Source organism: Coriobacteriia bacterium (genome assembly GCA_013334745.1).
Lineage (GTDB): Bacteria > Actinomycetota > Coriobacteriia > Anaerosomatales > JAAXUF01 > JAAXWY01.
Genome location: JAAXWY010000006.1, coordinates 1 through 57,671, shown reverse-complemented (window position 1 = coordinate 57,671; position 57,671 = coordinate 1). Strand labels below are relative to the sequence as shown.

Annotated in this window: 39 protein-coding genes, 2 tRNA genes and 1 other RNA gene (1 of these 42 running past the window's edge); 10 read left to right on the top strand and 32 right to left on the bottom strand. The window is 64.5% G+C overall.

The window, feature by feature from the left end; all coding sequences use genetic code 11:
* The 5 genes from HGB10_03195 to HGB10_03175 form a co-directional block, all read right to left on the bottom strand.
* Window positions 1-1,248, bottom strand: the 5' portion of a protein-coding gene (locus HGB10_03195; protein NTU70811.1) for a replication-associated recombination protein A. Its footprint begins 126 nt before the window's first position; 1,248 of the gene's 1,374 nt are visible here — the first part of the coding sequence; its start codon is at window positions 1,246-1,248; its stop codon lies off the left edge, out of view.
* Window positions 1,249-1,251: 3 nt separating this feature from the next.
* A complete protein-coding gene (locus HGB10_03190; protein NTU70810.1) occupies window positions 1,252-1,836 on the bottom strand; it encodes a hypothetical protein in 585 nt (194 codons plus the stop codon).
* Between the two features lie 24 nt (window positions 1,837-1,860).
* Window positions 1,861-2,032: non-coding RNA, 6S RNA (gene ssrS / locus HGB10_03185), on the bottom strand.
* Between the two features lie 91 nt (window positions 2,033-2,123).
* Window positions 2,124-3,872, bottom strand: coding sequence for an aspartate--tRNA ligase (gene aspS / locus HGB10_03180; protein NTU70809.1), 1,749 nt, complete (start codon window positions 3,870-3,872; stop codon window positions 2,124-2,126).
* Window positions 3,873-3,892: 20 nt separating this feature from the next.
* Window positions 3,893-5,218, bottom strand: coding sequence for a histidine--tRNA ligase (locus HGB10_03175; protein ID NTU70808.1), 1,326 nt, complete (start codon window positions 5,216-5,218; stop codon window positions 3,893-3,895).
* Window positions 5,219-5,395: 177 nt separating this feature from the next.
* Between HGB10_03175 and HGB10_03170 the strand changes: the two genes are divergently transcribed.
* Entirely contained in the window at window positions 5,396-6,655 is a 1,260-nt protein-coding gene (locus HGB10_03170; GenBank protein ID NTU70807.1) for a diguanylate cyclase, read from the top strand.
* Window positions 6,656-6,679: 24 nt separating this feature from the next.
* On the opposite strand, the gene HGB10_03165 is transcribed toward HGB10_03170, so the two are convergent.
* The 11 genes from HGB10_03165 to tgt all read right to left on the bottom strand — a co-directional run bounded on the left by HGB10_03165 (window position 6,680) and on the right by tgt (window position 27,820).
* Window positions 6,680-7,885 (bottom strand): acetoin utilization protein AcuC, encoded by a 1,206-nt coding sequence (locus HGB10_03165; GenBank protein ID NTU70806.1) that lies wholly within the window; start codon window positions 7,883-7,885, stop codon window positions 6,680-6,682.
* Between the two features lie 8 nt (window positions 7,886-7,893).
* Window positions 7,894-8,304: a hypothetical protein gene (locus tag HGB10_03160; GenBank protein ID NTU70805.1), complete on the bottom strand. Its 411-nt coding sequence runs from the start codon at window positions 8,302-8,304 to the stop codon at window positions 7,894-7,896.
* Between the two features lie 8 nt (window positions 8,305-8,312).
* Window positions 8,313-16,247, bottom strand: a complete 7,935-nt coding sequence (locus HGB10_03155; protein NTU70804.1) for a fibronectin type III domain-containing protein — start codon at window positions 16,245-16,247, stop codon at window positions 8,313-8,315.
* Between the two features lie 272 nt (window positions 16,248-16,519).
* Entirely contained in the window at window positions 16,520-17,152 is a 633-nt protein-coding gene (locus tag HGB10_03150) for an MBL fold metallo-hydrolase (GenBank protein NTU70803.1), read from the bottom strand.
* Window positions 17,152-19,368 (bottom strand): bifunctional (p)ppGpp synthetase/guanosine-3',5'-bis(diphosphate) 3'-pyrophosphohydrolase, encoded by a 2,217-nt coding sequence (locus HGB10_03145; GenBank protein ID NTU70802.1) that lies wholly within the window; start codon window positions 19,366-19,368, stop codon window positions 17,152-17,154. Before HGB10_03145 ends, HGB10_03150 begins: the two co-directional genes overlap by 1 nt.
* A 78-nt stretch (window positions 19,369-19,446) precedes the next feature.
* Window positions 19,447-23,073, bottom strand: a complete 3,627-nt coding sequence (gene recJ, locus HGB10_03140; GenBank protein ID NTU70801.1) for a single-stranded-DNA-specific exonuclease RecJ — start codon at window positions 23,071-23,073, stop codon at window positions 19,447-19,449.
* Between the two features lie 73 nt (window positions 23,074-23,146).
* The gene (gene secF, locus HGB10_03135; GenBank protein NTU70800.1) at window positions 23,147-24,052 is read right to left on the bottom strand and encodes a protein translocase subunit SecF; all 906 of its coding nucleotides are present in this window, start codon (window positions 24,050-24,052) and stop codon (window positions 23,147-23,149) included.
* A complete protein-coding gene (secD, locus tag HGB10_03130) occupies window positions 24,045-25,406 on the bottom strand; it encodes a protein translocase subunit SecD (GenBank protein NTU70799.1) in 1,362 nt (453 codons plus the stop codon). Before secD ends, secF begins: the two co-directional genes overlap by 8 nt.
* Window positions 25,407-25,449: 43 nt before the next feature.
* Window positions 25,450-26,148 carry an HD domain-containing protein gene (locus HGB10_03125; GenBank protein NTU70798.1) on the bottom strand — a complete coding sequence of 233 codons (699 nt, stop codon included), beginning with the start codon at window positions 26,146-26,148 and terminating at the stop codon, window positions 25,450-25,452.
* Window positions 26,149-26,553 carry a preprotein translocase subunit YajC gene (yajC, locus tag HGB10_03120; protein NTU70797.1) on the bottom strand — a complete coding sequence of 135 codons (405 nt, stop codon included), beginning with the start codon at window positions 26,551-26,553 and terminating at the stop codon, window positions 26,149-26,151. It lies immediately after the preceding gene.
* Between the two features lie 145 nt (window positions 26,554-26,698).
* A complete protein-coding gene (gene tgt, locus HGB10_03115) occupies window positions 26,699-27,820 on the bottom strand; it encodes a tRNA guanosine(34) transglycosylase Tgt (protein NTU70796.1) in 1,122 nt (373 codons plus the stop codon).
* A gap of 101 nt (window positions 27,821-27,921) precedes the next feature.
* On the opposite strand from tgt, the gene HGB10_03110 reads away from it, so the two are divergent.
* Both HGB10_03110 and HGB10_03105 read left to right on the top strand, forming a co-directional pair.
* Window positions 27,922-28,467 carry a sigma-70 family RNA polymerase sigma factor gene (locus HGB10_03110; GenBank protein ID NTU70795.1) on the top strand — a complete coding sequence of 182 codons (546 nt, stop codon included), beginning with the start codon at window positions 27,922-27,924 and terminating at the stop codon, window positions 28,465-28,467.
* Entirely contained in the window at window positions 28,467-29,501 is a 1,035-nt protein-coding gene (locus HGB10_03105; protein NTU70794.1) for a hypothetical protein, read from the top strand. Before HGB10_03110 ends, HGB10_03105 begins: the two co-directional genes overlap by 1 nt.
* Before the next feature lie 9 nt (window positions 29,502-29,510).
* On the opposite strand, the gene queA is transcribed toward HGB10_03105, so the two are convergent.
* A complete protein-coding gene (queA, locus tag HGB10_03100) occupies window positions 29,511-30,551 on the bottom strand; it encodes a tRNA preQ1(34) S-adenosylmethionine ribosyltransferase-isomerase QueA (GenBank protein NTU70793.1) in 1,041 nt (346 codons plus the stop codon).
* A gap of 132 nt (window positions 30,552-30,683) precedes the next feature.
* Here queA and HGB10_03095 point away from each other — a divergent pair, with 132 nt between their 5' ends.
* Window positions 30,684-31,451 carry a phosphotransferase gene (locus HGB10_03095; GenBank protein NTU70792.1) on the top strand — a complete coding sequence of 256 codons (768 nt, stop codon included), beginning with the start codon at window positions 30,684-30,686 and terminating at the stop codon, window positions 31,449-31,451.
* Here the strand turns inward: HGB10_03095 and HGB10_03090 are convergent.
* Window positions 31,448-32,089: an epoxyqueuosine reductase QueH gene (locus HGB10_03090; GenBank protein NTU70791.1), complete on the bottom strand. Its 642-nt coding sequence runs from the start codon at window positions 32,087-32,089 to the stop codon at window positions 31,448-31,450. The genes HGB10_03095 and HGB10_03090 overlap by 4 nt on opposite strands.
* Before the next feature lie 93 nt (window positions 32,090-32,182).
* Window positions 32,183-32,386 carry a cold-shock protein gene (locus HGB10_03085; GenBank protein ID NTU70790.1) on the bottom strand — a complete coding sequence of 68 codons (204 nt, stop codon included), beginning with the start codon at window positions 32,384-32,386 and terminating at the stop codon, window positions 32,183-32,185.
* A 278-nt stretch (window positions 32,387-32,664) separates the two neighbouring features.
* Between HGB10_03085 and HGB10_03080 the strand changes: the two genes are divergently transcribed.
* Window positions 32,665-33,135: a hypothetical protein gene (locus HGB10_03080; GenBank protein ID NTU70789.1), complete on the top strand. Its 471-nt coding sequence runs from the start codon at window positions 32,665-32,667 to the stop codon at window positions 33,133-33,135.
* Window positions 33,136-33,179: 44 nt separating this feature from the next.
* On the opposite strand, the gene HGB10_03075 is transcribed toward HGB10_03080, so the two are convergent.
* The 5 genes from HGB10_03075 to HGB10_03055 all read right to left on the bottom strand — a co-directional run bounded on the left by HGB10_03075 (window position 33,180) and on the right by HGB10_03055 (window position 36,056).
* The gene (locus HGB10_03075) at window positions 33,180-33,887 is read right to left on the bottom strand and encodes a hypothetical protein (GenBank protein NTU70788.1); all 708 of its coding nucleotides are present in this window, start codon (window positions 33,885-33,887) and stop codon (window positions 33,180-33,182) included.
* A 2-nt stretch (window positions 33,888-33,889) separates the two neighbouring features.
* The gene (locus HGB10_03070; protein NTU70787.1) at window positions 33,890-34,405 is read right to left on the bottom strand and encodes a thioredoxin family protein; all 516 of its coding nucleotides are present in this window, start codon (window positions 34,403-34,405) and stop codon (window positions 33,890-33,892) included.
* Window positions 34,406-34,416: 11 nt separating this feature from the next.
* Complete coding sequence (locus HGB10_03065) at window positions 34,417-35,385, bottom strand: permease (protein ID NTU70786.1); 969 nt, start codon at window positions 35,383-35,385, stop codon at window positions 34,417-34,419.
* Window positions 35,386-35,410: 25 nt separating this feature from the next.
* Complete coding sequence (locus HGB10_03060) at window positions 35,411-35,653, bottom strand: thioredoxin family protein (protein NTU70785.1); 243 nt, start codon at window positions 35,651-35,653, stop codon at window positions 35,411-35,413.
* Between the two features lie 91 nt (window positions 35,654-35,744).
* Entirely contained in the window at window positions 35,745-36,056 is a 312-nt protein-coding gene (locus HGB10_03055) for a winged helix-turn-helix transcriptional regulator (protein ID NTU70784.1), read from the bottom strand.
* Between the two features lie 140 nt (window positions 36,057-36,196).
* Between HGB10_03055 and HGB10_03050 the strand changes: the two genes are divergently transcribed.
* Genes HGB10_03050 through HGB10_03040 form a run of 3 tightly spaced genes read left to right on the top strand, consistent with a single transcriptional unit; the run spans window position 36,197 to window position 38,490 of the window.
* Window positions 36,197-36,544 (top strand): helix-turn-helix transcriptional regulator, encoded by a 348-nt coding sequence (locus HGB10_03050; GenBank protein ID NTU70783.1) that lies wholly within the window; start codon window positions 36,197-36,199, stop codon window positions 36,542-36,544.
* On the top strand, window positions 36,541-37,698 hold the full coding sequence (gene arsB / locus HGB10_03045; protein ID NTU70782.1) for an ACR3 family arsenite efflux transporter: 1,158 nt from the start codon (window positions 36,541-36,543) through the stop codon (window positions 37,696-37,698). Before HGB10_03050 ends, arsB begins: the two co-directional genes overlap by 4 nt.
* A gap of 3 nt (window positions 37,699-37,701) precedes the next feature.
* Window positions 37,702-38,490 (top strand): metallophosphoesterase family protein, encoded by a 789-nt coding sequence (locus HGB10_03040; protein NTU70781.1) that lies wholly within the window; start codon window positions 37,702-37,704, stop codon window positions 38,488-38,490.
* Here the strand turns inward: HGB10_03040 and HGB10_03035 are convergent.
* The 6 genes from HGB10_03035 to HGB10_03010 form a co-directional block, all read right to left on the bottom strand.
* Window positions 38,487-39,959 carry a diguanylate cyclase gene (locus tag HGB10_03035; protein NTU70780.1) on the bottom strand — a complete coding sequence of 491 codons (1,473 nt, stop codon included), beginning with the start codon at window positions 39,957-39,959 and terminating at the stop codon, window positions 38,487-38,489. The genes HGB10_03040 and HGB10_03035 overlap by 4 nt on opposite strands.
* 142 nt (window positions 39,960-40,101) lie before the next feature.
* Window positions 40,102-44,277: a cadherin-like domain-containing protein gene (locus tag HGB10_03030; protein NTU70779.1), complete on the bottom strand. Its 4,176-nt coding sequence runs from the start codon at window positions 44,275-44,277 to the stop codon at window positions 40,102-40,104.
* A 183-nt stretch (window positions 44,278-44,460) separates the two neighbouring features.
* Window positions 44,461-45,210, bottom strand: coding sequence for a hypothetical protein (locus tag HGB10_03025; protein ID NTU70778.1), 750 nt, complete (start codon window positions 45,208-45,210; stop codon window positions 44,461-44,463).
* 195 nt (window positions 45,211-45,405) lie between these two features.
* Window positions 45,406-48,039, bottom strand: coding sequence for a hypothetical protein (locus HGB10_03020; GenBank protein NTU70777.1), 2,634 nt, complete (start codon window positions 48,037-48,039; stop codon window positions 45,406-45,408).
* 204 nt (window positions 48,040-48,243) lie between these two features.
* Window positions 48,244-49,914 (bottom strand): diguanylate cyclase, encoded by a 1,671-nt coding sequence (locus HGB10_03015; GenBank protein NTU70776.1) that lies wholly within the window; start codon window positions 49,912-49,914, stop codon window positions 48,244-48,246.
* A gap of 279 nt (window positions 49,915-50,193) precedes the next feature.
* Window positions 50,194-50,268: transfer RNA gene (locus HGB10_03010), tRNA-Val, on the bottom strand.
* Window positions 50,269-50,513: 245 nt separating this feature from the next.
* Between HGB10_03010 and HGB10_03005 the strand changes: the two genes are divergently transcribed.
* Window positions 50,514-54,335 (top strand): hypothetical protein, encoded by a 3,822-nt coding sequence (locus HGB10_03005; GenBank protein ID NTU70775.1) that lies wholly within the window; start codon window positions 50,514-50,516, stop codon window positions 54,333-54,335.
* A gap of 79 nt (window positions 54,336-54,414) precedes the next feature.
* On the opposite strand, the gene HGB10_03000 is transcribed toward HGB10_03005, so the two are convergent.
* Window positions 54,415-54,490 (bottom strand) — tRNA-Glu (locus HGB10_03000).
* A gap of 114 nt (window positions 54,491-54,604) precedes the next feature.
* On the opposite strand from HGB10_03000, the gene HGB10_02995 reads away from it, so the two are divergent.
* A complete protein-coding gene (locus HGB10_02995; protein ID NTU70774.1) occupies window positions 54,605-57,100 on the top strand; it encodes a M6 family metalloprotease domain-containing protein in 2,496 nt (831 codons plus the stop codon).
* A 27-nt stretch (window positions 57,101-57,127) separates the two neighbouring features.
* Here the strand turns inward: HGB10_02995 and HGB10_02990 are convergent.
* The coding region (locus HGB10_02990; GenBank protein ID NTU70773.1) for a hypothetical protein at window positions 57,128-57,671 on the bottom strand (544 nt) is incomplete at its 5' end.

The window sequence follows — 57,671 nt, the reverse complement described above, 5'->3', positions numbered from 1 at the left end:
CGCCTGGAAGAAGGCCCCGGCCTCGAGGCCCTCTGGAAGATAGCGCTGCGCGACGATCGCCTCGGGATAGTCATGCGGGTAGAGGTACGGTCCGTACGACTCGGCGCCGGGACGGTGCCTGTCACGCAGATGATTCGGGACCGCTCGCGCAGGGCCGGAGCGCACTTCGTCGAGCGCGGCGTCGATGGCGAGGTACGAGGCGTTGCTCTTGGGAGCCAGCGCGAGATGAACGGCTGCCTGCGCCAATGAGATGCGGCACTCCGGCCAGCCGATCGACTCGGCGGCCTTGAAGGCGGCGTGGGCGACAAGGACGGCATGCGGGCTGGCGTTTCCGACGTCCTCAGCTGCGAAGATCAGCATGCGGCGCGCGATGAACTTCGGGTCCTCACCCCCATGGATCATCCGGGCGAGCCAATACACGGCGGCGTCGGGATCACTGCCCCGCATGGACTTGATGAAGGCGCTGATGACGTCGTAGTGAACGTCACCGGTCTTGTCGTAGGGCAGGATGCGGGTGGGGCTCGCCTGCGAAACGGCATCCAGCGTCACGCGCCTGCGCCCCTCGGTGTCAGGAACCGCCCACGCGGCCGCGAGTTCGAGTGAGGTGAGCGCGACGCGGGCATCACCGCCCGCCGTGAGCACGATGGCCGTCCGCGCCTCGTCCTCCAGCGTCACGGTGCCGCCAAATCCACGCTCGTCCACGAGCGCCCGCTCGATGAGGACCGCAATGTCCTCGTCGGCGAGAGGCGTGAGCTCGATGACCCGCGAGCGACTCACGAGCGGAGCATTCACCTCGAAGAAGGGGTTCTCGGTGGTGGCGCCGATGAGGACGACGATGCGGTCTTCGACGGCGTGCAGCAGCGCGTCTTGCTGGGACTTGCTGAACCGGTGGATCTCGTCGACGAACAGAATCGTCCTCTGCGCGGAGAGCCCGAGTCGGTCGGTCGCAGCAGCGATAGCGGCGCGTAGCTCCGCGACACCGCCGGTCACCGCACTGACCTCCTCGAACCAGGCCGAAGTGGCACCGGCGATGATTCGCGCCAGCGACGTCTTGCCGGTGCCTGCCGGCCCATAGAGGATGAGCGAGAAGAGCGCATCGGCATCGATGGCGCGCCGCAGCCACGTGTCTTCGCCTACGACCACGCTCTGCCCGACGAACTCGTCGAGCGTGCGCGGGCGGAGCCGAACAGCCAGCGGGGCTACTGCCGCGCGGTTACTCGCCGCAGAGTCGTCGAAGAGCGTGCTCACGCGCTAATTGGCCGCGCGAAGGACCTCGCGCTCGAGGAAGTCTCGCTCGACGAGGCCTTTGAACTTCCAGATGATGTAGCCCTGCGAGTCGGTGATCACCACGTAGGGCGTGTTCTTCACGCCGAGAAGGCGGGCGAGTTCGATCGACTGTTGGTAATCGGCGTCTTTGGAGAACGGCTCGTTGTCGATGTTCACGGTACCGTCGGCCTGTGCCTTGATATACTCGCCGACGTCGTAGGCCGCGAGATCGACAAGCCCACGGTTCGAGTTGAGTACCGAGTTGATGATCTTGCGCGATTCCTTGCTCGAACTCTGCGTGGCATCGTAGAAGTAGATCAGCGTCGGCTGCTTCGCTGCGATGGCCTCGCTGACCTCCTTCGGAATCGCGTCACTGGTCGGGAACGGCTCGAAGACTTCGGGCTCGTTCTCGGAGAGGGCCACGGGGGGCGATGCCGGAGGAGCTACGGGGGCTGCCTCAGCGCCGGTGGCGGCAGGCGCTGCAGGAGCTGCGGCCTCCCCACCGCCGCCACATCCGAAGAGCGTGAGTGCGAGTACTGCTACGACGAGAACTGCGACGAATCTGCGCATTCTGCTTCCTCCCACGAATACCCTCATTGCCCCGCCTTGCGCAGCCCGGCTTGGTGAACCTGCCTCGGCAGGTGGGTGCCCGCACGTAGATTTCAAGCTTCCCTCCGAGGAGGGATACCTTTCCACCTGCGAATCTAGGGCTCCCGGTGAAGAAGTGTTGGTTCGACCGTGAGTGCCGAGCCACGCGCAAGGCGAAGCCTGGTTAGATTCTAACCCGCGCCAGCGACGCCGCCAACACGCACAACCGCACATCCACACGCGTGCGCAGCTTTGAGACGCCGCGCAGCCTAGTTCTCGCGCAGGTGTACGTCCTTGAGCTGACGCGCGGAGACCGCGTCAGGCGCAGACGTCATCGGATCGCCGCCGGACGAGGTCTTCGGGAACGCGATGACGTCTCGGATGGAGTGTGCGCCGCACAACAGCATCACAAGCCGGTCGAGTCCGAGCGCGATGCCGCCGTGCGGCGGCGCGCCAAACGAAAGGGCCTCAAGCAAGAAGCCGAACTTCTCGTGCGCTTCCTCATCGGTCATACCCATGAGCCGGAAGACGCGCATCTGCAGTTCCGGGTTGGGAATACGCAGCGTGCCGCCGCCGATCTCGTAGCCGTTCATGACGAGGTCGTAGGAGTAGCCGATAGCAGCGCCCGGGTCGGACTCAAGCGCATCGACGTGCTCGGCGTAGGGCAGCATGAACGGGTTGTGGCTGGCATCCCAGCGCTGGCCCTCTTCGTCCCACGTGAACAGCGGGAATCCGAGCACCCAAAGCGGCGCAAAGCCGGTGCGCTCGATGCCGAGCTCGTCCGCGAGCTTGAGACGCAAGGTGCCGAGCACCTCGTTGGCCACTGCGCGCTTATCGGCGACCATGCAGATGAGGTCGCCCGGCTTCGCGTCAACCGCTGTGCGAAGCGCGGCCATCTCGTCGTCGGTGAAGAACTTCGCGACCGGGCTCTTGATCTCGCCCTCGCTCGTAAGCGCGACCCACGCCAAGCCCTTGGCGCCTGCGTCGATGGCCGCCTGGTTGAGCGCGTCGATCTTGCCGCGGCTCCAGTCGCCCGCACCGGTTGCGCAGATGGCCTTGATAGCTCCGCCTGCTGCAAGTGCGCCCGCGAATACCTTGAACTCGCTGCCGGTAAACACCTCGCTGACGTCCACGAGCTCAAGCCCGAAGCGCACGTCAGGACGATCACAACCGTAGCGCTCCATCGATTCGTGGTAGGTGATGCGCGCGAGCGGTGTCTCGAAGGTGTGTCCCGCCTCGTGCATGACCTCGCGCATCACGTCTTCCATCATCGCGAGCACGCCTTCGAGGTCGACGAAGGACATCTCGATGTCGACCTGGGTGAACTCGGGCTGACGGTCGGCGCGCAGGTCCTCGTCGCGGAAGCAGCGCGCAATCTGGTAGTAGCGCTCAACGCCGGCGACCATGAGCAGCTGCTTGAAGAGCTGCGGCGACTGAGGCAGCGCGTAGAACTTGCCAGGGTTCAGGCGGCTCGGGACGATGAAGTCACGAGCGCCTTCCGGAGTGGACTTGGTGAGGATCGGCGTCTCGACCTCCATGAAGCCGCGATGCTCGAGCGACTTGCGGAAGCGCTGCGTGACGCGGTCGCGGAGCTGCAGCGCAGCGAGCATCTCGGGGCGGCGGATGTCGAGATAGCGCCACTTCAGCCGCGTGAGCTCATCGGTCTCGATGCCTGCTTCGATCTCGAACGGAGGCGTCTCAGAGCGGTTGAGCACCTCTGCCGATCGAATGATGACCTCGATCTCACCGGTAGGCATGTTCGGATTGTCGGTGCCCTCGGGGCGACGACGGACGACACCGGTGAGCAGCACGACCCACTCGGGGCGCACCTGCTCCGCGGTGATGAACGCCTCGCCGCTCGTCTCCGGATCGAAGGTGCACTGCGCGATGCCGGTGCGGTCGCGCACATCGATGAAGATGAGGCCACCGTGGTCGCGGCGCTTGCCGACCCACCCGGCGAGCGTGACGATCTCGCCGACGTCTTTGGCCGACAGGGAACCGCACAGGTGAGAGCGCATTGAGTAGCGGGCGTCGAGCATCAGGCTCCGAACCTCTCTGTCAGTAGGCGCGCGAGTCGAGCACCGTCGACGGTGCCGCTCGCGAACCGAGCAAGGGCGGCGGGCAGGTCGGCGGCGGTTACGTCCGCTTGGCTCGACTCGCCCATGTGCTTCACTTCGAACACGCCTTCGGTGACCGCACGGGGACCAACGAAGACGACGGCAGACGCATTGAGCTTGTCGGCCTGCTTGAGCTGGGACTTCAGGCTGCGCGCCTGGTGATCGCACTCCGCGGCGATGCCGCTGTCTCGAAGCGCCGAGACGACAGCGAACACCGCATCGGCGGCGTCCTCATCCACGCGTGCAACGTAGACCTCGGCGCGCGCCGGACCGACGACCTCGGCCCCGGCCGCCTCCATCGCGAGCATCGTGCGCTCGAACCCGAGCGCGAACCCGAGGCCCGGGGTGGGCGGACCGTCGTAGGCCTCCATGAGGCGGTCGTAGCGACCTCCCCCACCGATCGCGTTCTGGCTCCCGAGACCGGCGTCGGCCTGCACTTCAAAGACGGTACGTGTGTAGTAGTCGAGTCCGCGAACAAGCGACGGATCCTCGACATACGGGATGCCGAGGCCATCGAGCGCGCCCTTGACCTGCGCATAGTGCTCTCGGCACGGTTCGCACAGCTCATCGCGAAGTAGCGGCGCACCGCCCATGATCTCTCGGCACGCCGGGTTCTTGCAGTCAAAGGCGCGCAACGGGTTGGTCTCGGCGCGGCGGTTGCACTCTTCGCACAGCCCGTCGGCGTGTGAACGGATGAAGTCCGCGACCTTGTCGCGGTACGCCGGCCGGCAGTGCTCGTCGCCCATCGAGTTGATGAGAAGTCGCATGTTCCCAGCGGGGATACCACACGCCTCGAAGAAGCGCCACAGCAGCGTGATGAGCTCGGCATCGGCCGTCGGCTCGGCGGCGCCGAGCAACTCTGCGCCGATCTGCCAGAACTGCCGCATGCGGCCCTTCTGGGGTCGCTCATATCGGAACATCGGGCCGGCGTAGTAGACCTTCGCGAACTGCCCGTTGGCAGCGAGTGAGTGCTCAAGTGCCGCCCGAACGACGCTCGCGGTCGCCTCCGGGCGCAGGGTCAACGACCGCCCGCCCTTGTCCTCGAAGGTGTACATCTCCTTCGACACGACGTCTGTGGCCTCGCCGATACCTCGCGTGAAGACCTCGGTATGCTCAAACATCGGTGTGTAGATGGGCTCGTAGCCATACCGCGCGAAGAGCTCCTGAGCTGTGCGAGTCAGATGCTCCCATGCACGCGCGGTGCTGGGGAGCATATCGGCGGTGCCTTTGGGTGCGCGGGCGTTCATGCTCACGGTGTCGCAGGACCCTTCGTTGATGAGTGCGTCGGCAAAGCGCAAGTGTACCGCGAGCCAGTGTAGAGCGCACCCCAAACGGTGACGCGCACAGCCCTGCCCTCGACTCGCCGCGCACAACTGCCGATACTGCCTTCAGAAGTCGCGAACACGAGTGCACCGGTGGTAAGAATGCAGTCCCCTTCGAATCAGCGCCCCCAGAATGCCAGACCGATCCGCCGCTTCGTCTTCGAGGCGGCGTTGGCCCTCGCTCTGTTCACGGTCCTCGTGTTCGCGGGAATCTACTGGCGGACGACGACTCTGATGCACGATGCAGCGATCAAGCAGGCCGACTCCTACATCGACCTATTAATGAACGCGCGCGCGTGGAACTCTATACATGGCGGGGTTTGGGTGCCTCAGACGCCTGCGGTTGAGACGAACCCCTACCTGCGTGACTTAGGTGTCGACGCGGAAACGAGCACCGTCTCCGGGACCGCACTTACCCTGCGCGACCCCGCAACGATGACTCGTGAGATCGCACAGATCACCGATGGCGAGCACGGCGTCACCTTCGGACTCACCAGCCTGCTACCGGTCAACCCCTACAACGCGCCCGACGAGTGGCAACGTGCCACGCTTGAGAAGTTCAGCACCGACCTGACACCCGTATTCTCCGAGCAGGACATCAACGGCAGCCACGTGCTGCGATCGATGCGACCGCTGCTGGTCGACGAGTCGTGTCTGCCGTGTCACGCCAAGCAGGGCTACCGGATCGGGGACGTTCGCGGTGCGATCTGGCTGACGCTACCACTCGACGAGACAGCCGAGGCGCTCGCAGTGAACAGTCAGGCACTCCTCGCGGTCTTCGCGTTGGTGCTACTCATCTCCGGCCTGGCGGGTTACGCGCTCGTGGGACGTATGGCCCGACGCGTCGACGAGTCCGAACGCGAGCTACAGACGCTTGCGACGACCGACCCGCTCACCGGCATCGCGAATCGCCGAGCGATCGTGCAGCGGCTCGAAGAGGAACTCGCGCGCAGCGAGCGCCTGCAGAACTCGATCGGCGTCATTGAGTTCGACATCGACCGTTTCAAGCACGTCAACGACTCGCACGGCCATGCTGCCGGTGATGAGACGCTACGCACCCTCACGAGGCGCATAGCGGACGTGCTGCGCGAGTACGACTCCGTCGGACGCCTCGGGGGCGAGGAGTTCCTGGTCGTTGCGCCGGATGTCGACTGCGATGCGCTCATCGATCTCGCCGAGCGTATTCGTGAAGCTGCGGCCGCAAGTCCGACGGACTACCGAGGCCACATCATCCCGATCACGGTGAGCGTCGGCGCGACGCTGTCCCGGCCGGGCGATTCAGCCGAGAGCGCTCTCGTCCGAGCCGATAGCGCGCTGTACGCGGCGAAGGACGCCGGGCGCGATCGCGTTCGCACCGACTAGGCGCATTGCGGCACCGCATTCCTGTCAGCTTAGGAGCGGCGAGGCGGCGACAGTCTGCCGTATAGCAAACTCGACAAGCCGAGCCACCTCCGCGTCAGCAAGCTCCGGAGCGGGCACCGCAACCTCGTCGAACGTCCCCTCGAGCAGTACCGGCGTGATGCCGAGTGCGGTCGCCGCACGCTCAACCTCGGCGAGCCAGTCCGCTGGCACCTGGTCTGGAGGCTGCACCCCGATGAGCGCGGCCATCGCGCATGCCCACATCCTCGGCGTTGCTGAGAACGCTTCGTAGCCGCCGCCGCCCAGCGCAACCAGCCGGCCTTCACAGAACTCATCGGCGATCGAGACGAGCGCGCGAACCAGGTCGTGGTGACCCGCGACCGTCTGTCCGAGGTGGGTCAGCGGGTCGCTGCGGTGTGAATCGGCACCGAGCTGAGCGACGATGATGTCCGGGGCGAACGCGCGCAGAGCCGGACGTATCACACGCTCAAGCGCCCGTCCGTAGGCATCCGGCCCCGCAGAGGGCGGCAGCGGCACATTGAGCGCGAAACCCTCGCCGTCGCCTCGCCCGATGTCACGGGATGAGCCCGTGCCCGGATAGAGATACTGCCCCGACTCGTGCACCGAGATCGTCAGCACATCGCGCCGCTCGGCAAATGCTTCTTCAACACCATCTCCGTGGTGCGCGTCAATATCGACGTAGGCGACGCGGGCGCCTGGCTGCGAGGCGATCGCATGTTCGATCGCCACCGCGCAGTCGTTGTATACACAGAAGCCTGCCGCACGATCCCGATGGGCATGATGGAGGCCACCGGCTGGGTTGAAGGCCCGCATAGCGGTCCCATCGAGCACGGCGTCAACGGCCTTGATGCTGCCTCCCGCGACGAGCGCGGACACCTCATGCATGTTGGCGAATCGCGGGGTGTCGCCGTCGCCGATACCAAACGACTCATCCTGAGCTTCTCCCAGACCGGGCGAACGCACCGCCGTCAGATACGCAGCCGAATGCACTCGTAGCAAGTCGGCATCGGTTGCCGGCGCGGGTTCGAGTGCGACCGCCTGCGTGGCCCCATCGCCGATCAAGTCCCAGGCGCGCATGAGGTCGACGGCCAAGCTGAAGCGCTCAGGCAACATGGGGTGACCTGGACCGAAGCGGTAGCGGGTCATCGCCGGCGAGTAGACGAGGGCCGCTCGCGGCCGCGCAGCCGACTCAGCGTGAGACGCCCCTGGCATCGGGAGACCTACCCTCGCACCAGCGACACACCCGCAAGCCGCTCGACAGGCCCGGGAGTACCGTCTGGTGCTAGGGGTACCAGCAGGCGCACGCATACGAGCGCGCCTGCGATTGCGCCCCACTGCGCGCGACGCCCTCGATTGACGGCATCGCCCGATGTATCCGTGAACACGATTCCCATCAGCCGCATTCCACCGGTTTGACCCCACACGCCACACGTCACCGAGAAGTACGCGATGAGCACGAGATACCAGACCGCGAGGATGCTGAGTACGTGAACTGGGACGGAGAGCATGGCGCGCGCAACGGGAAACGGCCAGAGGAGCATCGTGATGACGAGCGCCGAACCTAGATCGATGGCCGTCTGTGTGCGAAGGGCGCCTGCGATGGGACTGTCCGCTCGAGAGTCTTCGGGCATGGCAACCGCTACGGCATGATCGCGGTGCTGGCCGAGTGGCGGCTCGTCGAGCAGTCGGCGTAACAGTCGCCTTCGGCCCACTGTACTGAGCCCGAGGTCAGCGTGTGAGTCGTCCAGCCGGTCTTGATGCCGGTCAGGCCGGTACTACCGGGGCCGGTGCGTCCGGCCTCGTAGAGCCCGGTGTCGGTCGTGTAGGCCATCAGACGCGGGCGCTTCCAGCCGTGCGGCACGGATACGTGACAAGTGCGGCACGCATAGCTGTCGTGGTTGCTCTGGTGGACGTTGTTCGTCGCCACCGCGAAGTTGTGGCACTTCTGGCAGATGTACGGCGTCGTCGTCGTGTTGCGGTTGGTCAGAGTGATCGTGGACCACTCGTTGGGATACGCGGGGTCCACCATCCACTTGGCCGCCGAACCATGCGGGCCGCGGGCCGTGGTGGTCGAGCCCGTGTGACAGTCCGAACACGTGATCTTCGAGTTGCTGGTGAGCTGCACGCCTTCGAGCGTCTTGAGCCAAGCCGTCGTGGGCAACGGCCACGTCTGAGTGACCGTGGTCCCGGCGACGTTCACGAACGTGAACGACGTCTTCATCGCCGTGGTCTGCCCGCTGACGTTGTGGAACGAGTAGTTGCTCGGGTTGAACTCCTGACCCAGGTCCGTGCGCGTGTACGTACCGGAGGTCGTCGTCACTGACTGTAGTGAGACTCCCGGGCCGGCGTGGCACTTGAAGCACAGGTACGCCTCGGGCACGGTGCCGGCCATGGTCGTCGCCGTGTAGCTTGCGGTCGTAGGCTGCGACCAGTTGCCCGAGGCCGCGGGCGGCACGATCCCGATGGCACCCTTGAGTGCGCCACCGGCGTTGCTCGTGTTGATCGTATGGGTACCTGCGACTGAAGCGTGCGGGTTGTGGCAGTCAACGCACTCCACGTGACGGGTCGCCGAGTTCGCGAACGCACCCACGGTCTCTTCGTCGCTGTGCCTTCCTGTCTGAGCTGCGACCGAGTGGTTGTAGGCCGCGGACGCAGGTGTTTGCACGTTCATCGAGCGACCGCCAGCGGTTCCGGTCCCCGTGCCGTGGCACTTGTAGCACAGCCCCTCTTCCGAGGTTGCGGTGGTCGTGTTCTGGCGCGCGTTAGCGGCCGTGGGCGACGACGTCGGGGTCCACGCCTGCAGCGAGTCGGACTGCGACCCGTGCGGGTCGTGGCAGTTCTGGCATAGAGCCGCACCGATAGTGCTCGTGGTCGTGAAGTGACCTGAGTTCTTGTACGCGAACCCGGTCGTCGCCTTGCTCCAGCCCGGGAACAGCGGCGAGGTGACCGTACGGAACGCGACCGGATACGGGATCAGCTGCGTCGCCGAAATAGTGGGCGTATAGCTCTGAACCGCAGACGCAGACGGTCCTGTGTGGCACTTCAAGCAGAAATCGGTAACCGTCCCGGACCACGTGATCTTGGTGTTCGACGGGTCGGACAGGCGCGATGATGCCCACGGGCTGGTTCCACCGCTGGCGACCTTATGCGTGTTGTGGCAGTTCTCGCATGACACCATCGAACCGCTTGGCGGGACATATGACGACTTGTAGCTCGTCACCGCCCAGTCGCTGAGAATCGGCGTTGCCACTGTGGGCGCTGTGGTCTCAAACGAGCCGGTCAAGCGGAGCCTCGTGTACGCGGTGGTCGAGTACGCGCGCAGGTCAGTGCCCGAGACGGTCGCACTGGTAACGAGCGTGTCCCACGTCGCGCCGTTGTAGCCTTCGACCTTCACCGAGAACGCGGTGCTGGTCGGCACAGTCGCCGAGAACGTGAGGTGACCCCACTTTTGTGATCCGCTCGCAGGCAGGATGTCAGCCGTCGGACCCATGGATCCGCTCGTGTAGTACTTGAACACGACCTGGTTGACCGGATCCGCGCTCGCCGTAGCGATTGACGAACCTCCACCCCATGCGCGCAGCGCAGTCAGCGTCTCCCACCCGATGCCCGTCCACGATGCAGCGAGGCCGGGGTTTGCCGGAACGCGTATCCGTGCGAAGCCGGCGGTGCCACCGCCGCGAATCGCGTACAGGTACCCGTCGGACGGGTTGTACATGAGGTCCATACCCTCGCCGGTTGTGGTCCATCCGGTCGGCGCCTTGATACCGATATTGATGGTCGCAGGAGTGCTCGCGAGGTTGGTCACAACTTGGAGCGTGATGGCGCCCGCCGCATTCGGCCCCAGGGTGAGGAGCGTGTCGACGCCACCGGTAGTGACGACACTCATCCGCGTGGAGTTCGTAGACGCAACCTGCGCGAACACAGCGGTCGCGCTGTTGACCCCGGTGAACGCCGAGGATGTCGTCGTGCGGTTGACGCCCGTGCGATAGAACAGCACGCCGCGGCCTGTACCCGTTGTGGTCCCGTTCTTGGCAAGGACGAACAGCTTGTTCGTTGACGGCGAGAATGCCATCGCCGAGCCCTGGCCCAATGTCGTTGAAGTACCTGAACCGTTCTGGAAGGCGAACAGGCCCGCGTTCGTCGGGGTGACGTAGTCACGCCAGTAGATGCTGTTCTGAGTCCCGCCGCGCGTGAAGTAGACGACCCGCCCTGTGGTCGCAGTGCCGGTCGAGTTGACGGCCGAATCAGCGCCGACGCCGAGCACGCCGCCCGGAACAACGGTACTGGTCGTCCACGCATCGGCGGCCGGGTCTGCCGGTGGTGCATAGCGCAGGACATTCGCGGTACCACCCTGGGTGAAGTACACGCCTGGATCACCGGGAAGACGGAACGCGCTCGAACCCGACGCCGTCACGCTCGGTGCTGCCGTCGGCGTGAACACCGCGGTGTTGCTCGAGTTCCACGATCCACTTGCGATCTTGTACTGATCGAGCCGGGTCGTCGCGCCGTTTCTCGCGAAGATGAGGTCGGCCTGTGCGCCCGGGTTGACCGCGTCGCTGGGATCTTCAGCCAGCTTGACCTCGCCGCCACTCACGTTCGTAACCTGAACGCGGGTCTTGTATGCCTCAGCAGTGAACGATGCGGCCGTACTCTCACTCCAAGCAGCCTGCTCCTGGTCGACGTACGAACCGCCGCCAGCGCTCAACGTGTGCTTTGAGGGACGCAGGAACTCGGTCTGGATATCCCGACCGTTCCAGGTGTTCGGCTTCCCGGCTTCCTCACCGTTCTCGCTGTGGCAGATGAAGCACAGGTCCTCGTGGTTTCCATTGGGATCAGGCTTGCCCACCTGGCTACGGTATTCGATCGCCTTAGGGGTCGAGAGCGTGTGGTCGTGGCAGACCGTGCACTGGATCGCCTGACTGCCCGCGTCGACAGTCGAGTGGGCCGAGGTCGTGTAGGTGGTCTCGTGGTCCCCAGCGGTATTGGCGTATGCGCCTGCGGTCGACACTGCGGACATAGCTGCAGACGTCGCACCATGGCAGCTCTGACACTGGGTGTTCCCAACCGGCTCCGCACCGTGGTACGGCGTGTAGAGGTGACACGTGTAGCAGTTCGTATCGTTGCTGCGAATCGCGGCGATCGTCCTGGACGAGATGTCGGAACCCGAGTACGTGTGGCACGTCTCACACGTGAAGGTGCCACCGGCCGACGGCGTGCGTCGCAGGTGCTCGCGCGCAAGTGTGAGGTAGTGGCACGAGTGCTCGTCGCTGCTGCACGCCGTGGCGGTGGTGGTCGGATGCAGTGTATCCGTGTTGACGTGCGCAGACGCTTTGGCGGAGTGGCAGACCAGGCAGTTGGCCGACGGCGGGGCACTTTGTAGCGTCCACCCGCCGTGGCAGACGTCGCAATCGGTCAGCGTGGTGCCACCTGCGGTGACCGTACTCGCGACCGAGTGAATCTGAGGCAGGTTATTCCCGCTGTTCGTGTGGCATGCGTTGCCCGCCATGCACCCGCTGTTAGCGGGTAGCACGGTGTGACTCGCATCGACGTTGCGGTGCTTGGCAGTGGGACCGCCAGCCGTGTGGCAGTCGCCATCGACGCAGTTGCGGTTGGAGCTGACCTCCCACCCGCCGAGCGGAGCGAGGGAGCTCTCGGGGTCAGGGTGACAGTTGGCACAACCAACGGTGCGATACGCCGAGCCATTGCGGCCGTGCTCCCGTGCCAGATCCATGTAGTGGCACCGCGAGCATGGCATCGGCCCGTACGTGACCGTGTCGTCAAGAGACGGTGTCGCGATCGAGATTGTCTGGGACGCAGGCGTCGCGGTATGCACCGACACGATGTAACCGTGCATGGTGTTGTTGCCCTCTGGATGGCACGTGTCACACACGATGGTGTCAGGAACGCCCGCGATGTCCGTCTGGAACGTGGGAGTCGAGGTCGGCCCATCCGGGCGATACTCGTTGTTGAAGTGGCACACCATGCAGGAGCTGACCACCTGCGAGTTCACCGTGGTAGTCGCATCCTTATGCAGGTCGGCCAGGTCGACGCCGGTCGGAGCCAAGCTATCTGTGAGGTGGCAGCCAGCAGCCATGCAGCGGATGCCCGCAGGCGGCTGATGCGACGCGTCGATCGAGGCGTGCTGCGGTGAATTCGAGTCGACCGTGTGGCAGGAGCCTTGTGAACAACTCCTGTCCCATCCTGTGGCAAGGAGCATGTCTCGCGGTGACGGATGGCAGTTGCCGCAATCGAGGCCCTGCTTGACCATGTGTTCGTCGACCGTACCAGAGGCCACGGTCCCTGCATCAGCCGAGATGAGCGCCTTGTGGCACAGCCTGCATGCAACATCGGCATGTGTGACGCCGTTGCTGACGATGTCCGCAGTCGCCGTCTCGACGTTCGAGGTGTGCTGCTCCGCGGTCCATCCGTGCTCAGCCAGTCGCTCGGCATGGCATGACAGGCAGTCTGTGGGGTCTGCCGGCTGCACCTTGCCGGTACTGTTCCTGTGGCACACCTGGCAGCCCGTGTACGTCGTGCCCGCGGTTGTGGTCGATGCGGTCGAGTGTATAGCCGGCAGCGACCCGGCGGTGTGACAGACGCCAGCTGTGAAGCAGTCCTTCTCTTCCGGCGGATCCATGCTGTGGGTCGTGTCGATGCCCGCGTGAACCGGGTTCACGTCGAGCGACGAGTGGCATCCGGCCTGATCACACTCACCGGTCCAGGTGGTGAACGAATCCGGGACGATCGCGGTATGGCACGTCGTGCAGCTATTGGCATGCTGTGGACCGAGCTGGAACGTACCGTGGCAATCCGAGCACTCCACGCCGGTGATCACAAACTGCGGATAACTGGCCGGATTGATGGTGATGGTTCCCGTCTGGGCGCCGGTGTGTGGGCCATCCGTGTAGCCATGGGTGTACGGAGCATGATCGGCGTGGCATTCCGCCGCCGAGCAGTCCTTGGTCGGCACCTTCTCCGTGCTGTTGCGGCGGTCTCCGTGACAGATTGTGCACGACGAGTACGTCACGCCTGCAACGGTAGTGGTCGCCGAGGAGTGCATGGTCGCGACGCTCACCGACGCCAAGTCCTCGTGGCACCCGGCCGCAAGACACGTCGCCGTCGGACTCGGGCTATGCGACGCATCGAGGGAGTCGTGCATGGGTTCCGGGCTGCCGACCGTATGGCAGCCGCCCTGTACGCAGCCATGATTCCACTGCGGGATCAGCGTGTTCTTCGGGGTGGGGTGGCACGTGGCGCAGCCATCGGTCTGAAGATGCCCGGCATTGCCGGTTGAGGCGGTCAGGTAGTTGACGACCATCTCGTGGCACATCGAGCACTCGTACGGGCCATAGGTGACCGAGGAGATGGTGATCGTCTCCGAGGCGGGGGTTGCCGTATGGCTGTTGCCTTCGGTGAGTCCACTTTCATCGATGTGCGTATGCCCTGCGTGGCAGACCAGACAGCTACGAGTCGTCGGCACGCTCGGGCCATGACACACTCCACAACCCGTATAGGTGACAGTGCCCTCCCCTGCGAGTCCGCGAACGATGCCGGCGAACGATCGAACCACGTCGATGCGCACAGTGAGTGCGGCCGGATTGGGCACGGTCGTCGACGCGGTGGAGTGCAGCACCGCAAGATTCGTAACGTGACACCCGGTGGCGTCGCATGCCGCGGTGTCCTGCCCCTCGTGCGCAGCATCGACGCCGGCGTGCATCTCGGTCGCGGACCCTACGACGTGGCAGCCACCCTCGACACAGCTGGTTGCACTCCAACCGGAGGTGAGTGTGTTTCGCGGCGACGGGTGGCAGTTCGCGCAACCTGCCGCGGTAGAACTCGAGGACGGCTTCTCGTGCTCCGCGCCCAGTTCCAGGTCGTGGCAGTCGGAGCACTCAAGCGGCCCGTAGGAGACAGAGGTGATGGTGATGGTCTGAGACGCGACCACGCCCGTGTGAATGGTGGCCTCGTAGTCGCCAACACTCGGCGCATGCACGTTGTTCTGGCCACTTCCGTAGCCATCGCCGTGGCAGGTGTAGCACGCGGCGCCACTCGACTCCAGGTGTGCAGACACCGTCGACGGAAGACGCAGGACATTCTGGGCGGGCTCGCCGGTGGTTCCATCGCGGCGCAGTCCGACTACGAAATCGCTCGCCGAGACCGGAGTGTACACCTCCCCGACGCTATCCCAGCCAGAAGCGCTATCCGACGTGGTGTGACACGTGAAGCAGAAGTGCCTGATTGACGACGTATCTGTGGTCGCAAGCGACCGGCCACGCTCGTCAGAAATCATGCTCGCGTTGCCACGCTTGGAGCCGTGCGGGTTATGGCACTCATAGCACGGAAGCGGTGCGCCTATCGGCAGGTCGCCACCGGAAGTGATCACTCGATGCCCGGCTGTGGCATCTCCCCCGGTGACAAACTGCTCGATGTTGACCGGTGCAGTCGCGAATCCACTAGGAATCGCGTTGCCGTGGCAGTTCAGGCAAGCGGCCGCATAGGTACCATTGGCCTGATCGGATGCCAGGGTCGATGCACTCGACGGGCGGAAGGTCGCAAGCAGGCCGTCGTAGACGTTGGCCCCTCGATGCGAAGCATGGCAGTAAAGGCAATCGCCGGCACCCCTTCGAATCGGGGAGCCAGCGGACGGGGTCTGCGTCGTCTCGGGGATGAGTCGGTGCAGGTTGCTCTCCGAGTCGTATGTCGTCGGACCCGGCCAGGTTCCGGCGATGGGATAGCCGGTCGTATCTCGAGTTGGACTTGAGGTCGAGGGATAGCCGGTGCCGTACCAGTCGCCGCTCGTGGTGTGACAGGCGTAGCACATCTCGTTGCCCGCCGACGCGACTGAAGTGCCGTTGATCGTCTCGGCGGGAATGCGACGGGCATCAAGCGACGAGCCATGGACCGCGTGGCATGTATCGCAACCGCTGATCGAGGCAGGCAGTGTCGGGGTTGTCTCGAACCGGTGCCCTGAGGCAAGACCGAACGCGTCAGAAGTGCCGCTTGCCACGTTCGCGGTATTGGAATTGCGGCCATCGTGGCAGGTCAGACACATGATGGTTGACTGCGATGCTCCGACTTCCCAGCGATAGAGACTCGTGTCCGGGTCGGCCTCATGCACGCTGTGGCAGTTCATGCACATCCGGCTATCGACGCCGGGTGTGATGTGCGGCGACTGCGCCCACATCGCAGCTACCGGTCCTGCAGCCGCGGCGCTCGACGGATCTCCAAGTGCGTTGACGGCCACAACTCGGAAGTAGTAGCCGATACCGGGGATGCCGGTGTCGTAGACCGCCGAGGTCCCGGTCGTTTTCGCAATCAGCTGGAACGGACCATTTGCGGGGTCAATCGAAACGTAGACCAGATACCCCGTCGTCTGCGGATCGGTCGAGGCTATCCACTCGAGAGTCGCTACGACCGGTGCCTCATCACCCGGTGTGACAAGCAAAGACGAGGGAGGAGTAGGCGCGATTGCAGCTGCGATAATCGGGATCAGACAGACCAAAGCCAGCGCTGCGGCAAGCGCAACCGCAACCCTGGTGGCTCTCTTCCGATCAGCAGTGAATCGACGGGCCAAGTGTCTCCTAATCCGATCGTCCCGGCCGTTGAGAGATGCACCGTCCGAACGTGGACACGACAAGCCTGCTGACGAGCGCCCCATTCCCGCCAACAACAGGTACATCTACCTCGGCAATTGTATCATGAACCGGCATAAATCTGTGGCTCCAGACTGGGGAAATACACGCTTTCTACACAGCAAAGCTGAAGCCAGCTTAGTGCGTTAGATGGATTCCCAGGAGCATCGCAGAAAACCGCTGGTCAAGGGCGCGAAAAGCTCGGATGCTCGGCTTATCGAGGCCAGAAGAAGTTGACCTTCGACTCATGCGCAATCGTGGTGTCCGGCCCATGCCCGGGATGGACGGTCGTCTCAGGAGGCAGAACCGCAAGTGATTGCGCAATCGAAGTAGCCAGATCGCGCGCGCTTCCACCAGGGAAATCGGTCCGCCCCACGCTCCCCGCAAAGAGGGTGTCACCGGAGAAGAGATGAATCTCGGGGCCCGAGTCCGTGGCCAGGAGGCAGATACCTCCGGGCGTATGTCCCGGCGTGTGCAGGACACGCAACTGCAGTCCCCCGGACACCAGCAGGGCTCCATCTTCGAGCAACATCGCGGCCTGTGGGCAGGAGTGATGAAATCCGAACTCGGCGCCGCCGTTGGTCCGTGGAGACTGTGCATCAAGCGCGTCGAGCGGATGCGCGGCGAGCGGCGCTTTCGTGAGATCGGCGAGTTCGGTGACGCCCCCGATGTGATCGAAGTGCCCGTGAGTCAGCAGGATCGCGTGGACACCGCGGTCGCCGACAGCCTCAAGTACGACTTGAGCCTCACCGCCGGGGTCGATCACGAACACCGGTGAGCCGGCATCGTCTCCGACAATCCAGCAGTTCGTCTCAAGCGGTCCCAAGGCAAGTCGTTGAATGCGCATCAGCGGTCGCCACGGCGGCGCTGTGATGCCTCCCCGGGCATCATGCGCCGCGCATCGAACACTCCGTTGACGGCCTTGACCTCGCGCAGCACACCATCCAATCTGGAGAGGTCGCCGGTCTCGAAGAGGAACCTCATGTCGACCAGTCCGTCGCGGTGCGTCGTCGTGGACGAAGCGAGTATATTGACGCCAGATTCAGCAAGTGCCGAGGTCACGTCCTGCAGAAGGCGCAGTCGATCAAGCGCCTCGATGAAGATTTCGACCTGGTAGGTCGACTCGCTGCCAAGGTCCCAGTCGACGTCAATGAGACGCTCGGGTGACGCAAGCAGGTCAGCGGCATTCGGGCAGTCGGCACGATGTACTGAGACTCCCCTGCCTCGGGTGACGAACCCGATAATCTTGTCGCCGGGCACGGGCGTACAACACCGAGCGAGCCGGACGAGCACATCATCTATGCCCTTGACCTTGATGCCTCCGCCCTGTTTACGGCGCTTGCTTCGAGGTGCCGTCATGGGTTTGTCGAGCGTAAATTCCTCAACCTTAGGTTCAGGTTTAGGAACGTCGCCTTCCTTCGCCATGAGCTTCAGGAGCTTGGTTCCAACCTGTTTCGCCGAGATCTTGCCTGCGCCGATGCCGGCAAGGATGTCCTCGGCGTGCGCGTAGTTCATCTCCTTGGAGACCGAGTCAATCGCCTTCTCGGCGGCCTTGCTGCCTATGCCAAGACCGTGCTTTCGCATGACTTTGGCGAGCTCATCACGCCCGCGAACCAAGTCGTCCTCGCGGGTCACCTTGGAGAAGAAGTTGCGGATCTTCGACTTCGCCGAGGACGTCTTGACGATGTTGAGCCAATCGCGCGACGGTTTGGAGTTCTTGTTGGTCAGGACCTCGATCCTGTCCCCCATCTGCAGTTCGTAGCCCAACGGCACGATCGAGCCGTTCACCTTGGCTCCGACGCAGTGGTTGCCGACTTCCGTGTGAATCGCGTACGCGAAGTCGATGGGCGTGGAGCCGCGCTTCAGGCTGATGACGTCACCCTTGGGACTGAAGACGAAGACCTCCTCCTCGAAGAGGTCGATCTTGAGTGCCTCCATGAACTCCCGCGGATCCTTGAGTTCGGTCTGCCACTCCAGCATCTGGCGCAGCCACGCCAAGCGCTCATCGAAGGCGTCCTCGCCCCGCGAGCCCTCCTTGTAGCGCCAGTGCGCAGCCACGCCGTACTCCGCGGTACGGTGCATGTCCTCGCTGCGGATCTGAATCTCCAGAGGGCTGCCTGAGGGCCCGATGACCGTCGTGTGGAGCGACTGGTACATGTTGAACTTGGGCATCGCAACGTAGTCCTTGAAACGCCCCGGCATCGGCTTCCAGATGGAGTGGACCGTGCCAAGCGCCCCATAGACGTCCTTGACCGAATCGACGATGACTCGCAGCGCGATGAGGTCGTGGATCTCGTTGAAGTCCTTCCCCTTCTGCGTCATCTTCTGATACACGCTGTAGAGGTGCTTCGGGCGGCCGGAAATCTTGGCCGTGATCCCTACCGCCGAGAGCTCGTCATCGAGCTGATGGATGACCTGGGCCGTGTAGTCCTCGCGTGCCTTGCGACTGTCCGCCACCATGCGGCTGACCTGGTGGAACTTGTGTGGCTCGAGGTAGTAGAAGGCGAGATCCTCGAGCTCCCACTTGATGCTTGAGATGCCGAGCCTATGCGCGAGCGGAGCGTAGATCTCCATGGTCTCGCGGGCCTTCTCGATACGCCGCTGCTCGGGCAGCGCAGCAAGCGTGCGCATGTTGTGTAGCCTGTCAGCGAGCTTTATGAGAATGACCCGGATGTCCTTGGCCATCGCGATGAGCATCTTGCGCAGGTTGTTGCTTTGCGCCTCCGAGAGTGACTCGAACTCGATCTTTCCGAGTTTGGTGACCCCGTCGACCAGCTCGGCGACCTCATCGCCGAACCGCTCCCTGACCTCTTCGATGGTCGCCTCGGAGTCCTCGACGGTGTCGTGCAGCAGCGCCGCTTTGAGCGTAGCCGTATCCATGTGCAGCTCGGCGAGAATGAGTGCGACCTCGATGGGGTGATGCACGAACGGCTCGCCGCTCTTGCGCATCTGACCCGCATGGGCCGACGTCGCGAAGTCGTACGCCTCGTCGAGGCCGGTGAGGTCTGCATCGGGATTGTACGCGCGAACCTGCGCTTCAATCTGCTGGAGCGTCGCTGGCATCCATGTCCTTCGCGCGGCGGGAGTGTTCTCGGGGCATAGTGTAGCGCGGTAGTGCGCCAAGCCCGAAACGGTGCGTCCCTAGGAGCTTGGGAGAATGGGCCGATTGAACCTCGCCAGCAGGTCATCGGTCTCGGCGGTCATCGCCCACGCCTTGAAGTCGGCGAATTCGGCGATCTCATCGAGACCCTCCGCGTAACGCGCCGAGGACTCGAGCTCGACCTTCGATTCTCCGGGGAGGAACGTGAGCCGCCGATACGCGCCGTGGCCCTCGCCCGTCACGAATCCCAGGTCCCGGAAGACGCCGAGCCCGGAGGAGACTCCGCGCTCATCGAGCGCGAACTGTGGACGTCGACGACGGCACCGCTCCGAGAGCTCGGCATTGGTGACCTCGAAACCCGGCCCCTGATCTGCCGAGATGTCACGGAGCTCGGCGTAGAGCGTCGCCATGTCGTCTCTCGATGGTGCGAGCGACGAGAGGATCATCTCGTTTATCCGAGCATCCTTCGCTCCAAATGCCAGATGGATGCGCGCCATCGCGCCGTCGCGCCCCGCGCGACCCGACATCTGGTTGAACTCGACCGCGTTGAAGGGCAGATGGTACAGCACGACGTTTCTGACGTCGGGGATGTTGACCCCCTCACCAAAGGCGCTGGTAGCGACGACAAACGTCACCTCGGAGTTGCGAAATGCGCGCTCCACCGCATGCCGCATGGAACGAGACATACCGCCGTTATAGAACACGGTGCGCATGGCGATCGACGGCACGCGTTTGCGGATCATTCGGGCGAGCTTCACGGACTGCTCACGCGAGTTCACGTAGACGACTGTCTTTTCATCTCGCGCCGCGAGCGCCGTGAGAAAGCCATCCTTATCGGGAACGTCACGCCGGTCCTCGACACGCAGGTTGTCACGTACCGTTGGGTCGAGAACCGTTGACTCGATCCCCAGCGAGCTGCGTATCGTCGTCGCCGTCGCATCGTCCGCGGTTGCTGTGACCGCGAGGACTGTTGGATGCCCGAGCGCCTCCACGACTTCGCCGAGCCGCGCGTACGCTGGCCGGTGGCCGGCGCGCGACATGCCGACGTGGTGAGCCTCGTCGACGACGAGGAAGCCGATGCGCCCGCTGTCCGCGAATCTAGCCGAGTGGATGTGCAAGAACTCCGGAGTTGTCAGGACGACGTCCAGTTCACCGGCTTTGAGCTGGGCGAATGCCTCATCTCGCTCACCGAGGGATGACTCACCCGTGACTGTGCGCACCGTGAGGCCAACGTCGGAGAAGGCCTCGCCGAGATGGAATGACTGATCGGCCACCAGCGCACGAAGCGGATAGACGAACACGCTCGCCCGGCCGCCGAGAAGCGCTGTTCGCGCTGCATGAAGGTGAAAGATGAGCGACTTACCGCGGCCCGTCGCCATGACCGTGAGGGTGCTTCGCCCCGCCTCCAGGTGGTCGAGCGAAGCGACTTGCGCGTCGTGGAGCGGGCGGTCGCCGATGAACGTGCGGGTGAGCTCGGCCGACAGCTCGGGCGTAGACAGCGACGCGAGCTCCGCCCTGCGCTGGGCTCGCTCGGCAGCGCGAAGGTCGTCGGTGTCACGTGCGTCCCGCTGCGACACCAGAACGTTGACGCCCAGCGAGCGGTCACCCTCGCCCCCGGTGACCTCGGTAACCTCGCAATCGTAGGCGACGCCGGCGTCGATCGTCGCTGCGAGAGCCGAGGCGAGCCTGCGATTGAGGAAGCCGACCTGGTCGCCGTGAGCATCGAACAGGGCGATCGCGTTGGAGTCGTACGGATTGTCCGGCTGACGAACCACTCTGAGCGGCGATCCGGCCGCGAGTCGTCCGAGGACGTCCTGTCTACCTTCGAAGGTCACCCCTGCGAGTTTGGTGTGGAAGGATGGGGCGTCTGCGATTCCCGCGTACTCTTCGCGGGCGAGAATCTCGTCGGCGTGCGCGAAGATGTCCTCGACGAGCTCGTACGCAGGTGCATCCGCATCGGGCGTGTGGCGCTGGAACTCCCGCACCATGAGCTGCACACGAGTTCTACCGCGCCACTCGTCAACCGAGATCTGATACGCCAGATCGACAGCGGCATCATGGTTGACGAGTTCGTCGATCTCGCCGCACCGAAACGCTATCGCAGGCACGGTGACGACACCGTCGTACGCTGAGAACCGAAGGTGGTTGTTGGTTTTGCCAACCTTGGAACGCCCGTTCATGAATACGCCATTGCTTGCGAACAGCGGCGACCGGTTCCCGTGGCCAAACGGCTCGAGCTGCGAGAGCTCGGCCCCCAACTCGACGCTCACGTCCTCGAGCGCGACCTCCGCATCGACGGTCATGAGTGAGTCGAACTGCTCGGCGGGCAGCGCGTCCAGGTGTTCGAGCAGACGCGTCCGAAACTCGTCCACGCGATCAGCGGATAGCGTGCACCCCACGGCCGCAGCATGGCCGCCATAACGCTCGAAGATGTCCGAGCACGACTCGAGCGCTCTGAAGAGGTCCACGGACCCTACAGAGCGTCCTGAGCCACGCGCAACGCCATCCTCGACGGTGAGAAGCACGGTGGGCACACGGTAGGCGCCTACGAGCCGAGACGCGACGATACCTTTGACACCCTCATGCCACCCCTCGCCTGCTAACACCAGCGCGCGCTCGCCGTGGTACGTGCGCTCTGCAAGCGCGCGTGCGGCTTCACTCAGGTCCGCCTCGACTTGCTGGCGCACCTTGTTGCACTCGTCGAGTGCCGCCGAGAGTCGCTCGGCCTCTGCGGGGTCATCGGTAAGCAGTAGGTCGAGCGATATCTGGGGGTCCGCCATGCGCCCTGCCGCATTCAATCGCGGAGCCAACACGAAGGCCACACTCTCGGCGGTCATGGACTCAGGAGTCGCGCCGCCCACGGCCGCGAGCGCGGCGATACAGGCGCGCGAGGACTCCCTCATGCGGGCGACACCGTCCGCAACCAGCGCGCGGTTCTCCGCTGTCAGCGGAACGATATCGGCAACCGTGCCAAGCGTGGCGAGGTCGGTGAGCCGACGCCACCCGTCGGGCTGCGCAAGCCGCGTACCAACCGCGTGCACCAACTTGAGGGCGACGCCCGCGCCTGACAGGTCACACGAGCCGCACGTCGCGGGCTCGAGCTTGGGGTTGGCTACGGCGACCCCTACGGGGACGCCGTCTCCGGGCTCGTGGTGGTCTGTGACGACCACTCGCACGCCCGCCTCAGCGAGCATAGCCACCTCAGCTACAGACGAGATGCCGCAGTCCACGGTCACGACCAGCGCAGGCTCACACTCAAGCACACGCGCTATCGACGCCTCCGAGAGGCCGTAGCCCTCACGAAAGCGGTGAGGGACGATTGCGGACACGTCCGCGCCGAGCGCCAGCAGCCCCCGCGTCGCGACCGCAGCCGCAGAGATGCCGTCCAGGTCGAAGTCGCCGAACACGACGATCCGCTCACCAGCGCGAACTGCCGCGGCGACCTCATCGGCGGCCGCCGTCATGCCCGGCAGCAGCTCCGGGTCGAGCCAGTCTCGGTCCAGGCTGGGCGACAGGAAGTGATCCACCGCCTCGGCGGTGAGATGTCCACGCGCGACAAGCACACGCGCAGTGACCGGCGACAGACCGGTTGCGTGCGCGAGTGAGGCGACCGTCTCGGGGTCAGCCGGGGCGACCGCCCAACGCTTGGTCGAGCAGGAGTCAGTCATGTCCACACCTTAACTGACGGGGCCGACACGATGTCGTGCCGGCCCCGGATCGCGTTCAGTGATGCGAGTCGATCTAGTTGGCGAACTTCTTCGCCAGGGCCTTGTACTTGGGCTCGGTCTCTTTCCACATGGCATACAGCGGAGCTGCGACGCCGATGGAGGAGTATGCACCGACGCCAAGGCCGATGGTGAGCGCAAGCGCGAAGTCCTTGAGTGTCGAACCTCCGAACAGGAGCATAACGACAACGGGAATCATCGAGGTCAACGTCGTGTTCAGCGAACGAACAAGCACCTCGTTGATCGACTCGTTGGCCATGCTCATGAACGACTGCTTCACGAGACCCTGCGAGTTCTCCTTGATGCGGTGGAAGACCACGATGGTGTCGTAAAGCGAGTAGCCAAGGATCGTGAGAAGTGCGGCCACGGTGTTCGGGGTGACCTCGCGGCCGACCAGCGCGTAGATGCCCAAGGTGATTAGGATGTCGTGAGCAAGCGCGACGATAGCCGTGATCGACATCTTGTACTCAAACCGAAGCGAGACATACAGCAGAATCGCAAGGATCGAGAGGCCAAGGGCCAGCATGGCGCTGTTGGTGATGTTCTTGCCCCAGCCCGGTCCGATCGTGGTCACCTGCAGCGTGTCCGCGGGCAGCCCGGTGGCCTTCGCAACCGCAATGGCGTCGGTATTGGACTCGATCGGGTCGGTGACGTCGGTGCGGATGATGAATCCACGGACGCCGTTGACGACACTCGTCTGGACATTGGCGTTCTGCACGCCGGCCTTCTTGAACGCGTCGCTCATCTGGGTCTCGGTGACGGCCTTTGCGTCTGCGACGATAACAACCGTACCGCCCTGGAACTCGATACCGAACTTCAAACCCTTGAACGCGAGTGCCCCGATCGAAACGATGATCAGCACGGCCGAGATGGCGAACATGATCTTGCGATTGCCCATGAAGTCGATGTTGAACCTAGCCATTCGAGACACCCCCCTTCTTGGACTCGGAGCTGCCAGCGGCAACTCCCTCCCTTGCAACGCCCCACAACGCAGGCGCCTTGGGAATGACGCTCTCGGCGAGAAGCATGATCATCGGGCGCTTGTACATGATCATCATCAGGATGTCGCAGCCGATACCAAGCATCAGTGTCAGCGCGAAGCCCTTGACCGGGCCGATGGCGACGAGGAAGAGAACGAGAGCCGACACGAAGGTGACGAGGTCGGCGTCGACGCTGGTGCCGATCGCGTGCTTCGTACCCGACTGCGCAGCCGAGCGGTAGGTGCGGCCCATGCGGACCTCTTCCTTGAACCGCTCGTTGATGAGGATCGAGCTGTCAGCTGCGAGGCCGATCGTGAGCACGACACCTGCGATGCCCGGCATCGACAGCGCGAACAGACCGAACCTCGAGAGCACAGCGAGAATCCCGAGGTAGATCGACGCGAACACGATGAGCGCGGTCACGGAGACGAAACCGAGTCCACGGTAGAAGACGATGAGATAGACAGCGACGATAGCCAAGCCGATGAGCACGGCCATGAGACCCTGTCGCAGCGACTCCTGCCCAAGCGTCGGACCGACGGTCCGCGTGTCCTGCGGTACCAGCTTGACCGGCAGCGCACCGGTCTGGAGCACCGCGGCGAGCGCCTTGGCCTCATCGGCGGTGAATGTGCCGCTGATCGCCGTCTGCCCGCCGGTGATGGGCTCGTTGACGACCGGCGCGGACTTCACGACACCGTCAAGAACGATGGCGATCTGCTTGCGCACGTTGGCGGTCGTGAAATCGGCCCACGTCTTGGTGCCCTCGGCATCCATGACCAGGTTGACCTCGATCTTGCCGGTGGTCGGATCCTGCCCGACGCTCGCGCTCTTGACGACCGAGCCGTTCATGATCGACTTGTACGTCCCCGGCTTGAGTTGGTAGCCGTCCGACGTCGTGGTGTCGGCGAGCGCGTTGACCGCCTCGGTGTCGGTGATCGAGGAGACGTCGACGAACTCCAACAGGCCCGTGGAGTTGATCATCTTGAGTGCTTCGTCGCGGTTCTTCAGGCCCGGCATCTGGACGAGGATCGAATCCTGTCCCTGACGCTGGATACTCGTCTCCGAGGCGCCGAGCTTGTCGACGCGGTTTCGGATGATGAGCTCAGCACGGTCCATGTCGTCATTCGTGAGCGACTGGCCGGGCTGCGGCTGCGCCGTGAGGATGACCGAGATGCCACCCTGGATGTCGAGCCCCTGCTTGATCTTCGTGCCCGGCGGCCAAAACATCAGCCACGATCCGATCACGAGGACCGCGATGATCGCGAGCAACAGGTAGTTGCGCTGCTTGGGATCCATTCTCCTACCTTCCTTGCCGTGCGGGTCGACTCCTCGTCAGGCTTCAGAGGAGCTTTGTGCCGTTTATCACCAGCGAGAACTCCGCGTCAAGAACGGTTGCTGCGCGACGGCACAGCTGCATCCTCTCGAGGAATATCTCGAAGTACTCCATCAGGCGTGTTTCGGTGGTGTCTATCTCGATTTCGAGAGTGAGCATACGCGACTCCGACTCGACGCGCAGGAAGCTGCGCTTCGAAGCGAAGTTCACGCGGTCGTGGATGTCGTAGGCGGCGGGGTCCGTGTTGCGCACGCGGGTGTGGTGTACGTCGGCCTTATCGGCCAGGACGACCGCCGCGGCCGCGAGGGTGGCCGGGTCCGAGGCGTCCTCTTCGTGATTGCCGACCGCGTTCATCACCATGGCGACATCCGCTGGAGCCATGCCGAGCCGCGTCAGCGCCCCGCGCGCGATGAACGCGGAGGAGAGCCAGTGCGAATCACGCGAGACGCAGTTGCCGATGTCGTGCATGAAGCCGGCGATCGCTGCGATCTCGGCGTCGTGATCGGAGTAGCCGAGCCGGTGCAGGATGTTGCTCGCGATGTGTGCGGTGAGGTTGGCGTGGCGCAAGCCGTGCTCCGTGTATCCGATCGCCCCGAGGTAGGTGTCGCCCATCTCGAGATACGCGAGCAGCTCGGGGTCGTTTTGCACGACCTCCAGAGTGACTCGGTACTCAGGCGCGATGGAAGGACCGGAAACGTCGGTCATCTACGCGTCGTCCTTGGAAGAACCATCGTCGAGCGACTTTGGGTTGGACTCCGAGGGCTCTTCGGCCGATTCGGCGTCAGTTTGCGCCTCGTCATCGGAGTCCGGCTCTGCATCCTCGGCCTCATCCACGTCATCTTCGGTCTCTGCGGGGATGACCGAACGCACAGCGGCCTTCGCGATCTCAAGCTCCGAGCCGTCGATGGTCGCGATACGAATGCGCTCCTCGCCCACCTCGAGCACCTCGCCGTAGATTCCGCCGATCGTGATGATCTCTTCGCCCTCGACGAGTTGCGAGAGCATCTGCGCCTGTGTCTTCGCTCGCTGCTGCTGCGGACGGATGATGAGGAACCAGAAGGCCGCGATGATGGCGACCGGGAAGATGAGCTGACTGAGCTGTTGGGGCATGTTCGTGACCTCTCGGACAGCGCCGCCCGGGACGGGCGACGGCAACCGCCCCATGATACCCGCACGCGGCGCGCGAATGAAGGGTGAATGGCCGAGAACCTGAAGAATGCTGACGGCATCTCGCCCCGCCGCCCACCGCTCGGTCTTAGTAGTCCGCTGCCCCGGGTGACGCCAGCCACTCGGACAGGAACGCGCCGTACCTATCTTCTTCGATCGCGACACGCGCCCGGGCCGTCAGATCGAGCAGAAAGTGCAGGTTATGGATCGAGAGCAGGATCGAACCGAGCATCTCCTTCGTGCTGACGAGGTGACGCAGGTACGCCCTGCTGTACTGGGTGCACGTCGCGCACGAACACTCGGGGTCGAGCGGACCGAAATCGCGTGCGTGCTTGGCGTTCTTCAGGTTCAGCCGCCCCTCCGAGGAAAACGCCGTCCCCATGCGAGCGGTCCGCGTTGGCAAGACGCAGTCGAACATGTCGACACCCTTGCCTATCGCCGCCAGGATGGTCGTCGGGTTGCCGACTCCCATGAGGTAGCGCGGCTTGTTCGGCGGCATGGCATCACAGACAGGGCCAAGGGAGTCGAGCATGAGCTCGTGGGGCTCGCCTACCGAGTAGCCCCCGATGCCGTACCCGGGCAAGTCGAGCTGCGCCAGCCGCTCGACGCTCTCGAGCCGCAGGTCCTCGAACACGCCGCCCTGTACGATGCCGAAAAGCGCCTGGTCCTCGCGCACGTGAGATGCCTTGCAGCGTGCGGCCCATTCGGCACTACGCCTGACCGCCGTCGCCACGAGGTCCTTCTCGGCGGGATACGGCGGGCACTGGTCGAGCTGCATGATGATGTCGGCGCCGAGGTCCTCCTGTACGCGCATGTTGTCCTCGGGCGTCCAGAAGTGCCACGTGCCGTCGACGATCGAGCGGAACTTCACACCCTCGTCGGTGAGCTTGAGCGTATCGGCGAGCGAGAAGATCTGAAACCCGCCGGAGTCGGTGAGGATCGGTCCACTCCAGTTCATGAACGAATGCAGTCCCCCGGCATCGCGCACGAGGTCGGATCCCGGCCGTAGAAACAGGTGGTAGGTATTGGCGAGCAGCACCTGCGCCCCGATGTCGGCTAGCTGAGGCGTGGTCACCCCCTTGACCGTCGCGCGAGTGCCCACGGGCATGAACAGCGGCGTCTCGATGACGCCGTGCGTGGTGCTAAAGCTGCCGCGCCGCGCCGATGTGGCGGTGTCGGTCGCGATGAGGGAGAACTCGAAGGGTGTCATGGGCGCGATTGTACCGAACCCGCAGCGCTCATGCGTTCGCGTTCGCTGCTAGACTTGAGGCGAACCACCTTCAGTTCCTGCGCGTCTTACTGCGGAGTGACATGACAGAGCGCGTGACAAGCGACGCGGCCCTACTCGAGGCTGCGGCTGATGGAGACCTCGATGCGTTCGAGGCGCTCGTCCGCGAGCACACCGCGACGGTGTACGCCCACGCTCTCAGGTTCTTCGGCGACAGAACGGTCGCTGAAGACGTCACGCAGGAGGTGTGGATCAAGGTGTACCGGTCGCTCGCGACCTTCGATGGCAGAGCACGGTTCTCAACGTGGCTGTACCGCATCACGCGGAACACATGCCTCGACACCGTGCGCGCCGGAAAACACCGCCCCGTCGCGGTCGAGCTCTTCGACACGGTGGCGACGCCGGGTGACCTCGCCGATGAGGTCGCACTTTCGTCCTCGGTGGAGGCCGCGATGGCGAATCTGCAGCTCGAAGACCGCGAGGCGTTCTCGGCTGTTGCGTTGTTCGGGTTGACCTACGTCGAAGCCGCGGAGCAACTCGGTGTCCCCGCGGGCACGGTGAAGTCGCGCGTGTTCAGAGCGCGCCGCGCACTCGCGCACGCACTCGGCATGACGGCAGGAGGTGCGTGATGGAGTGCATCGAGGCCCAGCAGATCCTCAGTGAAGCCGCAGACGGTGCGCCTGTCGACGCAGCGATCCTCGCAGCCGCCCGTCAGCACTGCTCGTCGTGCGCGGAGTGTGCGCGCTTCAGCGCCGCGATCGACGCCGTGGCGTCGGCACAGCTCCCCACGCCCGCAGACGATCTTCACGACCGCATCATGCAGGCGATTCGCGCGGAAGCGGCGCTTGCTGCAGCACCCACCACCGTCGCCACGCCGCCGGCTGACGCCGCAGACGACGAGGCTGCCGCCGCGCTCGCGGGCGCCACAGGCCGGCAGCGCCGCGACCGTCAGCGCGTACTCGCGTGGGTCGGCGCCGCCGCGGTACTGCTCGTCGTGGCCGGGGTATCGACCGGCCTCGGCGTCCTGAGGTTCGTCGGCGGTGGTGCGCGCACCGCCGCGCCCGCATCGAGTGAGATGGCGAAGGTGACAGCCGATGGCACGGCCGCCGACCTCAGCGCCGCTGGCTCCGCGGCGGCACCCGAGGCAGTGCCACCGAACGCGAATCCGGGCTCACCGAGTGCGCTCTATGCCGTGTGGAAGGACGCCGGGTATCAGCTCATCGGCGTGACCGATGTCGCACAAAGCGAGTTGACGACCGCAGGCACGTTGGCGATCAGCTTCTCGGCGGACCAAGACCCCGTATCGCGCACCGTCTACACGACAAAGGAAGCGGCGGTCTTCTTCGTCAGGGATGACGAGGGTGCGCTCCAGCGCTTCTCAGCGGTCACGCGTGTGTACAAGAACGTGCAGTACACACTGCGCAGCGCGCCGATCGAAAGCTTCTCCTCGTGGCCGACGCTCCCGGAAACGGTGCCGCACCCCGTGCCCGAGAACAACCCGGACGGCTCTCCCGTCTTCACGCTCGACGGGCAGGACGCGAACGGCACCAACGTGTATCACCGGCTTGGAGCCGACGAGCGCACGGGAATCGCGATCGCGCCCGGCACCGGTGGCGCCGACCCCTCAGCCGGCAACCCGAACTGGACCTGGTGGACGCCCTAGCGTGGCGTCTCAGAGAATAAGCATCGCGTCGCCGAAGGACAGGAATCGGTATCCCTGCGCCTTGGCAAGTTCGTAGGCGTCGAGCACCTGCCCTCGACCCGCAAACGAACTCACCATCATCAGCAGAGTGGATCGCGGCACGTGGTAGTTGGTGATCATCGCGTCGACCACCTCGAAGTGGTACCCCGGCAGCACATACAACGAGGTCGCACCCTCCGTCGCACGCACCTCCCCCGCCTCGGCGTCCCAAGCACTCTCAAGCGCGCGCACGCTCGTGGTGCCCACGGCGATGACGCGGCGGCCGTGCTGCTTGGCTTCGTTCACGACCTCTGCCGTGCGCCGGGGGACCCGGAAGTGCTCCGTGTGGATCTTGTGCTGCTCGGGATCGTCGACCGCAACGGGGCGAAACGTGTCGATCCCCACATCAAGCTCCACAGTCTCGACGCGTACGCCCGCACTGGCGATGCGCTCAAGCAGCTCGGGCGTGAAGTGAAGGCCAGCCGTGGGCGCGGCCGCGGAGCGCTCGTCGCGCGAAAACACCGTCTGGTACAACTCGGGATCGTCGACCGTGCGCGTGATGTAGGGCGGAAGCGGCACTTCCCCGATGCGGTGCACGATGTCGAGAAAGCTCTCGCCACCCGGCGCGATCGTGAACTGCACGAGGCGCCCTCCGGCCTCGTCGATGACTTCGACGACAAGGCCAGTCATCGCGCCGTCAGCGAAGACCATCTTCGCACCCGGCTTCAGCCTGCGACCCGGTTTCACCAGGCACTCCCACGCGTTGGTGTAGCGCTCTCTCAGCAGCAGCACCTCGACGGCACCACCCGTCTCGTCCTTGACGCCGCGCAGCCGAGCCGGAAGCACCCGTGTCTCGTTGACGACCAGCACGTCCCCCTCGACGAGGTACTCAGTGACATCCGAGAAGACGCGGTGGTCGATCTGCCCGCTCGCCCTGTGCAGCACGAGCAGCCGGCACGCGTCACGAGGCTGGGTGGGTTCCTGAGCGATCAGACCTGAGGGCAACTCGTAGTCGAAGTCGTCGGTGCGCACCAGCGGTCTCCTCGGCGAAGGGCGATCAGAATCGTGCCCGCAGTGTATCGCAGCAGGCGCGCAGTCGGCGCTGCTCGGACCTGCGCGTGCTAGTATCAGCACGCCATGCGAAGGGGATACTCAGCAGCCGACATGCACGTTCATACGACCGCCTCCGACGGCACTGCCACGCCGCGTGAGGTGCTTGAGTTCATCAGCACCGAGACGGACCTGTCCGTGGTCGCGATCTGCGACCACAACACCAACGAAGGTGGGCTTGAGGCCGCTGCCATCGCCCACGAGTACAGTGTCGAGGTCGTGGTGGGTCAGGAGGTCGAGAGCTCCCAGGGGCACATCCTCGGCCTGTGGACGCCTCAGCTCGTCGCGCCGGGTCGCTCCGCCGCCGAGACGGTCGCCGACATCCACGCCCAGGGCGGTATCGCGGTCGCTGCACACCCGTACGCGCCTCGCTGGTGGCACAAGCACGGGCTTTGCCGTGGTGAGACCGAGGTCTATGACGAGGTCGACTTCGATGGTGTCGAGGTCGCCAACTCCACCCCCCTGCTGCTCGCCGCCAACTTCCGCGCCCGTGCGTACTGGCGCGACAACAGATCGCGCCTTGCCGCCACAGGCGGAAGCGACGCACACATGTTGTCGGTGATCGGCACGAGTCGCACACTCTTCCCCGGCACGACGGCTGAGCATCTGCGAACCGCGATCGAGGCACGCACGACGATAGGCTACGGCCCCACGTTCAACCCGGCGCGGGTGCTGTTCTACGCGCGCAAGGTTCCCGAGATCAAAGAGCGCGACCGTGACCGCAAGGCGCGCGAGGCCGAGCGCGGGATTACCGACGCGTGCGCAGAATGCGCGGCATGTGCGCCCGATGGTGCGCCCACGCTCCCAGTCGACGAGTCCTAGGACTCGGTGTCGGAGGGGTTCTGCGCCGCGCGCTCCCGCGCGAGTGCCCTGCGAGACTCGCGACGACGCTCACGCTCGGCCGTTGCCTCGGCTTCGGAAAACACGCACCCACAGTAGTTCTGACGATACATGCCCTCGTCGCGTGAGCGCCGAGTGGCATCCGCGTAGCGGTCCCGAAAGTCACGATCCAGATACGCGATACCGGCCTCGGCGGCCACCGCGCGGCCCTCGGCCGCGATCGCTCGTGCATCCTGGTACGGGCTGACGGTCAGCGTCGTGGCGATCGCATCGAAGCCGTGCTCGGCACCATAACGTGCGGCCTCCCCCAGCCTGAGCCGATAGCATGCGCTGCAGCGATTCGGGCCCTCGTCGCGCAGGGGAGCTACGATGCGCGCCCACGACTCGGGATCGTACTCGAGCTCAACGACCTCCACGCCGAGCCGCTTCGCGTGTGCGGCGAGCGTGTCTCGGCGACGCTCGTACTCGTCGGCGGGATGGATGTTGGAGTTGGCAAAGACGATAGTGACGTGGTCGGCCTCCTCGGCGAGCGCTTCGAGCGGCTCGATGAGGCACGGCCCACAGCACGCGTGCAGGAGTAGCCGCGAAGGCCTGCTCGGAGTGTCCGGGTTCGATTCCATCGTCTGAGTGTAGCGTGGAATACGGAGCGCCGAGGCCTCAAACAGAAGGACGGCCCCAAGGGGACCGTCCTTCGGAGTGGCGTGTTGTCGCGACTAGAGCTTGCTGACGTTGCTCGCCTGCAGCTTGCCGTTCTGCCCGGTGGTGACGTCGAACGAGACTGCCTGACCCTCGTCGAGGGTCTTGAAGCCATCGCCCTGGATCTCGGAGAAGTGGACGAACAGGTCGTCGCCATCCTCACGCGAGATGAAGCCGTAGCCCTTGTCCGGGTTGAACCACTTGACGGTACCTTCAGCCATGCCTGACTCGCTTTCCTGCCCCCAGGGGCAAACTACCATGCGACCCGTCGACCCCTGTGACACCTGCCAAGCAGCTGCCCGCCGATAACGACGCGAGACCCGCCAGACCGCGCTTTCGGGCCTCCCTGACCCTTGCGTGCAAGTTTGCGATAACGGATTTGTGTTGTCCAACCCTTCGGCGGGCCGGATTCGTGCCCCACCGCCGCGGGCCGTCCGGCCACGCGGGTCCGGCGCGTTAGAATGGCTTTGGTCCGCTCGTAACCGAAAGGTCGTTGCTCGTGCGCCCCTGGATCAAGTTCACGCTTATCGGCATCGCGGTGCTCGCCATCGGCGCCGCACTGTGGTTCGCCGCATCGGCGCTGCTCGGACCGCGCACGACCCCACCCGGCAAGGGCAAGACCATCGCAGACGCCGTCTTCCTCGCCGTTGAGCCCAAGGTCGACGAAGTCACGACCGCAACGATCGGTCCCGCGAACAAGGGTGCTGCGGGTGGCTACGTTGAGGCGCGCATCATCTCGGCGACGGCCAAGAAGCCGGAATGGAAGATCGTGCCGGCCGATCCCGGCACCAAGCGGGCGGGGTCGAACCGCGTCGAGACGCAGGTATACGGCTCCAACGAGGCGCATCAGCGCTGGCTGGTCTTCAGCTTCTCGGACGGCAGCGCCCTGCGTATCGAGGAGTACGGAGCCGCCGAGGGTGGGCTACTCAACGCCTGGCGCGTGAAGTCGATCGAGGTCACGCGACCCTAGCACCACTGCGATGAAGCGATCTTGAAGCGCCCGCCACGTGAGCCTCAGGCGAGCCAGACCAGATAGGCGGCCGCGACGATGAGCGCCGCCCCTCCTATCTTCGAGAACACCCCCGCGGTGTTTGACATCGCTCTCATCAATGTCACGGAGCCCGACACCAGCCCAAGCAGGAGGAGCGGGACCCCCTTGCCGAGTCCGTAGACGAACAGCAGAAGTGCGCCCTGGACGACCGATCCCCGCGTCGCAGCAATGGTCGCAATCGCCGCGAGAATCGGAGTTGAACACGGCGAGGCGACAGCAGCGAAGAGGACGCCGAGCACGAAGGCACCGATGACGCCTCGGCTCTCAGGGCGCCGGAGGGGAAGATGGTGGTTGAGCCTGTCGAACGGAATCCGTATGAGACCGAGCATGTGCAGTCCGAGGAGCACGCACACGGCTGCCACCAGGTAGTACGCCCATGCGCCCACCAGAAGCGCCCGCCCGAGTATCGCTGCCGCAGCGCCGATACAAGCGAGCACCAGACTCATCCCGATGACGAACACAGCCGACAGACCCAATCCGCGAAGCCACGCCGGCCGAGACGTCACACCCGTGGAGTCACCCACCTGACCTGTGACATAGCCGAACACGGCCGGCAGCATCGGCAGTACGCAGGGGCCGAAACCGGCGACCACGCCCCCCAGGAACGCGACTCCGAGTACCGCAGCCGTTCCGAGTGACCCGGATGTGAGCTGTGATGCGAACGCTTCCACATTCACTGTGCGATGAGGCTCTCGATTCGAGTGCGCAGCTCTTCTTCAGACAGTGCACCTGTGAATGAATCAACCACGTCACCACCTGGCGCGATGAAGAACGACGTCGGGATGTACTGGAATTGGAACCTCGCGGCGAGCTGTCGCGCCGAGGCGTCATCACTGATCGCGTTCACGAAGACCACGCGATCGGCATACTCGGGGAGCAGGCCGTCGACCACGGCAGATATCTCGACACACGATGCGCAGGTGAGTGAGTGAAAGAGCAGGTAAACGGGCTTACCCGACTTGCGTGCAGCTTCATAGTCCGCAAGAGCGTCGTTGTGCGTGGTCGTCAGTTGCCCGGTGGCTACTTCCGACGCCGCGACGACACTCGTCATCTGCGCGCCGGGAGCCTTTGACTGCGACTTGGCGAATAGCACGCCTCCGAAGACGGCGGCGACGACGAGCACAGCAATCACCGGCACCGGGATAAGCTTCGGCCCGCCCGCTCCTTCGGACTTTGGTTCGTCTGTCACGTTCGCCTCCCCTACCGCAGAATCGCGTTGAATAGATAACCGATTGCGATGATACCGACCGCATTCACCCCGAAGTACACGGCAATGAGCTTGGGCTTCAACACCTTGCGCAGAATGATCGCCTCGGGAAGCGAAAGTCCCACCACCGCCATCATGAATGCGAGCGAAGTGCCGATCGAGACGCCCTTTTGGGTGAGCACTCCGATGAGCGGGACGACTCCGGCAGCATTGCTGTAGAGCGGAACGCCGACCACCACCGCGATCGGCACCGCAAACGGGTTGCTCGCACCCGCATAGCGCGCAAGGAAGTCGTCCGGGATGTAGCCGTGCATGACCGCGCCGACCGCGATGCCGCCCACGACGTAGGGCCAGACCTTGCCCACGATCTCACCCACGTAGGACACGGCGTACCGCAGCCGCTCGTTCCACGTCTGCTCGGGGAGTTCGCCGGCGTCGCCCATCCGGATCTCGTACACGTACTCCTCCACCCAGCTCTCGAGCCCCAACTTGCCGATGATGATGCCGCTCGTTATCGCGATGAAGAGCCCTGAGACGATGTAGAGCAGGGCTATCTTCCAACCGAACATCCCGCCGAGCAGGATGATCGCGACCTCGTTGATCATCGGGCTGGCGACCAGAAACGAGAACGTGACGCCCAACGGGACGCCGCTTTCCACGAATCCGATGAACAGCGGCACCGCGGAGCACGAGCAAAACGGCGTCACTATGCCAAGCAGCGCCGCGAGTACGTTGCCCCCGTAGAGGTTCGAATGCGAAAGCAACTTGCGCGTCTTCTCGGGGGGAAAGAACGACCGGATGATCGCAACGAAGAAGATGACGACGGCGAGCAGGATGAGGACCTTGGGCACGTCGAAGAGGAAGAAGTTCACGGACATGCCCAGCTTGCTGGCAGGCGACAGGCCTAACACCGTATAGGTCAGCCAGTCGGAGAGTAGTTGCAGCGGGTAGAACGGATCCATCAGGGGCCTCCGGTCGCGTTACGGACTAGCTGGCAGAGCGCTGAACAAGCCCCAGAATGTCCTCGTAGGAAGGAACGCGGCCGGCGACCTTCAGCTGCTCATCGATGACGAGCGCGGGCGTGGACATGACGCCGTATCCCATGATCTCGGCGATGTCGGTGACCTTGACGACCTCGGCGTCCAATCCCAGTTCCGCAACCGCCTTTACGGCCAAATCTTCGAGCTTGTGGCACGACGCGCATCCTGAACCCAGTACCTTGATGACCATTTCTGCCTCCTTGAGCGAACGATTACGTCGAACTTCTTCGAACTATATGACCAAAGAAGTGGGCCGACCGCGCGTCGGCCCCACCAACCTACTAAAGACGCTTCAGTTCCATCGCGGCCTCGTCGAGCACGTCACGTCGAAGCGTGTAGTACGTCCAAAGCCCATCCTTGCGAGCATCGACCAGGCCGGCCTTGCGCAGCACCGACATGTGGTGAGAGATGGTCGAAGGGGCCAGACCCAGCCGTTCCGTGAGCTTGCAGGCGCAGACCTCATCGGCCGCGCAACACGTCTTCCCTGCCTCCGGGCTCGCCTCGCTCAGCATCCTCAGGATCTTGCGACGATGTTCGGAGGCAAGCGCCTTGAACACCTCGTCCACCTCGACATGCGCCGCTTGCGAGACCATCTGCACCACTCCAACTAGTTCGAATATCTTCGAACAGTTAACCACGGTGCCCCAAGAACCGCAAGGAACCGACCGCGTGATGGACCGCGTCCAGTCATGGGCTTGCCTCTTCCGAAGCGGGCTGTTATCGTCCATCTACGATGAACGATGAATCCACGCATACACTCCTGAGCGCCGACCGCCTCGCCGAGATCGCCAAGGCGCTCTCGCACCCTGCGCGCATCGCGATCGTGCGCATGCTCGCGGAGCAGTCCGAATGCTCGGGCGCCGAGATCTTCTCGGGCATCCCGCTCGCCCAATCGACAATCTCCGAGCATCTGCGCGTCCTCAAGGAAGCCGGCATCGTGCACGCCACGCCGGTCGGAACGAGCATGGTCTACTGCGTGACCGTCGATCCGCTCGCGGAACTCGCTGCATCGCTCTCAGACATCGCAACATCCACCCCGTCGTGCTCCTCCCCCGCCGAGAAGAACGGAACCTGCCGATGAGCCCGTCCGTCTCCAAGAAGCTGTCGTTTCTCGACCGCTACCTCACGCTGTGGATCTTCCTCGCGATGGGACTGGGAGTCGGCGCAGGTGCGCTGATTCCCGCGATCCCCGGGTTCATCGGCGGCATGACCGTTGGTGGTTCGACCACGAACATCCCCATCGCCATCGGACTCATCGCGATGATGTACCCGGCGCTCGCGAAGGTCCGGTACGAGGAACTGCCCGCGGCAATGCGCGACAAGAAGGCGTTGTCGCTTGCGATGCTGATGAACTGGATCGTCGCGCCGACTGTGATGTTCCTGCTCGCGGTGGGTGCGGCGAAGATCTTCCCCGAGTACTACAACTACATGGTCGGGCTGATCATCATCGGCATCGCCCCGTGTATCGCGATGGTCATCGTGTGGAACGGCCTAGCCGATGGCGACACAGAGTTCGCTGCCGGCCTCGTTGCGATCAACTCGGTGATGCAGATCCTGTTCTTCGGGCTGTACGCGTGGGTGTTCGTGACCGTGCTGCCGCCGCTGTTCGGTGTTCCGGGCAGCATCGTCGACATCTCCGTGGGACAGATCGCGGTCACCGTGCTCATCTACCTCGGCGTCCCGTTCTTCGCGGGCATCGCGTCGCGCTTCGGGCTCATCGCACTGAAGGGCAAGGCCTGGTACGAGACGGTCTTCGTGCCGCGCGTGGGACCGGTCACGCTGGTGGCGCTACTGCTCACGATCTTCGCGATGTTCTCGCTCAAGGGCGACGTGATCGTGCAGCTGCCGTTCGACGTGCTCAAGGTCGCGGCACCCATGCTCGCGTACTTCGCGATCATGTTCTTCGTGACGTTCTTCATCGCCAAGGCGATCGGCCTGCGCTACGCCAAAACCACCACACTCGCCTTCACGGCCGGCTCGAACAACTTCGAGCTCGCCATCGCGGTGTGCGTCGCCGTCTTCGGGCTGGAGAGCCAGCAGGCGTTCGCAGCGGTCATCGGTCCGCTCGTCGAGGTGCCCGTGCTCATCGGCTTGGTGAACGTCGCACTCGCCTTCCGCACGAAGTACTTCGCCGACGAGCCGGCACCCACCGGGGTCGACCTGCTCGAAATGGCTGATGAGGTCGAAGGCGAGTGTCTCGCAAGCCAGATGCTGCGCGAGTCGACGGAGGGCTGATCCATGCGCCGATTCGCGCTGTACAGCGACATCCACGGTAACTCGGTCGCCCTCGATGCGGTGCTTGCCGACATCGATCAGACCGGCCTGACAGAGCGCTACTGCCTCGGCGACCTCGTGGGCTACGGCCCGGACTCACCCGGGGTCATCGCCCGAGTGCAGGCGACCGGCGACCCGGTCATCCGCGGCAACTACGACGACGGCGTGGGCAAGCGCGCGGGCAGCTGCGGCTGCTACTACGGGACACCCGAGGCGAAGTCCGATGGCGAGGCGAGCTACGCGTTCACCGATGCGGCGCTCACCGACGACGAGCACGCCTACATCGCAGGCCTGCGCGATGAGATCCGCTTCGAGGCCGAGGGCGTGCGGGTGCTACTCGTCCACGGTTCTCCTCGGCGGATCAACGAGTACCTGCTGCTCGACAGGCCGGAGGCGCATCTCGCACGACTTGCCGAGGAGGCCGACGCCGACCTCGTCTGCTTCGGGCACATCCACATCCCCTACCACCGCACGGTCCGCGGCGAGTCGGGACGCATCGCGCACTTCATCAGCGACGGCAGTGTGGGCAAGCCCAAGGACGGCGACCCGCGCGCGTGCTGGGCCGAGATCGTGATCGGCACCGCCGATGAGGTCGACGCTGCGGCACCGAACGACACCTCCGCCGAGTGCGCGGGCGGCGCGTGGGTGGCCGCGCGGTTCCATCGCGTCGAGTACGACGTGGCCGCTGTCGCCACGGCGGTTCGCGCGGCGGGGCTGCCCGATCGACTCGCCGAGGCGTTGCTCGAAGCCTAGGGCAGTGCCGCCTGCTGCTTCTCGTGTTTGGCGTCGCACAGGCGCCGATCGCTGAGGCTCATCAGCGCATCAACCGTGGGCTCCACCTCGGCGAGCGCGGTGACTCCGGCGCAGAACGACAGAGTCAGCTCGACGTCACTCACGCGTAACGGTGCGGCGGCGAGCAGCTCCTGAAGCCTGCCGACGAGCTGCTGCGCTCCGACAAGATCGGTCTCGGGCATCAGAACCACGAACTCATCACCGCCGAGTCTGGCGACGAGGTCGCCCTCCCTGACGTGCGTCGTCAGCACGTCTGCGGTGTTCCGCAGCGCTTTATCGCCGACCTTGTGACCATAGGTGTCGTTTATCTGCTTGAGGTGGTCCATATCGGCCATGGCTATCGCCATTTGGTGGCCATGCCGCACGCTGCGAGCCAGTTCGTTCTCGGCGACCCGAAGGAACTCTCGACGGTTCGCGATTCCGGTGAGGTCATCCGTTCTCGCCAAGCGGGTCATTTCGGCCTGAAGCTGCCGTAGCTCCGTCACGTTTCTGAAGTAGCCGATCACCCCGATCGGCACGCCCTGATCGTTGATATAGGGCACGTAGGTGCCGTCGAAGTACTCCATGCTGCCCTCCAGATTCGGCAGCTCAAGGTCGACTTTGAGTGTCTCTCCCGTGGCCAGCACCTGGCTCTTCAGTGCCGTGAGCCCGGCGGCCGAATCCGCATCGAGGATGTCCTCGTCCCGGAACCCGATCATCTGGTCTTGAGTGAGGCCGAGCTGCGGATTCACCACCGCGGTGTAACGGAGGTCGGCGTCTTGGACCACCACATGATCCGGCGTGTTCGCCGCCACGGCACGGTCGCGCGCCTCGGTCTCGCTCAGACGCGTGTGGGCCCGACCGAGCTCATCGGCCGTCTCGGCCAGCATCATGTTCGTCTTGCCGACTTCGGCCAGCATCTGAGCAAGCGTCGCGTAGAAACGCATGAGCCGATCGACCGTCGGCCTCGAGAAACGCGGGATGGCCTGCACCGCCGCAAGATACGACGCCCGATCGAAGTCGTAGAGCTCAGCCTGCTTCTCGAAGAAGTTGAAGTCGATCTCTTCGTCGTCGTACACGAACTGCCCGACGAAGATGTTGGCTACGTGATCGTCGCCGAGGTAGAGCGGGGTGACGATATCTCTCATGCCGTTCTCGCACTTGTAGGAGCGGCACTCTCCCTTGGGCACTCCTTGAGTCAGGACCAGGTCGCTCTCAAGGCAGCGTGCCCGAGTCGCCGGGTGTACCCGATGGAACTTCGTACACACGTCCTGCCAACCGGTTCCCACCAAGACCTCACCGTTGAGATCGATCAGGCCAATGGGTAGTGAGGTGAGCGCGTAGAAGTCGTCCATGAGCGTCTGGACTTCCCGCGAATCGATGCAGTCGGCGAGCGAGACGGACTCGCGGGCGGCAGTTTGCCCCGCCGATGCCCTCCGGCCGTCCATCATGCCACCCCCCTTATTGCCTCCATATCGTTCATTTCCGCCCAAACTGCGGTTCTAACCTGCGCCGTGACCGGCGACACGGCCGCGCACCAGAGCGCCTGCACCGCAATTGCTCGCGATGCAGGCGCGGTGGAGGTCTCGTGGCTTACGGAACGGTGACGTAGTCGTACCCGGACGACCTGCTAAGCGCGTGCCCGGCGTCGGCCGGGTGCTCGGCGCGCAGACGCCATCTGCCGCGCACCGTCAGCTTCACGCTCGCAGTGCACTTCGAGCCTGCGGCGGTGTTCGCCGCCTTCGCGCTCGAGTAGCCGTAGTACTTCCACGTCTTGCCGGTCCAGCGGTACTTGTAGATGCGCAGGGCGTACTTGCCCGCCACGTGCCGAGGGGCGATGACCGCATAGACGCTCGTGGACTTGTTGCGCTTCATCTTGCTCGGCGCGACCGGATTCCACAGCTTGGCGCGAGGCGTGACCGCGACGACCGAGCTCTCGCACGCCGCGAACGCTCCCGTTTCGCCCGCGAACACGACGCGGTACCAGGTCTTGGTGGCCGGTTTCACCGCCGGCATCACGAAAGCTCCCGATGCCGTTGTCGTCGCCCCAGTGGAAAGCGGGCCAAAGGGGCCTGTTGCGCTGCTCGCGGACTGGAGCACGACGCGTTTCTCGGCAAGCGGGGCGCCGTCTGTGAGCAGTGTTCCCGTCACGACGTAACTTGATCCGTAGGCCGACAGGGTCTTGGACAGCACCCCGACGACGATGCTGCTGGGGTCTGGAGTCGGGAAGACGGTAACGGTGACGGTCGCCTGCTCCGAGAAGAGCTGCCCGTCGCCTGCGCGATAGGTGAAGGTGTCCATCCCCACGAACCCGGCGTCAGGGGTGTAGGTGTACGAGCCATCAACGTTGAGCGCGACTGTGCCGGATGCAGGTGCCGCCGCCAGAGTCGCGCTCAGGCTCGCCCCCAGCGAGTCCGTGTCGTTGGCTAGCACACCCGGTGCAGCCACCACCACGTCCTGGCCTTCGGTTGTGTCGGCTGCGTCGCCCACCGCAACGGGCGCCTCGGTGTTGAGGACGATCGAGTCGCTTGCGACTGACGAGTTCCCCACGCCGTCCCGCAACGCGACAAGTACGGTCTTGGTGCCGTCGCCGCTCGCCAGTGCGGCCGATCCGCTGGTCGAGTACGTCTGCCACGGCTCGGCGTCGAGAACGCCATCCGTGCAGACCGCCATCGATGTCACGCTGCTGCCGCTGTCAGCACCCGAGATGGCAAGTGCAACCACCCGCGTGGTCGTGACCGATGCGCCCGAGGCGATCACGACTCCGGCCGTCGGCGCGGTGGTGTCCAGGACGATGGTGTCGGTCGCCGTGCGAGAGTTGCCCACCGCGTCGGCCACCTTGACCCAGACGGTCTTGGCGCCATCCACGATCGGCAGCGTCACCGACTTGCTGGCGGCGAAGGCCTCAACGGGCTCTGCATCGAAGACGCCGTCGGTTGAAACCGACATCGACGTCACACCGCTGCCCGAATCCGATGCCGAGATCGCGACGGTGACGGACCGTGTTGCCGTGGCAGCTGCACCGTCTGCGATCGAGACCCCCACGGTCGGGGCGGTCGCATCGAGCAGGATCGTGTCGGATACGGTGGTCGCATTCCCCGCGATATCGCGGACCTTCAGCCAGACGGTCTTCGTTCCGTCAGTGACCGGAAGCGTCACCGACTTGCTTGTCGAGAACGACTCCCACGGCTCGGAGTCGAAGGTGCCGTCGGTGGAGACGGACATCGAAGTCACCCGGCTCGAAGGGTCCGATCCCGTGATCGCGATGGTGACGGAGCGTGTGGTGGTCATGGATGCTCCACCGGCGATAACGACGGTGGCCGACGGCGTGGTGCTATCGAGGAAGATCGTGTCGCTGGCGATGGTCGAGTTGCCTGCGACGTCGTATATCTTCGCCATCACGGTCTTCGTGCCGTCATCGCCAAAGAGCGTGACCGACTTGCTTGTCGCGAACGCCTCGCGGCTCTCGGCATTGAACGCCGAGTCTGCGCTCACGTTCATCCTCGACACACCGCTGGCGGCGTCAGTCGCCGAGAGACCAACGGTCACCTCGCTGCTGGCGGTCGCCTGCGCACCGCCTGCGATGGAGATCGTCGCGGAGGGTCTCGTCGAGTCGAAGAATATCTCCTGTACCGTCTCGCTCGACCAGCTCGCGCCGACCCCGGCGCGCACCATGTAGAAATACCTGGTTCCGTCGGCAACTCCGATCGGCAGAGTCGCCGGTTGGGAGCCCATGGGGGCGTGCGGCGACGGGACGCCGTCGAGCGCCACCCGGTACGCGTACTCGACAGGCATGTGGATGTCGAAGACCTCGAGCTCGCCGGTCTCGTTGGCGACAAACGCGTTGGTGCCGAGCGTCGCCACGCCGTACCCGGGGCCCTGTGACGCCGCTGAACCGATTAGAACGGGCGCGAGCGGATTCGCAACGTCGATGACCTGCAAGCCACTGATGATGTCGGTCGCGGAGACGAACCCGTTTCGCACGGATACCGACGTGAACCAGCACGGTGTCGGCTCGCCCGTGTCTGGCGGCAGGTAGGTCGCGGCGACCACAGGTGCAGCCGGGTTGACGACGTTGATGATCTGGAGACCGCCGTCTGCGTCGGCAACGTACGCGTAGGAGCCTGCGACAGCCACAGAGGACGCGAAGCCGGGCGTATCGCACTTACCGAGGAAGTGCGGCAACTCCGGATCCGACACGTCGAAGATCTGCAGACCCGCCTCTTCGCATGCGAGGTAAACGGTGGTCCCCGAGATGGCCACACCGATCGCGCGACCGTCGCCGTAGGTTCCATCTAGGGAGCAGAATCCCATCAGCGACGGCGCCGCAGAATTGCTCACATCCACGACCTCAAGACCGGCCGTGTCGCACGCCACATAAGCGGTCGTGCCTGCAACGGCGACGTCCCACCCGCCGTCCGAGAAGCTTCCGAGCAGGTGCGGCGCCGAGGGCGTGCTCGCATCGACGATGGTGAGCCCCAAACTGGGGCCGACCAGGTAGGCTCGCGAGCCAACCGCCTCAACCGCGTACGCCGACGCACTTGTAAGAAGTGAGCCCGCCACACCGGGTGCAGTCGGGTCACTCACATCGACGACGCTTAGCCCCTCGCTATAGGAAGCGAGGAAGGCGAGGTCGTCCCACACGGCGACGTCGTAGTTGCCCGAGCCGGGAACGCATGCCCCGATTCGCTCAGGCGGCGACTTGACCGCCATGTTGACCGTCACCACGCCGTCTTCGAAGCTCGCCACGTACACGGTGTCACCACAGACTGCGGTGTCGTAACCGGTGCCCGGCGTGACGGCGGAACCGATCACTGTGAGGTTCGCTGCATCCCTCACGTCGACACCGCACACCCCGCTGTTGTAGCCGCCCACGGCATAGGCGGTGCCGCCCGCTACACGCACGCCCGACACGGGGTACGGAGTGCTCACCGCATCGCACAGCGCAGGGCTGGCCGGGTTGGACACCGAGATGCACGTCAGATTCGTGTTGCCGGTGCCCACATAGGCGTACCCATCCGCGACGTCGATCGCTTTTGCCCCGGCCAATATGTACGTCGCCTGCGTGATCATCTCCCCGGGATTCGTCGCATCGATCAGGCGTACCCCGGTAGCGCATGCAAGGCACACGGTGTCGCCGCTCCAAGCGGCCGAGTACGCCCAGAAGCCGCCTCCGGTCACGGTGTATGACCCGAGCATCGATGTGGCTGCCGGATTGCTGACATCGACGATTCGGAATCCGGAGCCCAGCATCGTCACCAGGGCCTTGGTCCCGTTCATGTCTACATCGATAGCGTCGGGCGCATTCGTGAACTTACCGAGCAGAGTCGGTGCGGCAGGATTCGAGACATTGATGATTGCAAGTCCAGACGCGCCGTCTGCAACGTACGCGGTCGTCCCCACGACCTGCACCGACTGAGCACTGCCTGATGTGTCGAGCGTGCCCAGCACTGTGACCGCATTGGGATCGCTCACATCAAGAATGCGCAGACCGGCATTGGCATCGGCGACGTATGCCGTCGTGCCGACGATGTCGATCCCGCGTGCTTGCCCGGGAGTGTCATACACCTCACCGCGTGCGAAGCCCCAGTCGATGGCTGCGTCCCAGTTCAGAACGGGCATCGACGACGGTACCCAGCCTGCATTCGCAGCGGGCGATGAGCCGATGACGGGTCTGGCTCCGATCGCCGCGTGGGCAACGGACGGGACTGCGAGCGCGAGGCACGCGAACACGCACAGAAGAACCAGAGCTCGACGCCGAGCAAACATGGATGACCCCCCGTATGTCGGTGTTACCCCCTCGTGATGTATTCCCATCTCCGTGCAGTTTGCGCCCTACTGGAGGCCGATGCCGCATGCGCGTCGATTGCGCGGGCGCCGCGCCATAGAGAAGCGCCTGCACCGCGATCGCTCGCGATGCAGGCGCCGTTGCGTCGTTCGTCGCGCTGGCGGCTACAGCGGCCGCATGTCGAAGGTCGGCGACAGGACGGTGTCTGAGCCGGTGTAGCCGTTGCCGGACCACGTGGCGCGGACACGGAAGTATCGATACACCGTCATGCCATCGGCCGGATCGGTCTCCGGTACCGGAATCGGCGCGGCCGTGATCTCGTTTGATCCACGGAAGGTCGTGCCGTTGGGCGAGGTGTAGACCTGCGTGAACGTCACGCCGTCGGTGCTTGCGTAGCTGCGCAGCGCGAGCGAGCCGGTCTTAAGGTATTTCGCCGGAACGGTGCTCTCGATGTGAGCCTGCAGGTTGAACCAGTAGAAGCCGCGAGCGAACAGCATCGTTCCGGGGTAGAAGCTCGGCGTGCTGATGGAGAGCGCGGGGTCCCACTTCAGCTTGAAGTTGCGGTTCTTGGCCGCATAGTGTTCGCATCCCGGGAATCGGACGCGGTAGCTGCCGGGAACCGGAGCCGCCAGGCTGAACTTGAACGTGCCGTTGGGGGACGGGACGACGCTCTTGAGCGTGACCCACTCGTCACCGACGAGGCGCTGAACGCGCACCTTGACGTGGCGATCCCAGTTCGAAGCGGAGGGATCTCCGACCAGCTTGCCCGTCTCGGCAAGAGCGGCGCCCTTGGAAAGCGTATGGGTAGAGGCGATTCCCGTGACCGAGACGGTCCCCAGAGCCAGTGCAGCCACCGGCAATGCCAGACACAGCAGTAGTGCGAGTGCGAAAACGAGCGATACCCTCTTCTTCACGTCTCCTCCTTCGCGTAAGCGGATCTGCGAAACACTCATCGCATCGTGACGTACCCTCTGACGGGAGTGTGCAAACTCCCCGCAGCAGCATTCCGCTTCTCGAGCCACACATTCGTGATGGGCGGTGACTGGCCACGGACAACCCGAAGCGCCCGCCGCAAGGGCGGACGGTTCAGGTTGTCATGAGGCGACCAGCTACGGAGCGACCGCTCCCGACAGGTTCGAGCTGACTGGTGTCATCTCGCCCGCCGCGACAGTGACGACGTCCGCGTTCACGATGCGCCGTTGATGGTCGAAGTACTGAGTAAGGTTGGCAGGCGTCGTACCGGTGAAGCGCACGTGATAGGCGCCAGCCGGAATGCCCGTCAGAGAGTACGAGCCGTCCGCTGCGGTGAAGATGCCCTTCACATAGGCATGGGTCTCGGCGTTGAACAGCGATACGACAACCCGATTGAGCGGACCTTCATCACTCGAGATTACGCCGCTGACGCCCTGTGTCGTGACGGCCGTGAAGAGTCCCGCCGCGCAGACGCCGCCTGGCGTGTAGACGCGGATCAAACCGCTTGCGTCGCCGGCCGGCACGGTGACGACGATCTTGCCGTCGTTGACGACGGTGTAGTTCGCCTCGATGAGGTTGAACGACACACTCGTCGCCCCCGTGAAGTACTGGCCGGTGATGATGACGGTGGTGCCCGGCGGGGCCTCAAGCGGTGTTGTGTTGGTGGCGACCGGCTCCGGAATCACAACGAAACTGCTGGCGCTCGTGGCCATGCCGCCAGGAGTCGTGATTGTGATCTTGCCTGTGGTGCAACCCGGCTCGACGTACATGCGCAGCGATGTGTCGCTGTCCACGGCGAAGTAGCACGTGGTTCCGTTGAGCTTGACCGAGGTGGCAGTGGTGAAGCCGGTTCCGGTCACGGTGACGGGCCATGTGCCGACCGGCCCGGATGTGACGTCGAAGCTCGAGATGGTAGGCGCCTCGACCGGAGTCAGATCCGCGTCGCACTCCTGCGGAGCGTTCCAGATCTCGACGACTGCGGCGTCGCCTAACGAGCCTGCCTGCGCCGAGTAGCGAATCGGCCAACCGCTCGCGGTGTAGCGGATGTGATAGTTGCCCTGCGGCAAAGTCATTGCGAAGTCGCCGTCCGAGTCCGTGAAGGTGCCCTTGATCATCGCGTGTGTCTCGGCGTCGAACGCGGTGACGACGGCACGGTTAAGGCCTGTGCCGCCACCGACGACGGTGCCGTAGACGGGCTGCGGACCGACATCGCGCCACGAAGTCTCGATGCGGAAGTTGTTGAAGCTCAGGTTGCTGCTATCGGCGAACACGATCTCGACCTTGCGCTCATCGGATGACTCGGGGTCGAGCTCGACCGTGGTGATCCCGCCCTCGATGTTGAATGACTGGAGTCGGGTCCCGCCGAAACGGTCGGTAGTCGTGACCGACAGCGTCGTGGGACCGCCGGCGTTCTTGACCTGGAACGAGTGGACGACCATGTTCGCGTCATGACGCCCGATGCTGATCTCGAAGCGGCTGAACCACCAGTCGCTCCAGTACTTGCCCCAGCCTTCGGAGTCGGTGGTCGTGTAGTAGCTGTCGGTCCGCCCAGCGCCGAAGTTCAGCAGGAAGAAGTTCTCGGGAGATGTGTCCGTCGTCATGCCGTTGTAATCGCCATACGGCAGGAGCGAGTACACCGTGCCCGGAAGGCTCACGACCGTGAAGTCGGTGCCGCTCTCGCGGGTGCCGGACTGGCTGGTGACCGCGATGCGGCCGGTTGTCGCGCCAGCCGGAACGACCGCAGTGATCTGCGTGTCGGTGTCCACTGTGTACTCGGCAGCCGTACCGTTGAACGTCACGCCACGGATGTTGAAGAAGTTGCGGCCGGTGAGGACGACGTGTGTGCCGGGTGTGCCGCTGGCCGGAGTGAACGATGTGATCACCGGTGCGGTGATGTTCAGCGTGTCGGCGCTCGTTCCGGTACCGGCCATGTTGCTTACGGTGACCTTGCCGCTTACAGCGGCCTCCGGGACGGTCGCGGTGATCGTGTTGTCATCGACTATGTCAAACATCGCCGACAAGCCACCGATGGTCACGCCGTTGGTGCCGTAGTCGAAGTGCGAACCCGAAATCATGATCGTCTCGCCCGGCGCCGCGTCACTCGGGCTGAAGCCGGACACGGTGGGAATCCACTTGAGCTTCTGGTCCGCCGTTATCTCGCTTCCGGAGGCCACGGTGACCGTGCCGGCGGTGCTGATGTTCTTTGCGTCGGTCCAGTACGGGAAGGAGCCGACCTGCTGGCCGAGGTTGTTGTAGTAGCGGACGTGGTAGTCGCCCACCGGCAGGTTGGCGGCTCGGTAGTAGCCCGCGACATCGGTCAGCACGGTCTTCACAAACGCGTGAGTGTCAGCTCGGAAGACTGATACGACCATCCTCGTCATCGGCCAGCCACCGTAGAAGTCCTCGACGGTGCCGGCGATGGTGCCGGTGCTGTCGACCGTGAAGTCGCTTGTGCTCGTCGCGGTCATTCCGGCGAGCGATCCAGTCACGGCGATGCGGCCGGTCGTCGCGCCCGCCGGCACCCACGTGCGCAATGACGTGTCCGAGTCGACCTGGAAGACCGCCGAGGTCCCATTGAAATGAACCGCCGTCACGCCGGCTATCTGGGAGTAGCGCACTCCGGTGACTGTGACCACCGTACCGGGCGAACCGTGAGTCGGACTGAAGCCGCTCACAGTGGGTCCGCCAACAGCGAATGCAGTTGTCGCGGATAGACAGAGGATCACCACCAGGGCGACTGCGAGTAGGGACAGGCGTGAGCGAGTATGCATGGGTGCCTCCCAGTGACATGCCCTGATCACCGGCGCGCGGCGGCGGTGCCAAAGCTGCTTGTGTGCGCCCCATCCCCATGGCTACTTTCCCCGGCCTCACGGTTTCTAGACGGGGTAGTACAAGAAAATGAACGAGCGCCCGCCCGTGCTCGGGGACGGACGCTCGAGGGCTCGCTGGTGGGCGATGAGGACGCGAGATGTTGCCTAGCCGAGCAGCGCTCGCGCTGCGACGGTCCTGCCGCCTCCCGCAGCTTTGGCTTCATACATCGCCGTATCCGCGCGTCGAATCGCCGATTCGACACCCTCGTCCGGCTCGATCACGGCCACGCCAATGCTCACTGACGGCTCAATGTACCCATTCGCCAGATCGAGTCGCTCCGCAACGCATCGCTGAATCTTGTCCGCGATATCCATCGCATCCTGCGAACCGTGAACCCCTGTCAGCACGACCAGCATCTCGTCACCACCGAACCTGCCCGCGAAATCGTCTCGACGGATACACGATCCGATTCGGGCGGCAAAGGTGCGCAGCAGAGTATCTCCGCCGCTGTGGCCATGAGTGTCGTTGGCGTCCTTCATATCGTCGATGTCACAGAACAGCACGGCACAGCGGCTCCCCGATCGCCGTGTCGCCTCGGTTGCGACGCGCAGCCGTTCGAGGACCTCCGAGCGACTTAGCAATCCGGTGAGTTCGTCGATCTCTGCCCTGCGCTGCAGCCCCTCTTCCGCAGCGACCTCGGCGTCGATCGTTCGGAATGAAGCGACCCGACGGCCATGCCTGAGCGTACGCTCGTAACGTGAAGTGTGGACCTCGATCCAGTGATACGCGCCGTCCTTGGCCCGGACTCGGAACCGTAGGCATGTCTTCCTGTCCCCCGATTCCAGGCTCAGATCGACCTCGCGCTGTTCTCTGTCGTCGGGATGCACAAAGTCCGTGGCATTCCGTCCAACCCACTCGCCCGGATCCCAGCCGAGCAGCTGCTTGATGGCGGGCGAGACCCATTCAAGGACGTCGTCGTTGATGAGCAGAACCGCATCCGAGGAGTTCTCGGCGAGGAGGCGAAAGTGCTCCTCCGACAACATGATGGCGGCTGCGGCTGCGTGCCGCTCGCCGACGTCTCGCCACGTGTAGGACAGCCCATCTCCGACCTTCACCGCGCGAATATCGTAGACGTGCACTGTGCCGTCGACCGGCTCCTGCTCGTAGCAGAAGTCGTCAAGAATCAGCGCCTCACCCGTCTCGACGACGCTGCGGTATCTGTCGAGAAGCCCAGTCCCGTCGCGGCCAGGTAGCAGATCGAGCAGTCGGGCGCCGACCAACTCATCGCTTGATAACCCGTTGTAGATGCAGGCTGCATCGTTGGCCTCAACATAGACGAAGTCGACGATGAGGCCGCTCTCGTCCCGAACCGCCTCAAGCCTGACATGAGGATCGAGCAGCGAGTCGTTCGTGGCTTGGAGTCTCGCACCCGCTCTCTCGGCATTCTCGCGGCCGCTCACGTCGTGAATCACCGAGAGCAGCACTGGGTCGCCGCCTACCGAGACCGGGCTACTGTGGACTTCGACGGTGCGGATCTCGCCGCTGGCCAACCGGTGCGGGAAGATGAAGTAGGCTCGCTCTTGTGCCTGAGCCTTGTGCCGTTCGAGATCGACCTCTTCGGGCGAGAGTTGATTGATGTCGCGGATGCTCATCGACTTGATCTGCGGCCGCGTGTAGCCGTAGAAGCGAAGAGCTCCGTCGCTCGCATCGAGTAGCTGGCCAGTGTCGCCGTCCATCAGCAGCATGACGGCGTCGTGGCCGCGACAGAACCGCTCGAAGTCGGTGGGCGGCGTGCCGTCCTGTACCCCGCTCGTGGCGGTGGGCTCTAGGTCCATGCCGCGCCTCTCCCCGTTAGTCTGGGCGGCGACGGCATCGCCAAGGGACCAGATTCGCCGTCAGCGTCTTCACCCCGACCGCGACGATTGACCTGACTCTACACCCCGCTCTCACCATCCGCACTTACAGGGGCGGTCGCGCTTCAGCCCCAAGCCTTGTCGGCAGATCGACCAGGGGGGCACCGAGAGCGTACCGACCACCCATTACGCCTCGCCGCTTCAGACGAGAACGGCAGGCCAGAGAACCATTCCTGGATCTCGGGCCTGCCGATAATTTGCTGGTGGGCGATGAGGGATTCGAACCCCCGACCTCTTCCGTGTAAAGGAAGCACTCTCCCGCTGAGTTAATCGCCCTCGCCCCAGATCCAACGCGTTCGCGCGTGGCGATACGTCCTGTCCGGTGCTCCACGCATTCTAGCAGTGTGGCGTCTCCTGCCGGATAGTGAATCCGGAGTGTATCGCCCGTGCTAAGCGGCGTCTTGAGCAAGGGCGTATAGTCGGCACTACTTGGGATATCGACATGGGAGCGCCCAGCCGACGGGGGCCGTACGTGGCTCCTGTCCGATTGGAACGCTCCCCAACAGGGCTTGGGGGCCACCATGTATCAACGCTGGCGTACGCGCGCGTTCTCGCTACTGGTCTTGGGGGTGTTCGTCGCCGCGCTTTGCGCTCTGCCAATCGACGCGTCGGCGGGTGCCGGCTGGACGAACCAGAACCCCGAGACCTTCAATGCCGTCCAGTTCGCCGACGAGTCGGTGGGATGGGCTGTAGCCGGGAGCGGTGCGATTCTGCACACCGAGGACGGCGGGGCGACATGGGCACGCCAGTCCTCGGGCACTGCGACATGGCTCACCGACGTCCACTTCATCGGCTCGACGGATGGATGGGTCACCGGCAACGGGGGCGTCATCCTTCACACGAGCGACGGCGGTGGCACGTGGTCTGCGCAGACTTCCGGCACGGAGTACGACCTATATTCGGTCTGTTTCGTCGACGCCAACAACGGCTGGGCCGTGGGTGCGTCAGGCGTGATTCTGAACACGACCGACGGCGGCGACAACTGGCTGCCGCAGTCATCGGGCACGTTGGACTACTACGGAACCGTGAAGTTCACCGATGCCTCCAACGGTTGGGTGCTTTCCGGTGGGTCGCTTCTGCACACGACCAATGGCGGCGCCAACTGGGTGGCGCAGTCGCCAAGCACCTCTGAGTACATGGTCTCGATGGACTTCGTCGATGACCAGACCGGCTGGATCGTCGGTGGCAATGGCCTGGTTTTGGCGACGTTGGATGGCGGTGCGAACTGGGTCCCGCAGTTGGGCGCGTCGTTTGATTGGCTCAACTCCGTCGACTTCATCGACGCCTCCAACGGCTGGGCCGTGGGCGGCAGTGGGACGATCCAGCACACCTCCGACGGCGGAGAGAACTGGGACCTGCAGAGCTACGCCGCACCCTGGGTGAACCTCTACTCCGTCAGCATCGTTGACGTGGACAATGGCTGGGCTGTGGGCGAGGGCAGCACCGTCATGAGCACCAACGACGGCGGAACGAACTGGAGCGCACAGGCGGCGAGCACCGTATCTCGGCTGGCCGCGGTCGACTTCATCGACTCGTCGAGCGGGTGGGTAGTCGGTGACGGCGGCGTCGTGCTTTCAACGACCAACGGCGGCAAGACGCTGACCCCACAAGACTCGACAACGTCCGAGAACCTCACGTCGGTCGACTTCGTGGACGACGCAACCGGCTGGGCTGTCGGCGGCAACGGGACGATCCTCGGCACGACTGATGGTGGGGCCAACTGGCTTACTCAGACATCAAGCACCACGGCGCTCTTGAGTTCAGTCGCCTTCGTGGACGAATTGAACGGATGGGCGGTGGGTGACCTGGGAACGATCCTGGTCACCGCGGATGGCGGCAGCAACTGGGATGCGCAGCTTTCCGGCACCACCGAGTACCTCACGTCCGTGTGCTTCACCGACGCGCTGCACGGCTGGGCGGTCGGGCTGAATGACACGATCCTGCAGACCATTGACGGCGGGCTGACCTGGACGCCGCGGCCCTCCGGCGATCTGCTGACCTTCACCTCCGTTGACTTCGTGAGCACCACGACGGGCTGGGTGGCGGGCTACGACTCGAACTCCGGCCTTCCCGCGCTGATCGGCACCACCGATGGCGGCCTGAACTGGACTTCGCTCGCCATCGGCGAGGGCGCATCGCTCACCGGGGTCGACTTCGTCGACGCGTCGAACGGCTGGGTCGTCGCAACTGACGGCGGAGTCCTCGCGACGACCGACGGTGGCACCACATGGTCAGCTGCCGAGTACCCGGCATCGAACTCAAGCCTCAACGCGGTCTGCTTCGTTGATGCGACGAACGGCTGGGTCGTGGGCGACGGTGGAGCGGTCGCGAACTACTCGGTTGGCTACAGCATCCAGCCCTGGGCCGGCCCGGGAGGCTCCATCGCTCCGTACGTCGCCCAAAGCGTGCAGCCGGGTGCCGATAGCACGTTCACGATCACCCCGAACGCCGGATACGCGATCGAGACGGTGCTCGTCGACGATGCACCGATCGGCGCCGTGATGAGTTACGTCTTCACCAACGTGACCGCCGATCACAACATCGCCGCCTACTTCGTTAAGACGTGGGATCTCACGGCTGCGCCATCGACCAACGGCACGATCACGCCCGAAGGCACGACGACTGTGCATGAAGGCGTAGATGCCACGTTCACTGTCACCGCGGACGCGGGCTACCGCGTGGGCGTCGTGACCGATAACGGGGGTCCGGTCGCGATCGACGGCAATGGTCGGTACGTCATCACTGGTGTCGCCGCCGATCACGAGATCGCAGCCACGTTCATCAAGGTCTGGAATCTCACCGCCTCGCCGGGCGCGAACGGCGCGATCGTTCCGAGCGGCGTCACGACTGTCGATGAGGGCGCGACGGCCACCTTCACCGTTACGGCCGACACGGGCTACCACGTGGCATCCGTGACCGACAACAGCGCCCCGGTGTCGCTTGTCGGCGATGAGTATGTGATCAATGCGGTGGCCGAGGACCACACGGTTGCCGCGACGTTCGCCAAGAACGTCTACACGCTCACGTATCGCGCGGGCGCCAATGGCTCGGTGCTCGGTTCGGACGTACAGGCTGTCGAGTACCTGGCAAGCGGAGCCGAGGTGACCGCGTTCCCCGATGAGGGCTACCGATTCGTGGATTGGTCTGACGGCGTACTCACGGCGTCACGTACCGACGCGAACGTGACGGGAGATATCGACGTCACCGCCAACTTCGAAGTCGCGACCTACGTCATCTCGGCGACTGCCGGCGCGAATGGCGCGATCAGCCCGAGCGGCTCGGTCATCACCACCGCCGGTGCGGATCAGACCTTCACGTTCACTCCTGCCGCTGGCTACCACGTCTCCGCGGTGACCGTGGACAGTGAACCGGTAGCAAGTCCCGGTGGGTCGTACACATTCACGAACGTGCTCGCCGCACACTCCATCAACGTGGACTTCGCGCCCAACCCGTCGTTTGTGGGAGTGATCACCAACGGCGCCACCCCGCTCAATCGCGTGGTAGTAAGCGCATATGACGCAGCAACGCATGCTCACGTGAAGGGTGTCTTCACAGACGCCGCAGGCGCGTACTCGCTGGTCTTGCCTCCGGGCTCCTACCATCTGCGCTTCACCGGCACCACGCCGTCGTCGCTGGCGCAGTACTACGACCACCAGTCGACGATTGCCTCGGCTGCGGTCGAGGCGTTGGCCGGCAGCGAAGTCAGGACGGTCTCGAGCGACCTCGCCCCGCCCACTCCGCCAAGCTCCGCAGTGATCCAAGGCGTCATAACGAGTGGCGCCAGCCCGCTCAATCGCATCGTCGTCACCGCATTTGACGCCGGTACTCACGCCTATGTGAAGGGTGTCTTCACCAACGCGGCCGGCGAATACTCGCTGACGCTGCCGGCGGGCTCCTACCACCTGCGCTTCACGGGAACCACGCCAGCCTCGCTGAGCCAGTACTACGACCACCAGTCGATGATCACCGCAGCGGCCGTCATCGAGCTCACCGGTGGCCAGACGCGAACCATCTCAAGTGACCTTGCGCCCGCCGCGCCCGGTACGCAGTCGATCACCGGCGTCATCACGAACGGCGCCACGCCGCTCTCCGGCATCGTCGTGAGCGCGTTTGATGCGACCACCCACGCGTACGTGAAGGGCACGTTCACCGGCGCAGGCGGCGCATACGCGCTGTCGCTTCCCGCCGGGTCGTACCACGTACGCTTCACGGGAACCACGCCGGCGGGCCTGACCCAGTACTACGACCATCAGGCTCGCATCGGTGCGGCCGCCATCGTCGTGCTCGGGACCGGAGTCGACACGTCGGTGTCGAGCGACCTCTCGGGTGCGATAGCGCCGTAGCCGCAACGCGGCACTCAGCACTCAAAGCGAACGGGTGGCCCCGCAAGGGACCACCCGTTCGACGTATCTATGGAGAAGCTGGTGCCCCCAGGAGAATTCGAATCTCCGTCTCCGACCTGAGAGACCGGCGTCCTTGGCCACTAGACGATGGGGGCGCTGCACAGAATAGCAGGTCTGAAGAAGCCTGAGCTCAAGCGTCGTTTTCGGGAACCCGATGGAGCAAGTGGGACGGGGGGATTCTGTCCCTACTATGCCGGGGGGGTCCGAGCATGGTGCGCACTGGCCGACTCTTGATCTTTGCCTTCGCTCTGATGACCGCACTGCTGGCCACCACCGCTACTTCAGTTGCGCTCGAACCGCCGACGGCGGCCCAGCTCAAGGCGTACGCGGCGGACGGCACACTCGCCGAGCGGATCGCGGATGCGAAGGCCATCGGCAACGACAAGACCGACCCCTCTCTCGTCACGATGTGGCGCGCGAAGACCCTCGCCGCTCGCGGCGTCTACAGCCTCCCGGCTCCCCCGAGTGGGCTGCGCGGCGGACTGAGCTCCACGGGAAGCCAGCGTGCGCTCGCGGTCTGCATCGACTTCGCCGATTACCCCGCGACCATCTCCTCCGCGACCATGGCGGCTCGGCTCGGCAAGGCGTCGGATCCGGCAGACCCCTACTTCCCCTACGAAAGCGTGTGTGGCTACTACCAGCGCTCGTCGTACGGGGCTCTCGACCTGCAGATCGACTCGTACGGCTGGCACCGCTCCTCGGTTCCGTCCACACAGGTCGTGCAGACCGCCGCCGGTCGGGAGGCGCTGATCGCCGAGGCGCTTCAGGATATCGACAGCCAGTCGGTCGACCTCTCGCGCTACGACAACAACGGTGACGGCGCGATCGACTACCTGCTGGTGTACTGGACCGCTCCGAAGGGCCAGTGGGCCACGTTCTGGTGGGCGTGCAAGACCAGCTGGTTCGCGACGTCCTTCACGGCAGATGGAGTCCGGCCGGGTACGTACGCCTGGCTGTGGCCGAGCGCAGGAAGCCAGGTCACCGGCATCCATGAGACGGGGCACGCGCTGGGGCTCCCGGACCTCTACGACTACGACACGGGCACCGGCCCAAGAGGCGGCACGGGCGCCTTCGACATGATGGACAGCTCCAAGTACGACCACAACGCGTTCAGCAAGTGGCTGCTCGGCTGGTCAACACCGTCGTTCGTCACCACTGACGACTACGAGACTGAACTGAACCCGGCGGAGAACGACGGCGAGTCGATCGTGGTCATGCCGGATGCATCGGCGTCGAGTCTCTTCTCGGAGTGCTTCATGGTCGAGTACCGGCGAAACGTCGGCAACGACAGCCACATGTTCGCCGATGCCGGGCTCACGATCTGGCACCTGGACTCCCGGCTCAACGACGCCGGCACCAACTTCGCGTGGAACAACTCCTCGACGGCGCACAAGCTCCTGACGCCCGAAGAGTCGGATGGGCTGTGGCACATCGCGAACGGCAACCTGTACTACGCCCATGACACATGGACAGGGGGTAAGACGTTCACTCCCAGCGGACTGCCCTCGAGCGCTCGGTACGACGGCACTGCAAGCGGCGTGACGGTGACGGACATCGAGTTCGAGTATGGCAAGGCGGAGTTCGACGTGTACATCGAAGGTCGCGCTGACGCGATGCCTCCTGTCACAACCAGCGATGCGGTCGCGGACTACGAGACCAGTGCGGCCGTGACATTGACGGCGGCCGACTCGGACTCCGGCGTCGCCCGCACCGACTGGCTGCTCGATGGCGCGTCGGGAAAGGGCGTTCGCGTTGAGACCTCACAGAGCGGCGCGCATACGCTGAGCTTCTGGTCCGAGGATCTTGCGGGAAACGTCGAGTCGCAGACAACCGTCAGCTTCGTCGTACACGACGTCACCGCACCCGACACCACCTGCGACGCGCTGGCTACCTACACCGACGTGGCCACGATCTCTGTTGCAGCGGCCGACGACGCGTGCGGAAGCGGCATCGCGAGCGTGTCGTGGCGGATCGACAGCGAGACCACGCTGAGCGTCGACGCCACGAGCGCGACTGTCGTGTGCTCGGCGGTCGGACCCCACAGCCTCACGTACTGGAGCACCGACCTCGAAGGTAACGACTCGCGACCCAGCACCGCGCAGTTCCACGTCGTCGGGCCGACGCACTTCCAGCTTGTTCGGGTTCCGCTCCCCGCAGCCGTAGGCACCACGATCACGCTCGCGGGTCGCATCGATAACGAGGACGTCGCGTGCACGCTTATTGATGAGCCCGTCGTGCTGCAGACCCAGGTCGCCGGCGAGTGGAAGCCCGCCGTCGACACGATCGCGCATGCGGATGCTGATGGAGAGTTCGCGTTCGCTCTGGCCCCGGCGAAGAGCGCGCGCTACCGGATCGCGACCGGTCCCGGGGGTGCGTTGCGCGAAGCGGCTAGCGAGCCGTTCGTCCTGGGCGTCAAGGCGGTTGTGTCTCGGCCGTCCGCCCCTCGCGCGCCGCGACCCAACCGCACGTTCTCGGTGGCCGGGACCGTGAAGCCGGTGACGGCGCGCAAGGCGGTCGTGAAGTGGTACCGAGTCGTGGGAACCGCGAAGCGCTTCTACAAGAGCCAGACGGTCACGGTCTCGGGCGCTGGGAACTGGAGCGCGAAGCGAGCGCTGCCGAAGGGCTCCTGGGCGTCGAGCGTCGTGTACACCGACTCACTCGGCGTGACGACGACGAGCAGCTATCGCACCTTCCGTGTGAAGTGACTCACCGCCGAGTCGCCTCGCGGCGCGCTACGGCTTGCGCGGCCGCACACGGTGCACCGAGCTGCGTCGGATAACGCCCCGGTCCGTGTACACCGCCCGGAAGTAAGCCGTCCGAGCAGGGCGGACGGTGCAGCTCGCCCATCCCCATGCGCTCGACGGCCGGGCGGACACGAGCGTCCATCGAGAGTGGCCGTTGGGCGACCGGTAGAACTTCACGGTTCGCTTCGCGATCGGCCACCCCTGGACGTCTCGGATGCTTGCAGTCAGCCGCACGACGGTGCCGCGTTTCGGCGTGGACGCTGACGTCGTGAGGCGCACGATCAGCTTCGTCGACACAAGCGGCATCACCTGCAGGATCGACTCCATGCGCTCTCCGGGAGCCAGCGCGAGTGGCTGCGCCGAGGTGAGCACCCGTTCACCGTCGTGGGATGTCGTGGCGAACACGCCCCAGCTGTCGGCGAACTCGAGCTTGTACGTACCCGGCTCGATGTCTCCGAAGGAGAAGCGTCCCGTGACGACGGCGTGGCCGGATGGGTCGCGGCCGACTCCACCTACGTCGCGTCCACGGGAC

Excerpts from the sequence above, each read along its gene's own strand:
- HGB10_03170 (NTU70807.1), top strand. The coding sequence starts at position 5,396 with ATGCAGTCCCCTTCGAATCAGCGCCCCCAGAATGCCAGACCGATCCGC.
- HGB10_03150 (NTU70803.1), bottom strand. The coding sequence starts at position 17,152 with ATGCGCATTCAACGACTTGCCTTGGGACCGCTTGAGACGAACTGCTGG.
- HGB10_03095 (NTU70792.1), top strand. The coding sequence starts at position 30,684 with ATGCACGTTCATACGACCGCCTCCGACGGCACTGCCACGCCGCGTGAG.
- HGB10_03165 (NTU70806.1), bottom strand. The coding sequence starts at position 7,885 with ATGCCAGGGGCGTCTCACGCTGAGTCGGCTGCGCGGCCGCGAGCGGCC.
- HGB10_03030 (NTU70779.1), bottom strand. The coding sequence starts at position 44,277 with ATGTTTGCTCGGCGTCGAGCTCTGGTTCTTCTGTGCGTGTTCGCGTGC.
- HGB10_03110 (NTU70795.1), top strand. The coding sequence starts at position 27,922 with ATGACAGAGCGCGTGACAAGCGACGCGGCCCTACTCGAGGCTGCGGCT.
- recJ (NTU70801.1), bottom strand. The coding sequence starts at position 23,073 with ATGACTGACTCCTGCTCGACCAAGCGTTGGGCGGTCGCCCCGGCTGAC.
- HGB10_03065 (NTU70786.1), bottom strand. The coding sequence starts at position 35,385 with ATGGATCCGTTCTACCCGCTGCAACTACTCTCCGACTGGCTGACCTAT.
- arsB (NTU70782.1), top strand. The coding sequence starts at position 36,541 with ATGAGCCCGTCCGTCTCCAAGAAGCTGTCGTTTCTCGACCGCTACCTC.
- secD (NTU70799.1), bottom strand. The coding sequence starts at position 25,406 with ATGGATCCCAAGCAGCGCAACTACCTGTTGCTCGCGATCATCGCGGTC.
- HGB10_02995 (NTU70774.1), top strand. The coding sequence starts at position 54,605 with ATGGTGCGCACTGGCCGACTCTTGATCTTTGCCTTCGCTCTGATGACC.
- HGB10_03190 (NTU70810.1), bottom strand. The coding sequence starts at position 1,836 with ATGCGCAGATTCGTCGCAGTTCTCGTCGTAGCAGTACTCGCACTCACG.
- HGB10_03085 (NTU70790.1), bottom strand. The coding sequence starts at position 32,386 with ATGGCTGAAGGTACCGTCAAGTGGTTCAACCCGGACAAGGGCTACGGC.
- HGB10_03050 (NTU70783.1), top strand. The coding sequence starts at position 36,197 with ATGAACGATGAATCCACGCATACACTCCTGAGCGCCGACCGCCTCGCC.
- yajC (NTU70797.1), bottom strand. The coding sequence starts at position 26,553 with ATGCCCCAACAGCTCAGTCAGCTCATCTTCCCGGTCGCCATCATCGCG.
- HGB10_03040 (NTU70781.1), top strand. The coding sequence starts at position 37,702 with ATGCGCCGATTCGCGCTGTACAGCGACATCCACGGTAACTCGGTCGCC.
- HGB10_03015 (NTU70776.1), bottom strand. The coding sequence starts at position 49,914 with ATGGACCTAGAGCCCACCGCCACGAGCGGGGTACAGGACGGCACGCCG.
- secF (NTU70800.1), bottom strand. The coding sequence starts at position 24,052 with ATGGCTAGGTTCAACATCGACTTCATGGGCAATCGCAAGATCATGTTC.
- HGB10_03035 (NTU70780.1), bottom strand. The coding sequence starts at position 39,959 with ATGATGGACGGCCGGAGGGCATCGGCGGGGCAAACTGCCGCCCGCGAG.
- tgt (NTU70796.1), bottom strand. The coding sequence starts at position 27,820 with ATGACACCCTTCGAGTTCTCCCTCATCGCGACCGACACCGCCACATCG.
- HGB10_03020 (NTU70777.1), bottom strand. The coding sequence starts at position 48,039 with ATGCATACTCGCTCACGCCTGTCCCTACTCGCAGTCGCCCTGGTGGTG.
- HGB10_03160 (NTU70805.1), bottom strand. The coding sequence starts at position 8,304 with ATGCCCGAAGACTCTCGAGCGGACAGTCCCATCGCAGGCGCCCTTCGC.
- HGB10_03125 (NTU70798.1), bottom strand. The coding sequence starts at position 26,148 with ATGACCGACGTTTCCGGTCCTTCCATCGCGCCTGAGTACCGAGTCACT.
- HGB10_03105 (NTU70794.1), top strand. The coding sequence starts at position 28,467 with ATGGAGTGCATCGAGGCCCAGCAGATCCTCAGTGAAGCCGCAGACGGT.
- HGB10_03145 (NTU70802.1), bottom strand. The coding sequence starts at position 19,368 with ATGCCAGCGACGCTCCAGCAGATTGAAGCGCAGGTTCGCGCGTACAAT.
- aspS (NTU70809.1), bottom strand. The coding sequence starts at position 3,872 with ATGCGCTCTCACCTGTGCGGTTCCCTGTCGGCCAAAGACGTCGGCGAG.
- HGB10_03005 (NTU70775.1), top strand. The coding sequence starts at position 50,514 with ATGTATCAACGCTGGCGTACGCGCGCGTTCTCGCTACTGGTCTTGGGG.
- HGB10_03090 (NTU70791.1), bottom strand. The coding sequence starts at position 32,089 with ATGGAATCGAACCCGGACACTCCGAGCAGGCCTTCGCGGCTACTCCTG.
- HGB10_03175 (NTU70808.1), bottom strand. The coding sequence starts at position 5,218 with ATGAACGCCCGCGCACCCAAAGGCACCGCCGATATGCTCCCCAGCACC.
- HGB10_03060 (NTU70785.1), bottom strand. The coding sequence starts at position 35,653 with ATGGTCATCAAGGTACTGGGTTCAGGATGCGCGTCGTGCCACAAGCTC.
- HGB10_03055 (NTU70784.1), bottom strand. The coding sequence starts at position 36,056 with ATGGTCTCGCAAGCGGCGCATGTCGAGGTGGACGAGGTGTTCAAGGCG.